Source organism: [Haemophilus] ducreyi (assembly GCF_900109315.1).
Classification (GTDB): domain Bacteria; phylum Pseudomonadota; class Gammaproteobacteria; order Enterobacterales; family Pasteurellaceae; genus Haemophilus_B; species Haemophilus_B ducreyi.
Genome location: NZ_FOJC01000006.1, coordinates 57,672 through 115,342 on the forward strand (window position 1 = coordinate 57,672; position 57,671 = coordinate 115,342).

Consider the following 57,671-nt stretch of genomic DNA (forward strand, 5'->3'; position numbering starts at 1 on the left):
CTACTTTACCAACTGTCGCAAACACAGGAACCATTGCTGCAACATAAGCCCCACCTGAAGCAAATAGATAACGAACACTTACACTTAATAACAGAATAACTATTAGGGCAATATTACTATAATCACCAAAGTTTAAGTTTTCACTTAATATTTCTGCTAGCCATTCAAAGAAACCCGCTTTACTTAGCACGGTAGACATACTAATGATACCACCATACCAAATTAGCGTATCCCAACCGGCTTTATTTTTACGGACATCATCCCAAGCAACTATATTTAACAAGATACAAAGTACCATCGTAATTAACGCCACTACTGTAGCATTTAGATGTAAGAAATCAGCAAAAATCCAACCAAGTAAGGCTAATATAAATAAGCAAGCTAATGCTTTCTCACGTAAGCTCATTGGACCTAATTCTTCTAAGCCTTTTTGAGCAATTGCTTTATTATCTACACGTTTTAATTCTGGCTTAGCAATAATGTAACAAATGAATGGAATAATAAATAAACATAATAACCCAGGTACTGAGGCGGCTAACAACCATTGTAGCCAATTAACATTAAAACCTAAAATGGGCGACATAAGTGATAATGCCAATGCATTTGGTGCCATCGCAGTTAAGAAAATATAGCTGGTTGTTTTAACGACCATATAGACATTTAACAACAAATAACGTCCTGCTAATTTGGGTGTTTTTTCAGGCTCTGAACCTAATGCCACCGCTACACTATTGATAATCGGGAAAACGATCCCACCAGCACGGGCTGTATTAGAAGGCGTTGCCGGTGCCAAGAGTAGATCTAAAAAAACAGTAACATAGCCCAAACGTAATGTCGTACTGCCTAATAAGCTGATCATATGATAAGCAATTCGCTTACCTAAACCGGTAATCACAAACGCAGAACTCAATGTGAATGCGGTAAAAATTAACCATGTTGTGCCCGATTGATAACCGCTGAGCGTTTGGCTTACTTTAACTAATTGTTCTGCACCTTCAGTATTACCGATGGTTGTCGCTGAAGCAGCAACGGCTGCCAATAATAACACCGGTTCACCATAAGGTTTCAGCACAAGCCCGACAATGGTCGCAATATAAATACCTAATAAACGCCAGGCAATCAGAGATAGTCCCTCTGGTGTTGGCAAACAGAAAAACAATGTTGGAATTATAAGTAATACTGCGACTTTCTGCACTTTAGATAACGCCATATTTCACCTCAATAATATAATAAAGATAAGAAAAAAATCGTTAACGCTAATAAATCTGCACTGCCACCTGGGCTTAAATTGCGAGCAATACAATCATCATCAAATTCTCTTAAACTTGCCACCAATGCGCTAGCATTATACAAATTTTCTGCATTTTCTAAGCGTTTATTAGCCTCGTCTTGTATAAACTGCAATCCATTTATTCCACCACGATGCACAACATTTGTATCATTATTATTTGCCATTAAATATAATAAGGCCCAATACCAACGCGCTTCATTCTCTGCTTGTGACAGTATAAATGCGACCGCTTGCTGAACTAATGGAAAGCCTTTTTCAGCTTCGCCTCTCGCACCGCTAAAACCATATTGTTGATAAAGTGCAATACCTGCGGTAAGGGGTTGATTTTTTGAATAATTTTGCAATTCATCAGTAATGCCTTGTGTAAAACGTGCTACGGTCTCACTAATCAATGAAATGCCTGTTGTGTCTTGGCTAATTTCAAAGCTTGGCGATAACATCATCTTGTTTTGCCACTGGCTAAAGTGTCGACCTAATGCCGTGCAAACTAAACCAAAAGCGAAAATAGCGCCTTTGTGAGTATTCACTTGATTAGTTGCAACGAACATTGCCTGCTCCGCCTGTAATCCAAGCGGGCGAATTTTGGATAAAATGTGCGAATCTGGTAAGTTAGCTGTTTCTATACCCATTAACACAAATTGTGTAAAAAAAGGACGTAATGCTATAGCACTTTGTTCAAAAGTATTTAACGACATATCTTGATGAGAACCATTATTTGTACTGTCTACTAAACCAGGTTTTGGCGTTAAACGTGCTTCTTTAATTAACGCTTGATAAGCCAATTCAGCTATTTGTTCTGCAAAATAATATTGCTGTGCTCTTGTATGTATTTCAGACAGAAGATCATCGATTGAATGTCGGCGTGATCGCGCACAGATTTTTGCTGACTCTGCACACATTAAACAAGTGCGTTCAGCAAACCCAAATTCACCGCGACTCAATAAATGCCCTTCTTGGCTTATTACATCAATATCCCATAAGCGAGCAAGCGGCGAACTATTTTCTAGCTCAATCATTGCCCGTTTAAGTATTTTGGCATCAATAGGTAGTACAAATAATGCTTCATGTCCTGTTTGCAATGGACGAATAAATTGTGCCGTTGCCGTGACAGAAAACTTATTAAAACAAACGGTTATATTTGCTAATGCTTTTGCAAACATATAATCTAATAGTGCATTTTTCTTTACTGGACCGACAGCGGTCAGAGTCAATGAAAGCAATGTTTGCTGATATTCATGCAAGCATTGTTGCTGTAATGCCACGCGTTGTTCTCTTGCAATTAATAATTGTTCGAGAGAAACTGCTGTACCGGCTAAAGAAAATCGCTTGCAAAATTTATTAAACATACAACCGCTTATTGGATTAATCACATAGCAAAGTGTGTTACATACAGTTCAAGTTATTCTTTTATTTGGTAAACTGTATCGATTACAGAACCATCACGATAACGAACCACTGCAACCGGCTTATCCGTAAACTCAATTTCTTTTGGTTTACCGGTAATGCTATATGCACGTGCACAAAGTTGCTCAATAGTAAATAGTTCAAGCCCAGCAGCGGTCAATTTATCGACTAAATCTAACCGCTTAGGATTAACCGCCACACCGTGATCTGTCACAAGGATATCGATATTCTCACCCGGTGTAACACAAGTAATCACCTGTTCTACAACAGTGGGAATACGACCACGAACAAGCGGTGCAACAATAATGGCTACTTGCGCTGAAGCAGCCGTATCAGAATGGCCACCAGAAGCGCCTCGAATAACACCATCAGATCCGGTTAATACATTAACATTAAATTGAGTATCAATTTCTAAAGCAGACAGTACAACAATATCTAAATATTCAACAGACGCACCTTTTGAACTGTAGTTAGCGTATTGATTAGCACTCACTTCGATATGATTTGGATTGCGAGCTAAAGATTCTGCCGCATCTTTATCAAAGGATTGCACATCAATTAATTTCTTAATTAAGCCCGCTTCGTGTAATGCCACAATGCTTGAAGTAATGCCTCCTAAAGCAAACCCTGCGGTAATCTGCTCACGGCGCATTTTATCTTCAAGAAAACGCGTTACCGCTAATGATGCTCCACCGGTACCCGTTTGTAATGAAAAACCATCTTTGAAATAGCCTGAAGCGAAAATCACTTGCGCACATTTACGCGCAATTAATAATTCACGAGGATTTGTCGTCATACGCGTGGCACCACCACCGATTTTTTTCGGATCGCCCACTTCATCAACTTGTACAATCAAATCAACGTTATCTTGACCAATACTGATTGGATTTAGTGGATACTCATCGAACTGCTCCGTTAATAACACCACTTTATCTGCATATTCTGCATCAATACGAGCATAACCTAATGAACCGCATTTACTTTTACCGCTAAAACCATTTGCATTACCAAATTTATCGCAACAAGGCACGCCTAAAAAAGCAACATCGATCTTTAATTCGCCCGATTTAATTAAATGTACTCTACCGCCATGAGAATGGATATTAACCGGCTCAGCTAAAAGCCCTCTTGATATTTCATCAGCTAACTGCCCCCGTAAACCAGATGAATAAATTTTAGTTACCACACCATTTTTAATGTGTTCAATCAGCGGGTAATGGCTGTCAATCAATGAACTAGATGCTAACGTTAAGTTTTTAAACCCCATTTCCGCAATTTTATTCATGACCATATTCACAACAAAATCGCCAGCACGAAAAGCATGGTGGAAAGACACGGTCATACCATCTTTTAATCCTGAACGGCAGATAGCCTCTTCCAAATCAGCGCAAATTTTGCGATCTTTAGCAGTACGAGCCAGAGATTCTGTTTTGGATATTGATTGATAAACTGCTTTACCTGCATTAAATTTTTCAACACGTTGTTCTCTTATTATCATTTTGCTTCCCTATTCTCTTCTCGAATCCCAGATTTCGCACGCTCAAGCACCAGTCTTGCACGCTCGATAATGGGTGCATCTATCATTTTGCCATTTAATGAAGCGACACCTAACCCTTGTTGGACTGCCTCATCAGCTGCATCAATAATTTTCTGAGCCTGATCAACCTCTTTTTGAGTTGGTGCAAATAAATTATGTAACAATTCGATTTGGCGAGGATTAATTAATGACTTACCATCAAAGCCTAATTGTTTAATCAAAGCAGCTTCTTTGAGGAAACCTTCTTCATTATTAGCATCTGAATAAACTGTATCAAATGCTTGAATACCCACTGCACGAGCGGCTTGTAAAATAGCACAACGCGCAAAAAGTAATTCGATTCCCTCAGGCGAACGCTCCGTTTTTAAATTACGCACATAATCTTCAGCACCTAATGCAATCCCAATTAAACGTTTAGAGGCCATTGCAATTTGATTTGCTTGCGTAATACCTAATGGCGATTCTATCGCTGCTAACATTTTAGTCGAACCACAAGCTCTACCACAGGCCAACTCTATGTCCGTAATAACCTTATCCATTTCAATTACATCTTGTGCGGTTTCAGTTTTTGGCATACGCACCACATCTACGCCGGCTCTCACCACTGCATTTAAATCTGCCATACCAAATTCAGAATCCAATGGGTTTACACGCACAACACACTCAATATTTTGATAAAGCGGATGTTGTAATGCATTCGCAACTAAGATCCGTGCTGAATCTTTTTCTTTCAGTGCCACGGCATCTTCTAAATCAAACATAATTGCATCAGGTTTATAAATAAATGTATTACTTATCATTGCAGCATTAGAACCTGGCACAAAAAGCATACTTCTTCTTAATTTTATCGGCTGGCTCATAATACTTTCTCCCAAGCAAGTACTTCATCTGTTGCACGCAACAAAGCGGCTTTTAAACGAGCACGTAATACACAATCTAATGCACCTTTATCTTCTATAATAATTTGTGCTGAGCTGACCTCAAATTGTGCCAATACAGCAGTTACTGAATTTAAAATATCCTCACCAAATTGTTTTGCTACTGAGCTATTGATTTCAATATCCATCGTAGTTGATGGTGCAATACGTATCTGTACATCACTAGATTCTAGTGTGCCAGCTACTGCTGTTTTCGTTATTTGCATAATAATTTCCTTCATTATTTATCATTGAAACTGCAAAATCTTATAAAAATTTGCCCGCTTAACAGGACTCATTTGCTATTTTTTGCAAAAAATTGAAAGTTGTGATGGGCACCATCGATAATAATTGTTGCCACTTTCGCTCACTGAATAGTTGCCTAACCGTTGACGCGGAAATCGCTTGATTCGATACTTTTTTTCTTTCAATTTCAACTACATTAATAGCATCCGCCTCCATTACAGCCTGTTGTAGCCAATAATGCATTTTACGGTTATATTCTGCTGTTACCGGGCAGAGAGGTTCAGTTCCGATAAAACGATGAGTAATCGCTAAGGCTGGCGCAATATGTTGACGAAATAGCCGTAAATCAAGCTCTAAATAAGCCGCATCAACAATATGGCTATCTTTAAGGAAGTAATCAGGAAAAGTAGCTCGCGAAATAATATACTGAGAGCTAGGATGTAAAGTAATGTTGGATAAATCAGCAATGCCATGTTGTACTAATGCAAAGCGCTCTTGATAGCAAAACTGCGATGCCTCTTCCTCCACAACAAAAAGGTGTAAATGATCACATTGTGCCAATGCTTGTTCAATTAGATATCGGTGGCCTAATGTGAATGGATTAGCATTCATCACGATTGCCCCCACTTTTGTAGCCACTACCGCTTGTTTTTGCCACATTAAACATTGCTTTTGCAAACGAGTGGCGCTATTTTCAAGTAACACAACATAAGGATAAGCGGTCGAAATAGGATAAAAACCGCAAGACTTAAACAATAATGCATACTCAGGCTTGGTAAAAATAAAAAGCTCACTGTGTCCAAATTCATAAGCTACATTAACCAATTCAGTAACAAGCTGTAATGCAATACCTTCGCCACGATACATATCACTAATCGCTACACATTTAATGATATTCTGTGCTAAACCACCGCAAGCAATTATGCTATCCGCATCATTATAAACAACAATAAAAAGCTCAACTTGTTTATCTAACACCAAGTCATTTTTAGTAAGAAACTCACATACTGCGAGCATCTTTTTATGGTTGTGAATACTGATTCTTTCAAATTGCATAAAATATTAGTTAATTTTGTAAATTAGAAAAGTTAACAATAATTGGCATTCTACCCCAAAAAAATCGCCACTTCTAATCAGAAAGAGGTAGTTTTGATTCTTGTCAACAATTTCAAATATTGCCAACAATTAACCATGTATTTGACAATTATAGCTTGCTGTCCTAGCTAATATGGATTGATATTGATACCCACAAACAAAACTTACAATATGTTACCCCAACCAAGGGCTAGACAATAATACATAAATAATGGACAATAAACCATCACTTTATGATCTATTTTTACGCTATTATGCTATTTTTGACTAAATTTATTACCGCTATTATTTTGCCACCGTTCAATACGCTAGCATTACTGCTCCTTTCATTACTTCTTTATAAACTAAAAGATTTAAGACTGAGCTATTTTTGTACTATTTTGAATATCACAACGCTCTATCTGTATAGTACACCTTACTTTTCCCAAAAACTGATTCAAGCGGTCTCTTTTAGTGAAAAACTAACGATTGAAGAATATCGACAAGCACAAGCGATTGTAGTATTAGGTGGCGGAGTACGTAACAGCCGTGAATTATTTGCTGACTATGCAATTGCCGCAACGCCATTAGAGCGTATGCGATATGCAGCCTACTTACATAAACAAACCAAGTTACCCGTACTGGTTACTGGCGGAAGCCCAACAGGCAAGCAACCTGAAGCTAATATTATGGCACAGGAATTTGCTGACTTCTTTGATGTACAAGTGAAATGGATTGAATCCGCGTCAAATATCACTGAAGAAAATGCCCATTTAACCAAAGCTATTTTAGATAAAGAAGGCATAACTAAAATTATTCTCGTAACAAATGAGTGGCATATGAAGCGTGCTAAAATGTTGTTTGAACGGGAGGGATTTAATGTACTTGCTGCAAGCACCTCTTCTTATGAAGGATTAAATATTATTGGCGTATTACCGTTTATTCCACAAGCTGTCGCAATGCAAAATAGCAGTATCGCACTCAAAGAATGGTTAGGTTATTGGAAAGTAAAGTTAATTAATTAATCGCTATTTTTTCATCGCTAACAGATAATCAATGATTAAGCCGGCAATGTCTAGTTTACTGGCTTTTTCTATCCCGTCTAATCCCGGGCAAGCATTCACTTCTAGCACTAATAAGCCTTTATTTGAGCGAATTAAATCAACACCCGCTATATCAAGCCCTATTGTTTTTGCCGCAAGCACCGCTAATTGTTGTTCAACGGTATTTAATTGAATAACGCTTGCAGATCCGCCTTGATGAATATTTGCTCTAAAATCATTTTCTAGCCCATTACGCTCGATCGCTGCCACAACGCGATCACCAATCACAAAAGCCCGAATATCCTGCCCGCGTGCTTCAACAACAAAATCTTGTAATAAGTTATCTACTTTCGCTTGCTGTAGCGTTTGCAATAAGCTGACAGAATGTACTTTACTCTCACTCAACATCACCCCGACACCTTGTGATCCACTACAAGTTTTAATCACTAATGGGATTCTATGTTGATATATATGCGCCGCAGTACTAAATAGCTCACCGGCAAATGAACTGGTTGGAATGGGAATGTGTTGTGCGGCTAGAACTTGCAAACTAGACCACTTATCACGCGCTAAACGAAAAGCGGTTGAATTATTTAAAATAACAACCTTTTTAGCTGCAAAATAATCTAACACACGGCACCCCATCATTGTACTAGAAACACCAAAACGAGGTAATACTGCATCATATTCTGCTAACAAGCTAGGCTCTGCACGGCATTTATCATAAATTTCACCCGCTTGATAATAAAGTTGTGCTTGCATTTGGGCATCAATTACCGCTAATTTAATCAGCATTCTATTTGGATCAAGAATATCTAACTGAATATTACGATCTTGACAAGCCTGTTTTAGACGTTGGCAACTATATAGCCGCGGTTCACGGCATAGCACAAGTATCTTCATATTTAACTAACTTTTAACCCAAACACCCTCTTCCAAAGAGTGATGGCTATTCAGTTTACTTTTGCCATTCATTCGCTCGTTTTATTTTTTAACACGACGTTGATCATCGACTTCCACATCTTTCGGTACGCTAAACTTAAACAGATCCGCAGATAACTCTGCCGTTGTGATATTACGTAGTCTATATAAGTTAGTTTGACCATCGCGCTCAATAGTACTAAACCCTTTTAACAAGCCATTTTGATCGATCTGTACATCAAATTGCCTTAAGTTATTTTTGGCTGACTTTGGTTTTAGTACAAATCTATCTGCATTTTGTGTTACTTCATATTGTGTCCAATGTTGTTTATCGCTACTGGTTAACAACACAAAAGGCGTACCATTTACCGCATTTTGCACACTATTAACGGTAACTTGTGCCACAAAAGGATCATAAAACCATAAGTTTTCGCCATCCGATACAATTACGTTTTCTTGCGGTGCGTTAATATCCATTCTAAACAAGTTTGGACGTTTAACCTGAAATTTACCGCGACCTGATTGAATTTGTTGGCCTTTGCTTGAACGCACAGTTTGTTCAAAATCCGCACTATATTGAGCAACGTGCTCTAAACGACGTTGTAATTCTGCTACTGATTGCATATCGGCAAAGGCAATTAAAGACAATGAAGAAAAGAGCACGGTCAAGATTGTTTTTTGGATACGTTTTTTCATTTATTTCCTCTTTAATCAAAGTATAGTTTTTCATTTGACAGCATTTTTAGTAAAAGTTTCTATCATCACTTCATACAACTAATGCGCTTCATCCCAATTAGCACCTATGCCCACTTCAGCAATCAGCGGCACCTTCATCGCAATCGCTTTTTCCATTTCCGTTTTGATTAAGCCAATGTAGTACTCTATACATTCTTGTTTAACTTCAAATATTAATTCATCGTGCACTTGCATAATCATTTTTATATTCTGGTCAGCACGAATTTGCTTATCGATGCTTATCATCGCGATTTTAATGATATCAGCGGCGGTGCCTTGCATTGGGGCGTTGATCGCTAGCCGCTCAGCAGCTTTACGACGTATAGTATTACTTGATTTAATCTCTGGCAAATACAATCGACGGCCAAATAATGTTTCGACATAACCTTTTACACTTGCAGATTCACGAATATCGCGCATAAATTGCTGAACATTCGGATAACGTTGGAAATAACGCGCCATATATTCTTTCGCTTCATCGCGTGAGATAGCTAGCTGATTTGCTAGCCCAAAATCTGACATCCCATAAATTAGTCCAAAATTTATCGCTTTTGCACTGCGCCGTTGTTCACTCGTTACCTCAGCTAAGGTTAAACCAAAAATTTCTGCTGCTGTTGCTTGATGAATATCTTGACCATTAGCAAAAGCGGTAATCATTCCTTCATCATTTGCTAAATGTGCCATAATCCGCAATTCAATTTGGGAATAATCAGCCGCCACTATTTTATAACCATCACGTGCGATAAATGCTTGACGAATACGCCGTCCCGCTTCTGTACGAATGGGAATATTTTGTAAATTAGGATCACTTGAAGAAAGTCGACCTGTGGTGGTAACTGCCTGATGATAAGAAGTGTGCACTCGACCTGTATGCTGATTAATCATCTTCGGTAATTTATCAGTATAAGTTGATTTTAACTTGCTTAACGCGCGATGTTCACTGAGTAATTTAGGTACGAGATGCCCTTGTTGTGCCAATTGCTCTAATACTTCTTCATTCGTCGATGGCGCACCTTTCGGGGTTTTCTTTAATACGGGTAATGCTAATTTTTCAAATAATATTTCTTGCAGTTGTTTGGTTGATGCAAGGTTAAATGCTTGACCTGCTGCTGTATGAACTGCGATTTCTACTTCAGCAAGACGCTGTTCCATTTCTTTTGATTGTGCTAATAATTTGTCAGAATCAATTAATACTCCATTCCGCTCAACTCTGGCTAATACATTGACTAATGGCATTTCAATTTCATTAAATAATTTGATTAATGATGGAGTCTTAGCTAAGGATGTAATAAGCTGTTGATGTAATTTCATCGTTATATCAGCATCTTCCGCAGCATATTCTGTCGCAGTTTCAATGGCAATTTTATCAAATGTCAGTTGATTTTTTCCTTTGCCCGCAATATCTTCAAAAGCAATTGTTTTATGATCTAAATAACGTTCCACCAACTCGTCCATATTGTGCCGTCCGGTGCTATTTAACGTATAAGATTCAAGCATTGTGTCAAAAGCGACCCCTTGTAGTTCAATGCCATGATTAGCAAAAACAATCAGATCGTACTTGATATTCTGCCCAATCTTTTTAATCTCGGCATTTTCTAATAATGGCTTTAATTGAGCTAAACAAGCGGTTAGATTTAGCTGATTTGACGCTAATTGAAACTGTGTAATTGCATCATTGTCTGTTTCAGCAAACAAATCTTCTTGCTGGGGCTGAACACTGATTTGTTGGGTATGCACTAGCGGAATATAACACGCTTCACCATTTGATAAACTAAATGAGATGCCGACTAAGTGGGCTGACATTGCATCTACATTATCAGTTTCAGTATCTACAGCAACTAATTTAGCTTGCTCAATTTTGGCCATCCATTCCGTTAACTGTAATTCAGTGGTTATCGTCTGATACTGACTACGATCAATTTTAATTGTTGCTATTTTTTTATTAGGGGCATCAAAAACGGTATTTTGCACCGCTTGTAGATCTGTTGAATGGTTTAATGTTGTTTTTTTATGATTATCTGAAACATTTTTTAAGATCGGATTGATATCGTTCATCACATCATTTAGCCAACGTTTAAATTCATAACGCTCAAATAATGCGATTAATTCCTCGCGCCGTTGCGCGCTTGGCGTTAATTGATGATGCGTTACGTCTAATGCCACATCAGTTTTAATTGTTGCTAATAAATAAGATAAATCAGCCGCTTGTTTTTCTGCCACTAATTTGGTGGCTAATGTTTTGGCTCCCCGAACAGAAAGTGTCGCAACGCGATCTAGGTTTGCATAAATCGTTTGTAACGAACCAATTCCTTGCAATAAAGCTAATGCCGTTTTCTCACCAATGCCTTTTACACCAGGAATATTATCCGAAGCATCGCCTTGTAAAGCTAAATAATCAATAATCAACTCTGGTGGAATACCGTATTTTTCGATCACGCCTTCACGATCTAATAAACTGTCATTCATCGTATTAATCAGCATAATATGCTGATTAACTAGCTGTGCCATATCTTTATCACCTGTACTAATCAATACCTCTTTGCCATCTTGAGCGGCTTGTACTGCTAAGGTACCAATCACATCATCAGCTTCTACACCTTCAATCGAAATCAACGGAATACCTAAGGCTCTGATAATATTATGTAATGGCTGGATTTGTGCACGTAATTCATCTGGCATCGGTGGTCTATGCGATTTATATTGTTCAAATAAATCATCACGAAAAGTTTTTCCTTTTGCATCAAATACGACCGCAATATGGCTCGGATTGACTTGATTGACTAGGCTTCTCAACATATTTAACACACCATACATTGCCCCTGTAAGCTCGCCGCCACGATTGGTTAAGTAATTGAATACATGAAAAGCACGGTATAAATAAGAAGAACCATCCACGAGAACCAGTGGGTTTTGTGCAATTTGAGCCATTTGAAATCCTTGCTAATAGATGCCATAGCATACAGTTAAGATAGAAACGGGTTGCGCATGCAACCCTATACAAACATCATTATAACCAAAATAAGCGGTTTAATCTTGCCTTAATGTAGCAACCTTCCACGTAAAAGATAGTATAGACGGATATTATTCACTTTTCTCGCTCACGACTACAGGTTCAAATTCTGCCCGCTTCAAAAAGTTTTTCTCTCTAAAATTAATCGGAAAATGGCAGGCAAATTCATGCTGTTTATATTTACGTAATGGTGGTTTTTGTACACATTTTTTCTGTGCAAATGGGCAACGTGGTCCTAAACGGCAACCAATGGGTATATGTTGAAACATTGGAATACTGCCTTTTAATGTATTTAAACTACTTTTAAAGACTAACGGTTGCGAAAAATCAGGAATACCATTTAATAACACTGCTGTATATGGATGAAAAGGCTCTTCCATAATCACCTCTTTACTACCTGCTTCAGCTGTTTGTCCACAATAAAGTACATTGAAAGAATCCACCCATTTATGGGTACTCCTAATATCATTGGCGACCAATAAAATAGAAGTGCCTAAATTCTTATTCATACTGGCTAACAGACGATAAATCTGTAATTGAGTGGTCGGTTCTAAAGTATGTGTTGGTTCATCGGCTATCAGCAAACGAGGTTGATTAGCCACTGCCATTGCAATAATCACTTTTTGGGCCTCACCTTCTGTAATATCTACAGGATAGCTTTGCATCATCGCTTTATGATCACGGATACCAACACGATGCAATAATTCAATCGCTTTCTTTTTTTTCCAACCAAACCACTGCCACCACTTACCTTTAAAATTAATGGTCTGGATTAATTGTTGGCCAATATTTTTACTTGGATCCAAACTTGAGCGAGGTTCTTGGAAAATCATTGCAATTTGTTCACCCACTAATTTACGTCGCTGAATAGGTGAAAGTTTAAGTAATTCAATATCATTAAAACGAAAACGATCCGCGGTCACAATCCATTCATCTTTCATCACGCCACAAATCACTTTAGCAATCAAACTTTTACCTGATCCAGACTCGCCCACTAAACCACAAATCTGTCCTTCATCAAGCGTTAAATTGACATTATCCACCATTTTTACTCGCCCTGTTGGCGTATCAATTTCAATGCTTAAATGGCGAATATCTAATAGAGCCATATTTTATTCCATTTATTAATAACGATGTTTTTCTAGTACACGGCTGATACTGTTGCCTAACATACTGATGATCAAAATAACTAAAATGGTTATAATACCCGGCAAAATGACGGTCCAAGGTGCAATATATATAAGTTCAATCGAATCTTTAATCATTACTCCCCATTCTGGCATTGGACTTTGAGCACCTAGCCCAATAAAGCTTAGGGCATTAATATCCAATACGGCAATAATACAAATATGTGTCATTTCCTTTACCGCTAATGCGGTTAAATTAGGTAATACAACTTCCTTAATTAGTTGCCAACGCGAAATCCCATCTAAACGTAACGTGATAACATATTCCCGTTTTAATTGTTGCTCAGTAGCTTGATAAATTTTATGGATAAAATGTGGCAACATTGCCAAAAAAATAGCTAACATTGCATTGATCAAACTGGCTTCCATTAAAGTAGCAATAATAATTGCAATAATTAAAGTTGGAATAAATAAAAAAGTATCAAATAAATGGCCTAAAAAAGAAATCGCTTTACGGCTAGTACCGGCCAATACACCAATAACGCCACCAATTATAGCGATCGCAAAGCTAATTAATAATGCGGCTCCGACCGTATAATAAAAACCGGCTAAAATACGACTAAAAATGTCACGACCTAAATCATCTGTACCAAAAAAATAGCTAATCTGCCCATAATCGCCCCAAGAGGGTGGCAACAATTCAAAACCAACAAATTGCGTATTAACCTGATAAGGTGCGATCAACTCACCAGCAAAAGTCAAAAACAGTAATATCAGAAAAAAATATAAACTTGCTAATGCCACTTTATCTTGCCGTAACTCAAGCCAAAACTGCTTCGCATAATCTGACTGCCTAAATTGTTCAGGCTCTTCTCTATTTAACATACCAATCCTTTTTTTGAGAGGGATCTAATAAAGTCGTCACTAATCGCACCAAAATATCCACGCCCAAAACAAATAAATCAATGGCAACCACGCCGGCAGAAATCGCATTATAATCTTGTATTGCTAACGCATTAATGAGCCACAAACCAATACCGCCCCAACTAAAGATATTTTCTACTAGCATAGCGAATGCAAAAACCAACGTTAAGTTACGGGCGATCATTGGAATCAAGGCAGGTAATGTATTGCGTAAAATATGCTTCAACCAAATTTTATAAGGCGACCAACCACGCGTTCTTGCCACTTTAATATAATTTTGCTTCATAACATATTCTGCGCGTTGGCGTGTAAAGCGAATGACCTCAAGCGTAGCAGGCAAAGCTAAAATCAAAGTAGGTAATGCTAAATGGTGTAATACACTCTGCATCATTTTCAATTTATACGGTGAATCTGCTAAGAAAATATCTAACAGCCGAAAACCTGTCACTAATGAAATTTCATAGATTGGGTGCAACTCCCCAACCGCAGCAATCTGCCAATCATTACTCGCTGCATAATATAACGCCATAATCGCTAACCAAAATACGGGAATAGCTAAACTGAACGCGCTAACAATAGCGAGTAATTTGCCTACAACATTATCCCGAAAGCTCGCAGCAACAAATCCGAGCGGGATACCGATAATCACAGATACAAATAATGCGGCAAAGCATAGGGAAATTGTAGCAGGAAATACATTCAGGATTTGATTAGCAATAGGATCACCATTACTATAGCTAATACCAAAATCACCGTGTAATAGCCCCATAACATAACTAAAATAAGCTTGAATACCATATAAATCCATAAAATGATTTAATGGATCACGCAATAAAATGTTATAGCCAATTAATGTTAAAATAATCAAGGTAATCAGCGAAAGAAATAACCGACGAATAAAAGCAAATAGCATGATTGTTACTCTTGATGTAAAGTTAATTCAGATAAACGAACTTGCCCGAATGGCTCAATATGCGCATTTTTAATCTTTTGATTGACAAACAAGCTACGCTGAGCATGCAATAAAGGCAAGATAGGCAACTGTTCCTCTAATAATGCCTGTGTCTGTTTATCAATCATATTTCTCACATAAGGCACTTGATTTGCTTTAGCAATCTCAAGCCATTCATCAAATTGCTGATGACACCAATTCGCTAAGTTAGTAACTTTATTTTGCGTACGGCAACTAAGAATAGGTGATAAAAAAGCATTTGGATCCAAATTATTCGCCAACCAACCGGTTAAAATTAAATCATAATCTGCTTTGCCCGCTGCCGCCAATTGAACGACTTTTGCCCGACTAACCGGACGAATAATGGCGTCTATATTGATTTTTTTCAGATCATTGCGAATCATTTCCGCCATTTTAAGTGGATGCAAATTATAAACTCGGCTTTCATCTAACACCCAAAAAATTAAGCGGTCAAGTTTGGCATTTTTTGCACGTGGTTGGGGCGCTTTATAAGGATATGCAGCTGGATTCTTTTGAGCAAATAACGCGCTAGGTAATACATTATCCGCCACTTCAGCAGAGCCATAAAACAATGCTTTTACCAAACGCTCGCGGTTAATTGCTTGGGCAATTTGACGACGAAATGCGATATCTTGCATTTTTTCTTTTTGCATATTGAATGCTAAAAAGGCTAAATTTGCCCCCGGGCTTTCAACAATTTCATAAGAACTAATTACGCGCCGTTGGCTAGGTTCTGGTTGAGCAACAATATCACATTCTTGATTCAAATATTTCGCCATTCTACCGGTACTATTTGAGGAAAAATCAACCACTACATTGTTAATTTTAGCCTTTTCTCCCCAATAAACTGGATTTGGTTTTAAACGCACATATTCATTTTGAATATAATCACTTAATTGATAAACGCCCGTTCCGACAGGTAATAGATCTAACTGCGCTAAATTTTCATCTGCATTTAACAATAGTGCATATTCTTTCGATAAAATAACCGCATATTGACTGGCTAAATGCGCCAACACCGAATTATCCGGCGCAACTAAATGAATCTTTACTGTATATTCATTCGGTGCTGAAATTTTCACAATTTTCTTTTTTAATGCGACGCTTTCAAAATAAGGATAATGTGCAAGATTTGCTTTAAAGTGATAAGCATAACGTTGATTTTGCTGAAATTGTTCTTTACTGTCTTCATTAAAATCCAACGCAGGTAATTCTTCAACATTACCAATCATACGGTTCAATGAAAACACCACATCTTCCGCATTAAATAAACGTGTTGGCGTAAACCAAGGCGTTTTATGAAAAGCCACTTGCCGACGTAAATTTAACGTTATTTCTTTACCATCATCACTCACTGAAAATGTTTCTGCAAGCGATGGTATTACCCTATGCGTATGTCGATCTATTTCAAATAACTTATCATAAATTTGCTCTGTCACCACATTCATATTGGTGCCCACATCCGCCTTTTGTGGGTTAAAAGATAAACCTGAAATACTGGTGCAATAAATTAAGCTATCCGCTGATAATTCTTTTGGCACTCGAGGTGCAGCATAAGCGGTCGAAATCCAACAGAACACAGCAAAAAAAGGGCTAAATTTAAGGATAGATAACGCTAATATTTTCATTATTTACCAATTCCATAGGCGCGTAATTTATTTGCCACCGCAGTATGAGAAATGCCTAAACGTTGAGCCAATTTACGTGTACTTGGGTATTCCACATAAAAACGGCGTAACAACGATGCCTCAAAACGATTAACTAATTCTTCTAAGCTTTTACTTTCATCTAATTCAATTTCATCAAATTTTAATAATGTAGAGGGTAATTTTAGGTCTTGAATGGCTAAATTATCACCGCTTGATAAACTACACACGCGGAAAAGCGCATTATACAACTCACGTAAATTACCCGGCCAATGATAAAGCTGTAGCGCTTGTAAAAAAGTATTGTCATAACTTGGTTTATCAATGGCTAATTGCTGACTAATTTGCTTAATAAAATAGTCCGCTAGCAATAGCAAGTCGCCTTGTCGCTCACGTAATGGTGGTAATTCTAATGTCAACACATTCAAACGATGATACAAATCTTCTCGCATTTTACCTTCTGAAACTAAAGCGACTAATGGTTTTTGTGAAGTGCAAATAACACGTACATCAACAGAGATTTCTTTATCTTCACCCACTCTACGGAAAGAACCATCATTCAGAAAACGCAATAGTTTTGCTTGCATTGACAACGAAAGCTCTGCGACTGAATCTAATAATACTGTGCCACCGTTCGCATATTCAAAAAAACCAATATTTTGCTTACCTTGACCACTATGGCCAAACATCTCGCTTTCGGCGTCATCGGCTGGTAGCCCTGCACAATTAATGGCAATAAATTTATAATCACAGCGATTACTTAAATCATGACACGCTTTGGCAAATAAATCTTTACCCGTCCCCGTTTCTCCTTGAATCAATAAGGGCGCATCAAGCTGTGCAAACTTTTTCTGTTGTTCAAACACAACCTGCATTTTATGGCTCTGTGCAATAATCTGGTCAAATAACACGGTCGTTTGCTTAATAAATGAGGCTTGAGTGATACTAGGGATAACTTGCAATTGTTTGAGCAATTCAGCTTGTTCATTTTCAGTTAACCTCAAAAACCTCAGTTGAATAACTTCATCAGTAAGATTAATATGTTGAACAGCCTGCTTATTTTCGGCTAACACATGCAAAATTTTGGGTAACGTGATAAGTTTATCGGTGCATTCAATACGTAATTGAGTCATTCTTTTCGCCTTAATTTAAGCAGGGATATTAGTGAGTAATGATACATCGAAAAACTATTTTTGGAAACTTTTGTTTACAACAATATACCTGAATTTAGTCATTCTTATTTACATTATAAAATCAATCCCATACACTTTTAGCAGTTTATGAAAATGTAAGCGGTTGAATTTAGCTTATTTTTACAATATTAAAAGGATCATTATGTATTTAGAACAAATTAAAGGCGAACTTCAAGAAGCAGCCGACGTATTAGCTAAATTTATGGCTGATGAAAAAAATATTCAATTAATTCAAGAAGCAGCGCTATTAATTGCTAACAGTTTCAAACAAGGTGGTAAAGTACTCTCTTGTGGCAATGGCGGTTCTCACTGTGATGCCATGCATTTCGCCGAAGAATTAACCGGGCGTTATCGCGAAAATCGCCCCGCTTATCCTGCTATTGCGATTTCTGATGTCAGCCATTTAAGCTGTGTAAGTAATGATTTTGGTTATGAATACGTCTTTTCCCGCTACATAGAAGCGGTTGGTCAAACGGGTGATGTACTCTTTGGTTTATCCACTTCTGGTAACTCAAAAAATGTATTAAATGCAATTAACATCGCAAAAGAAAAAGGAATGAAAGTGATTGCTTTAACAGGCAAAGATAGCGGGCAAATGGCAGGATTAGCAGATGTTGAAATTCGTGTTCCCCATTTTCGCTATGCCGATCGCACTCAAGAAATTCATATTAAAGTTATTCATATTTTAATGATGTTAATTGAGTTCGAAATGGCGAAAACCGCCTAACCTTTTACACTAAAAAAGGCATTCTAATGAATGCCTTTCACAGGTTAAAATCAATTATAAAGACGGAGAATCCTACCGCTTAACCATTACTTCCCCGCTGAGTTTTGCTGATTTTTTCATTTTAAGTATGATAATTAATATCGCCAACACTATTGCAGTTGAGATAAAACCCAGTAGCGCAGATTGTGTAAAACCAACGACTAAATATCCAACTAATGCACCTGTCGCAACCAATAATACATAAGGTAACTGTGAGGTAACGTGATCCATATGATTACATTGTGCTCCAGTTGAAGAAAGAATCGTAGTATCTGAAATCGGCGAACAGTGATCACCACAAACAGCACCCGCCATTACCGCAGACAAACAAGGCACTAACAAATTAGGACCAACATTAACCGCCATACCTGCTGCAATCGGTAACATAATACCAAAAGTTCCCCAACTGGTTCCTGTTGCAAAGGCCATTATCGTGCCTAGCACAAATAAAATTGCCGGTAAAAATCCAGGATGAATATTCCCCGAAACTAAAGTTGAGAGATAATCCCCCGTATGCATATCTTTTACAATACTGCTAATCAACCACCCAAACAACAAAATTGCAATCGCCCCGAACATAGACTGGCAACCAAACCAAACCGCTTTCAAATAATCTGCAGGCTTAATTAATCCTAAAGTGCAAAGTACCACAGCCAACACACCAGCAAAACCACCGATCACTAACGATAAATTAACGTTTGTATTCTCAAATGCCGCCAATAAACTAAATGTGTCCAATGCTTGCGAGCCCGTATAAAGCATTGATGCAACTGTAGTAGTAATCAGCACTAAAATAGGAATAATTAATGCATAAACACGCCCCTGAACACCATCGTTGCCGTTTTCTACTTGCCGTTTATGTGCCAAAGCACGTCGTTCAAAGCGTGCCATTGAACTAAGATCGAAAGAAGTATAAGCAACAATAAACACCATAATTAATGCAAATAAAGCGTAATAATTCATTACACTCATCGAAGCAAAAGCACTGATGGCAGTATATTCAGTAATACTATAAGTTGCCAACAAACCACCTATTGTCGCAATAATTGAAGCCCCCCAGCTAGATACAGGCATTAACACGCACATAGGTGCTGCCGTGGAATCCAAAATATAAGCTAACTTTGCACGGGAAATACCGAATTTATCCGTTACCGGGCGCGCGATTGCACCAACAGCTAAACTATGAAAATAATCATCAATAAAAGTAACAAAGGCTAAGCTAGCCGTTAATAATTTAGCACTACGTCGGGTTTTAATACGTTGTTTTGCCCAATTTGCAAATGCTTGATTACTACCAGAATAATTTAAAAATGCAGTAAATATCCCTAATAATAATAAGAAAATAATAATTTGTAATTTACCTAACGAAAATGAATCTTCCGTATAAACTAAACCAATAACAATATTTTTTAAATAAACTAAACTATCTATTAATCCCGGGGCTAACATAAATGCCCCAACTAAAATACCAATCCCTAAAGATAATAAAACTTTACGTGTTAAAGTCGCTAGAATAAGCGCTAATCCGGTCGGAATAACAGATAATAAAGAGTTTGAATAATCAACTAAATTCATAAAATCGCTCAATTTTATAATGAAACTGAAAGTCAAACAAACAAGAGGATCTACTGAGAAAATTATGTAATCACATACATAATGATAAAAGGTGGATAATCTGAATAGTAAAAATTGAACCAACCCTAATAGTAGCACTCCGTAATATTGAATTACGACAGTGTCGTCCCTTTCGGCAACGACCCCAACCAACTAAGATGACGCTTAATTGATTTCGGCAAATACGCCTTTCCTTCCCCTTCATCGCTTTCCACTCAGAAGAAATACTTATCGGATTTGCACCTCTACAATTTGTAGGACGATATTAGCTTACCTTAATAATTCAAACTTGCCAACAACTAAATGTAACATTTTTAAATGAAAGACGATGTAATTCAACCCATTCTAATTTTTTATTAAATTGAATAAAATTTATAAATAAGCACGAACAATAAAAATTTATTATTTACCTAAAAAATATCTTCCGTTACTATTATGAATATATCTAGAATCATTTTTATTCTAGAATTAGAATTATTACTGTATATATTTGGAGAAAAGAATGTCAGACATCTTAAAAACACTTTCCAATATTCGTAGTTTACGAGTCATTGCAAGAGAAGCAACATTAGAACAAATGGAAACACTACTTGAAAAAGTATCAAAAGTGATAGAAGAAAAACGAGAAGCAATTAAAGCCCAAGAAGTTGAACAAGCTAAATTTATCGAACGTTTAAATAAATACAAAGAATTATTAGAAAAAGATGGACTTTCTGCTGAAGAATTAGTGGTGTTATTAGGTAATTCAAATTCTGAAAGAAAAAAATGTGAAACGCGTAATGCACGCCCAGCTAAATATAAATTTATTGATGAAAATGGCCACGAGAAAACGTGGACCGGACAAGGACGAACACCCACCGCGATTAAAAAGGCCTTAGAAGCAGGTAAAAACTTAGCATATTTTGCAATTTAATGTTCAACCACGTTAAAAGGTCAATATTGCATTGACCTTTTTTATAAATCCCCCCCTTACACGCCACACACGATAATAACTATATGTATATGCTGATATTTTGCGAAAATATTAAATTTAATGCATTACCATGCATACGTTGCACTGCCTTGAATTGCAGTAGTACTCATCATTCATTTCCTTTTCTTTGCTACAGATATTAGTATTATCAGTGCAAAAATTGCTTCTGCGCTTGTCGACGTATTAACACCAGTAACCGTTATTTTGGGTGCGGTGGATACTCCTACTTGGTTTGGTTTTGGTGCATTAATCTTATTTTTAATTACTACACGTTTACAACAGTTGCCATTTAAAGCTATGATGAATGATGTAACAGGCGAATATTCGACATTATTTGCACCATATTTAGGTGCTGTTGGCGCATTCTTCTCCGGTTCGAATACAGTATCTAACTTAACTTTTGGTAGCGTACAATTATCAACTGCAGAAATTACTGGCATTTCCACTACTTTAGTATTAGCATTACAATCAGTAGGTGGCGCAATGGGTAATATGGTTTGTATCAATAACATTTTAGCCGTCCGCTCAGTCTTGAATATTGAAAACCAAGAAGGCCTAATCATCAAGAAAACGGTTGTACCAATGTTTATTTATGGTGTGATTGCTGCCTTAGTCGCGGTGATGATTATTCCTCTTATCTATGAGCTATAACATAAAGCGGTACAATAAAATTTAAATTTGAATATTTTTATCATTTTATTCAAGCATACAAAAGGAAGTAATTTTACTTCCTTTTGTCATTTATAACATATTAAATGCAATTATTTCTTATTTTTATTTAAATGTGGGGGTTCTGTTATGAACGTAAATTTTTATGTCACTTGCTTAGCAGATATTGTTAAAGCTGGCGTGGCAAAAAACAGCGTATTACTACTGGAAAAATTAGGTTGTAATATTATCTTTTTAGAAAAACAAGGTTGCTGTGGTCAACCTGCAATTAATAGTGGTTATGCGAAACAAGCATTAGCCGGAATGAAAACATTAGTTGAAACCTTTGAAGTCAGTGATTATCCCATTGTTGCTCCTGCCGGTTCTTGTGTTTATGCAATCAAAAATTATCCTGAATACTTTAATCGTTTTGGTGAAGCTGATTGGGCAATACGTGCCGAGAAAGTAGCAAAACGTTTTTATGATCTAACCGATTTTATTGTGAATGTGCTAAAAGTAACTAATGTCGGCGCACGTTTAACCGGTAAAGCCGTTTACCATCCTTCTTGTAGTTTGACGCGTAAATTAGGTGTAGTAAATGAACCGCTTACCCTACTACAAAATATTCAAGGATTACAATTACTCCCTATTCACAACCAACAAACTTGTTGTGGTTTTGGGGGGACTTTTGCAGTCAAAATGGCAGAGATATCAGGTGAAATGGTCACAGAGAAAGTGGCTAATATTACTGAAGTTGATCCCGAATACTTAATCGGTGCTGATGTAAGTTGCTTAATGAATATTGCCGGTCGTTTAAACCGAGAAGGCAAAAACGTAAAAGTGATGCACATTGCAGAAGCATTAATGCAAGAATAAAGGGGGGGAATAAAATGTCACATTTACAAACTAGCAATCTCCCATTTAAACAACGCGTTGATCAACAAGTACATAATGAAATAATGCGCAAAGCGGTAATAAACGCGCAAGAAACTATCGGTCAAAATCGATGAATTAGGCCATTGGGAAGAATGGCGTGATCTTTCTAAACAATTCCGTAACCACGTTTTAGCTAATTTAGATGCTTATTTATATCAATTAAGCGAAAAAGTTAAGCAAAATGGGGGGCATGTTTTCTTTGCAGAAACGGCAGAAGAAGCGACCGCTTATATTCGAAAAGTTGCCTTAGCCCAAAAAGCAAAAACAATTGTTAAATCAAAATCAATGGTGACTGAAGAAATTGGTATGAATCACGTCTTAGAAGCTGAAGGCATCAACGTGGTTGAAACAGACCTTGGTGAATATTTACTGCAAATTGTAAGCGATAAACCTTCGCATATTGTCGTACCTGCTATCCATAAAGATCGCCATCGTATTCGTAAAGAATTACACGAAAAATTAGGCTATACAGGCAGTGAACAGCCTGAAGAAATGAATGCATTTGTGCGTAAAACGTTACGAAAAGATTTCTTAAATGCTGATATTGGTATTTCGGGCTGTAATTTTGCAGTAGCAGAGTTTGCTTAGTTACTAACAAAGGCAACTTACGTTTAGCGACAACCTTACCCAAAACACATATTGCCGTAATGGGAATGGAACGTTTAGCCCCCACTTTCAAAGAAGTAGATGCTTTAATTACAATGCTTTGCCGTAGTGCGGTAGGCGCAAAATTGACCGCATATAATACTTGGTTAACAGGCCCTCGTCTTGAAGGTGAAACAGATGGCCCTGAAGATTTCCACTTAGTTATTGTTGACAATGGTCGGTCCAAAATTCTAGCAAGTGAATTTGCTTAAGTATTACGTTGTATTCGTTGTGGTGCTTGTTTAAATACTTGCCCAGCTTACCGTCAAATTGGTGGCCATGGTTATGGCTCAATTTATCCAGGCCCAATTGGTGCCGTGATTTCACCATTATTAGGCGGTTATGATGAATTCAAAGATTTACCCTATGCTTGTTCGTTATGTACCGTGTGTAATAGCGTTTGTCCGGTCAAAATTCCATTGGCGCAATTAATTCTTAAACACCGCGAAAAATTAGTTGAAGAAGGAAGAACGCCAAAAGGTGAGCAACTCGCGATTAAAGGGTTTAGCTTTGCGAATTCACATCCAAGCCTTTGGGGAGCGGGCGTAAAAATAGGTGCCAAAATTGCAGCTAAATTCATTAAAAATGGCAAAGCGCCGTTACAACCTGGTGCGTTAGGTGAATGGACAAAAGCACATGATTTACCCAATCCGGAAGGTCAAAGTTTCCGTGAGTGGTTTGCAAATCGTAAATAATTATTTATTACCAACATAATTGTCCAAAATTCATTAACTTTTTAATGTGCGTATTAAATACGCCTTTACTGGATTACTCAATGAACATAGAAAATCGAGAAAACTTCTTAAATAAACTTGCTCAATGTATGGGCAGAGAACGCAAATTAGTGCCTGATCAAATGGAAACACCGGTTAATGATCACCCATCTACACGTTTAACCGACTTATCACAAACAGAATTATGTAATGCATTCATCAATTTTGCTAAAGTATTATTAGTTGATGTTGTCGAAACCAACGAAACAGAGGTAGCAGAAGCAATGTTAACTATGTGAGAAATATGGCGGTGGCAATATTATCTTAAATAACGATAACCGCCTGCAAGACCTTGGCATCACTGACGCAATCAAAACAAAATTCAATCACTATGTTTGGGATTTTACCCATCAAGATGAAAACATTATTCAAGCAGAAAAAGCAAATATTGGCATTGTCTATGCAGAATATAGCTTAGCCTAATCTGGCGGAATTGTATTATTTTCAACCAAAGATAATGGCCGTTCAACTAGCTTATTACCGACTACTTCAATTGTAGTTGTGCGTAAAAGCAGTATATTACCACGCGTTGCTCAACTCGCAGAGATACTGCATCAAAAAGCACAAGCTGGCGAACGTATCCCATCTTGTGTCAATATTATCTCTGGCCCAAGCGCTACGGCAGATATTGAATTAGTTAAAGTCGTTGGCGTGCACGGCCCCGTCTCTAAAATTTACATTGTTATTGACGATCTATAACTAACATTTGTTAGCTTTTGCTAAATAACTTAGCACGCATTTTACGTAATGGCTAGTTCCCCAACAATATTTATCTAATCTACTAAACTCTTTTGGAACTTATTACATCTATAATGGTCTTATGAAAAGTAGGCTTTTAACCATACACAAACAGGAGTAAAAAATGAAACTACAAACCACGCTATTCTCAATGATAGGCTTGTTAGCAAGCATCTCTGCACATGCAACCATAATGCAACAAAGCTCAGAGAATGAAATCACCAAAGTTGTATATGCTTGTAAAGATAAAAATACACTCGACGTTATTTTCGTGAATACTGATAAAGATTCTTATGCGATCATCAATCAAGTAGATGAAATGATCCCAATGAAAAATGTAAAATCTGCCTCAGGTGCGGTGTATAAACCCATTAACCCTAATTACGACTATGAATTAGCCACAAAAGGAAACACAGCAACACTCCTAGCCAACGATAAACCAATCATTGAAGAATGCACACTAGAATAGTTCTAAGATATGGAAATGAGTAAAAAAGGATTTGCATATTAGGAATGGTCCCCCCTACCGGACTTGAACCAGTGACCAAGCGATTATGAGTCGCCTGCTCTGACCAACTGAGCTAAGGGGGGATATGAGAACGATGAGTATTATACGAAAAATATCATTGTTCGTCTATAGATATGCTTTATGTTCGCATAAAAAACAAGCAAAATAATCAATTACTGATTATTTATCACGCCAAATCAAGCTTGCCATTCTACCTGTTTTGCCTTCGCGCCGATAAGAAAAAAAATGTTGTTTTTCTAAACAAGTACAGTGTTGTCCACCGCTAATATGCTTAATGCCTAAATATGTTAATCGTTGAATAGCCATTTGGTAAAGATTGCCTAAAAATTTACCGCTTGTGCTTGGATCAGGACTAAATGCCGATTCTGCATTCTCATCAAACATACAAAACTGCTCAACCACTTCCTTACCCACTTGAAATGCGCTCGGCCCTATCGCAGGACCAAGCCACACCATAATCTCTGCCGCGGCACAACTAAATTCAGCTAAAGTATTTTCCAAAATACCATCACATAGTCCACGCCAACCTGCGTGAGCGACAGCGATCTCCGAACCATCTTGGCTACAAAAAAACACCGGTAAACAATCGGCAGTTATCACTAAACCGACTTGATTAGGCTGATCAGTATAAACCGCGTCAGCCTCAAAATTATCGCCCCAATAAGGTAACCGAATCACGCGTGTACTATGTGTTTGCGTTAAAAACAGAGGCAAATTAAACCGCTCCACCAGTAATTGACGATTACGTATTACATTCTCAATATTATCACCAACATGCGCCGCCAAATTAAAACTATCAAAAGGAGCTTGACTAACGCCACCTTGTCGAACCGTTGTAAATGCGTGAATATGCGGTAATGCCTGCCACCTGGCAATCAATTTGTTCATCTATATTCCATTCCCGATTAAATCAACCGCTATTTACGTACTGCTATAGCTTCTATTTCTAACTTAACATCTTTCGGTAAACGTACAACCTCAACACAAGAACGCGCAGGAAATGCCGGATGATTATTTGCTTTAAAGAACGCTTCATATTCTGCATTCACCACCGCAAAATCATTTAAATCTTTAACAAATACGGTTGTTTTAACAATATCTGCTACCGTTAAATTAGCTTGTTGAATAATCGCCTTAACATTTTCTAATGATTGGCGAGTTTGCTGAACAATATCTGTCGCAATTTCATCGGTCTGTGGATTCATCGGTATTTGCCCAGAAGTAAAAACAAGATTACCTAAATCAACGGCTTGTACATAAGGACCTATCGCCGCAGGCGCATTTTCGCTATGAATGACTTTAGCCATCTAAAACTCCTTTTTAATAATGAAAAATAACAGATTTAATGGTAGTATCTCAGCTCTTTTATTTCTAGTCTAAAAAAATTATGAGCATTAATGTTACTGAGATTGTTCTCCATCAACTTGATCAAGTAGCAAGTGAACCTGCTACACTCAACACCATCTTAAGAGATAACCTCTTAACCATCAACGCGGATGTAGAACAAATGATGCTACAACTCCATCAAGCTTACCAAAATAAAACCAAAGCTTATGGAATTTTTAAAACAGAATCTGTTTTTGCACAACAATTAAACCGCTTATTAGAACAAGAACTCGAATTCTTACCTTTCAGCCATCATTGTGCCAAAATGTTAGCGACCGAATTGATCAAATATCCTTTTGTCTCAGGCAGTACATTTATTTTATGTCGTTACCATTTTTTGGCAACAGACTATTTATTCATTGCCTTAATTGATAGCCAACGGTCTATATTAGTCAATGATGAATTAGATGTAAAACCCACTGAATACTTAAACATTAGCCAATATGATATTGCTTGTCGAATTAATTTAACTGAATTAAAAATAAATGCAAAATCGAACCGCTATTTAACCTTTATTAAAGGTCGCGTGGGTAGAAAAATTGCCGATTTCTTTATGGATTTTTTAGATGCAGAAGAAGGACTCAATCCACAACTACAAAATCAAACCTTATTACAAGCCGTCAACGACTTTTGTGAACAAGGTGAACTTTCCTTACCACAAACTCGTGAAGTAAAAAAACAGGTGTTTGAATATTGCAAAGCACAAATCAACAATGGCGAAGAATTGATGTTACAAGAATTAGCGAATACAATGCCCACCTTAAATAATCTTAATTTCACACAATTTACACAAGAAAAAGCGTACGACTTAGCGAAAAATATTCCGCCTGTCCGAAATGCCTTAAAAACATTAAAGAAATATGTCGGCGCCGGTAAAGGCGTATCCATTAGTTTTGACGCAGAATTATTAGCAGAACGCATTATTTGGGATGAACTAAATGACACATTGACAATCAAAGGATTACCAGCAAATTTACGTGATCAACTAACACGTAATAAATAAATGGAAAAAGTTGTTTAACTTAAGTATTATTTCTCTCTCATTTCGACAATTCAAAGGCTAATAACTATATGAAAATAAAATCTCTTTTAGCGATTGCTTTACTTGCTGTGGGCGTAACTGGTTGTTCAACAATCAAAAAAGTAGTCTACCGTATTGATGTACCTCAAGGTAACTACTTAGAGCAAGATAAAATTGATCAAGTAAAAATTGGTATGAATAAAACACAAGTTCAATACCTACTTGGTACGCCTATGCTAAAAGACATCTTCCATCTAGAACGTTGGAATTATATTTTTATTAAACGTGAAGGTTATAATGATCCTGTTCAACATACATTATTTATCTACTTTGATAAAAACGGCTTAGTAAAAGATATCCAGCTAGATAAACCTATTCTTGAAGCAGAAAGCCAACAAGATATGCCAAAACAAACGGAAAACATGCCCAAATAAGGCACAAAAGCTCACTATATGTGAGCTTTTTATTTCTAACAACATATAAACCAATTTAAATATATTATTCAAGCTAAGCCACTAAAGACGGGCTGATTTCCATTCAACCACCACTCAGCGCGTTGAATTGTTAGCAGCACTTGGGCAACGTATTTGTATAATAATTAAATTTTCAAAGTGTGTCACACATTCTAATAAAGGCTTATTTTAGCGCTTGATCACAAGGTTAAATTATTGTAAAGTTTGGTTAGTTATTTAATTCTTATAGAAGCTATTATGTTCAAAGTTTTTTCAACTATTTTTATTAATATAATAAGTATGGCTACGTTTGCACAAATGTCGCCCGCAAACTCATCAGAAATGACAAATCAATCGCCCAATATCATTACGTCTGAACCCAAATATAAAATATCAGCAATTGATACCAAAATTCTTATCCGTCAATTAAATAATATAGAGCAATGCCTTTTCCCTGAACTTGCAGGACCAAACCACCAAAATATTTATAACGAATGGCCCGTACTTGAAAATATCACAATGGACTATTTTCAGTCAAATATTCTAAAAGAATTGATTGGTGCTGAAAATCTTGAAACAATCGAACAAGATGCAGCATCACAAGCTTATTTTGAAAATTTATATGAACAATATAATCATCAAATTGCTAATGTGGATAAAGCTCGTTGCGAGAATTTCAAACCGATCTACCAAGAAATAAAACAACGAATTTCAACGAGTATTCCACAAATTTATAAATAAGTTTTTTACCCTATAAAATTAATTTTTTATATATGGTTTTTAACAACTATCATTTAGCTTTTATCAAATTATATCAAGCCCCAAAAACTAAAGCGCTTAAATTTGTGAAGAATTAAGCGCTTTGTTATATAGATTAGCTTTCGTTATGAATTTCTAAATTGGTTGCTTGTTTCGCGACTTTGGCTTTATCATTACGGGCACAAGCAATTGCATCAAGGTAATTTTTATCTACATCACCGGTGATATATTTGCCCGTAAATACCGAAGCATCAAAACTATCAATATTAGGATTTTCTGTTTGAATAGCTTTATACAGTGCATCAAGATCTTGGAAAATCAATTTATCCACACCGATCATTTTAGCCACGTCTTCCACAGAGCGGTTATACGCGACTAATTCTTCGCAAGTTGGCATATCAATGCCATATACATTCGGATAACGAATTTCTGGTGCGGCTGAAGCAAAGTAAACTTTTTTAGCACCTGCTGCGCGTGCCATTTCTACAATTTGTTCTGACGTAGTTCCCCGAACAATTGAATCATCAACTAGCAATACATTTTTGCCTTTAAACTCCGTTGGAATAGCATTTAATTTACGGCGAACAGAGCTTTTTCGTTGTGCTTGTCCAGGCATAATAAAGGTGCGGGCAACATAACGATTTTTGACAAATCCTTGACGATATGACTTGTAAAGAACATTAGCAATGCGGACTGCGATATCATTAGATGTTTCAGGAATAGGGATAACAACATCAATTTCATCAACCAATCTTCCCCACTCATTTTTAATTTTTTCGCCAAGTAATTCTCCCATATGTACTCGTGCGCTATAGACTGAAACACCATCGATCACGGAATCTGGGCGCGCAAAATAAACATATTAAAAAATACAAGGGTTTAATTTATGCTTATCGGCACAAATAGCGGAATATAATTCACCATCGAAGGTAACATAAATTGCCTCTCCTGGTTGCACATCTCGTACAAATTCAAAACCAACAATATCAAGCGCAACGCTTTCAGAAGCAAACATATATTCAGTTTGACCCGCTACCATGCGTTTACCTAAAACAAGCGGTCGAATTCCAAATGGGTCACGGAAAGCGACCATACCGTGTCCTACAATCATAGCAATACAAGCATAAGCGCCACGAATCACTTCATTTGTTTTACGAACTGTTTCAAAAATATTTTCAGCCGTTAAATAAGCGGTAGTATTTTGATCAAGATAATGTGCAAAAATATTTAATAAAGACTCAGAATCTGAATTGGTATTCACGTGGCGTCGAGCTTCATTATAAAGACATTCTTTTAATTCACTATTATTCGTTAAGTTGCCATTATGCACTAAGGTTAAACCAAAAGGTGAATTCACATAGAAAGGCTGAGCTTCTGATACACTTGATGATCCAGCCGTTGGATAACGTACGTGACCGATACCCGCATTTCCTTGCAAACGCAGCATATGTTCTTGATGAAATACATCGCTTACTAAGCCATTTGCTTTGCGTAAGCGGAAACAATTTTCTTCATCAATGGTCACAATACCTGCCGCATCTTGACCACGATGTTGAAGCAATGTTAATCCATCATAAATCACCTGATTGACTGGCGATTTCCCAATAATGCCGACAATGCCGCACATAATTAAAAACCTCTCTATTTAGTAGTAGTCGTAGAATTTAAAAAACTTGAATTAGCTTGTAATTGTTCAAAGAACCATTTCACAATAAAATCGAAATGCGGAATAAGTTGAGATTCCTGCCATAATTCAGTTTGGTTTGATGTTGTAAAAGTATCTATGAAAAATAAAATAGCGGCTACAATCAAAATACCGCGTAATGCTCCGAAAGCAATGCCCAATACTCGATCTGTCACAGATAAACCTGTGGTGTTAATAATTTTACTTAGTAATGCATTAACAATCCCACATAAAATTAATGTGGTAATAAATAAGATAGCCGCCGCTATGCCATTACGTAAGTATTCTGAATTTTGAAGATAAACTGAATCAATTTCATTTAGGTAACTGCTCAAATAAGGATAAAACGTACTCGCGACAAAGAAAGCGGCAATCCATCCTGAAAGAGAAAGCACTTCACTTATAAATCCTCGCCAAAGACTAACTAAGATAGAAAAAGCAATTAAGCTAATGATAATTGTATCAATCATAAAAACCCCAAAAGGCGAATCGCCTATATTTTACAAAAAAAGAAAACGTTTGCGTAGTGCAAAAATAATAAAAAACGAAACAAATATGTTACAAAAAAATAATAAGTGGTTTATTTCTGCAAATTCTTAGCAAAATCCAACCGTTTGCATATATTATGCGGGATGATAACCAACATCTTCTAATGTTGGGTTATTTGCGCCGAGTTTAGCCAGTTCATCGCATATTTCATTTTCATAATGACCTGAGTGCCCCTTTACCCATTTCCATTCTATGGAATGTATTTGAATTTTTTCATCCAATAATAACCAAAGATCTTTATTCTTCACCGCTTTACCATTTGCTGTTTTCCAGTTCGATTTTTTCCACTTAAAGATCCATTTAGTAATCCCATTTTTCATATATTGACTGTCTGAATAAAGGGTTACATTACAGGCTTCTTTTAACATTAAAAGCCCTTCAATTACTGCACGTAATTCCATACGATTATTCGTTGTTTGAAAATATCCTTGACTCACTTTTTTCTGATGCTGATTATAACGTAATACTACACCAATTCCGCCAGGACCAGGATTTCCCAAACAAGAACCATCGGTAAAAATGTTAACTGATTTCATTTTTTTAACCGCTTCTAGTTTTGCACTAACTGAGTTAAGCTTGTCGCTAATTGTTCAAACATCATATAACGCTTACGATACATTGATCGTTTATTACTCGCAATTTCGGCTAATGGCTTGAGTGTTAACTCTCTAGGAATCTGCCAATAAATACCATTACATTGTGCATTGTTTTCTTGCCAAAATTGGTCATAATTAAATAATAAACGAGAATGATCATTCCAACGATATTTAACTTGATCTTTATGTGCAATGCCGAATAATTCTACATTTAACTGCTGACTCAATAATTTAAATACGGTGATCAACATAAACATTGGGCGAACGCCATGCAATTCTTTAGTTACTTTTTTGATCATCGCTTGTGCATCTTCTTGATTAGTTCCTTGAATAGATGCAATCAGTAAGCCATTCGGCTTAATAAAAGAAAAACTTGCGTGATAAATCATCATATCTTGATGATCTCTTAACGTGATCGCCCAAAATCCTTCTAATGGATCAAGTTGATTCGCCATCAGACAAATCTTTAAATTATCTGTTAACTTAGCCATTTCTATACTTTTACCCTCACTTAATGCTCTACAAAGCGCTAAAGGCAATAATTTTTCCATTAACATAAAATTAGTTAAGATCGCTTCTAGCCGTTCGGATTTATTAAATGATCGGTTACAATATTTTTCTAAGAGCGTATTAACTCGGTAAGGTTCATGATTAAATAAAGGTTGCCATCGTGTATTATGCTGAAGATAGTGTACAAACTGCTGACGTTCTTTATTACATAAGATCGTTCTGAATTGATAACGAATATATTCTTTTACCTTTTTCACGATTCTTGCTTCATTAGCGTACATTTGGCTAAATGTCGGAAACGAATACGTTTTTTTCATTATTTTTCCTTGAAAATCTAAATATATATAAACGACAAAGCCGTACCTAATTCAACATTAGGTACGGGCTTTCCTTATACACAATAACTAAAATCGTAGGATAGCGTTATTTTTTATTCAATTGTGGAATAACATTATTTTGTACAGATAATAAACCTGCGTCCGTATAAACAGCTAGTTTATCACGTGTATCAACAATGTCTAAATTACGCATAGTTAATTGACCTATACGATCAGCAGGGGTAAAAGGTGCATCTTCGACTTTTTCCATACTTAACCGCTCTGCTTGATAAGTTAAATTAACCGATTCAGTATTTAAAATGCTGAAATCATTACCACGCCGTAATTCTAATGTTACCGTGCCCGTAATTGCTTTTGCGACCCAACGTTGTGCCGTTTCTCGTAACATTAACGCTTGAGGATCAAACCAACGACCTTGATATAATAAGCGCCCTAAACGCAAGCCATTGATACGATATTGTTCTATCGTGTCTTCATTATGAATACCCGTCACTAAACGCTCATAAGCAATATGTAATATTGCCATTCCTGGCGCCTCATAAATTCCACGTGATTTTGCTTCAATAATACGGTTTTCAATTTGATCTGACATACCTAAGCCGTGACGGCCACCGATACGGTTTGCTTCTAAGATTAATTCAACTGCATCATCAATCCGTTTACCATTTAAAGCAACAGGGATCCCTTCTTCTAAAGTGACCGATACAATTTCTGGTTTAATGTCAACCGATTCATCCCAAAATGCAACGCCCATAATTGGCTTGACAATTTTCATATCCGTGCCAAGTTCTTCTAAATCTTTTGCTTCGTGGGTAGCGCCTAACATATTTGAATCAGTCGAATATGCTTTTTCAACAGACATTTTATAATCAAAGCCGTTTGAAATTAAAAATTGTGACATTTCAAAACGACCGCCAAGCTCATCAATAAAAAGCTGATCTAACCAAGGTTTATAAATTTTTAATTTTGGATTAGTTAATAAGCCATAGCGGTAAAAACGTTCAATATCATTACCTTTAAACGTCGAACCGTCCCCCCAAATATTCACATTATCTTCTTTCATTGCTGCCACAAGCATTGTGCCTGTTACTGCTCGGCCAAGCGGTGTAGTATTGAAATATGGAATACCACCTGTTGAAATATGAAATGCTCCACATTGAATTGCGGCAATTCCTTCGTGAGCTAATTGAGTACGACAATCAATTAAGCGGGCATTTTCTGCACCATATTCCATCGCTTTGTTTGGAATTGCATTGTAATCATTTTCATCTGGTTGGCCTAAATTGGCAGTATATGCATAAGGTATTGCACCTTTTTTACGCATCCAAAGTAACGCGGCTGAAGTATCCAAACCACCTGAGAAAGCGATACCAACCTTTTGACCTAATGGGAGAGATTCTAAAATCGTTGCTGACATACTAATTCCTATAATCTTTATGCGTGGAAACTCTGAAGCAAACGGTTGCGTTTACGACATTCTAGTTATTCTATTTCAAATAAATAAAAATTACATCTAAAATTTAAGCCAATAACGAATAATAAGCGGTCTAATTTACTTAATTTTTTGCAATCTCCGCTGAGAAAAATGCTAAAATATAAAAAATGTTCAAAAGGATCCAACGATAATGAAAAAACTGCTCGTCATTCGAAATGATAAAATCGGTGATTTTATGCTTTGTTTTCCTGCATTTATGATGTTGAAACAATCTATGCCCAATATTCAAATCACTGCGTTAGTGCCTAATTATACCGCTCCACTCGCAGAATTGTGTCCGGCGATTGACCATCTGATCATCGATAGTACAGATAAACAAGATCCAACCGCATTTAAACAGATGCGACAAGCGGTCCAAAATGGGCAATTTGATGGGGTTATTTGTTTTGTATCTACTTGGTATAATGCCAAACTGACTTGGCAAAGTGGTATTCGCTATCGATTAGCCCCTGCCACTAAACTCTTTCAATTTTTGTATAACCATCGCTTAACACAACGCCGTTCACAATCGATTAAAGCAGAATCAGAATATAATCTAGACTTAGCGCGTGCGTTTTTAATCGATCATCATATTCAGCCTGTTGAGCCTCAGATTCCTTACTTACACTTTACTGATGAAATAATCAGCCATCAAAAAGCTAAATTGGCTAAAAATCTTGCTATTTCCACCGCTAGTAAATGGTTGTTTGTACATAGCTCAACCGGCGGATCCGCCACTAATTTATCCATTGCACAATATGCGACATTAATTAATGGTATTCAGTCTGCTATCAAGTGCCAAGTTATTTTGACTGCGGGTAAAGGTGAACGGGAACGAGCGGTCGAATTAGCTGAAAAATTGACTGACCAAAATACAGTTATCTATGATAAAAATGATGGGTTAGCGGATTTTACACGTTCTTTAGCTTGTGCTGATTTATTTATTGCTGGCTCAACCGGCCCTTTACATATTGCAGGTGGCTTAAATATTCCAACCGTTGGTTTTTATCCAAGCCGTTTGTCCGCGACACCACGACGGTGGCGACCAATTAACCAAGTAGATAAACACCTTGCGTTCTGTCCCCCTACCGGTAAACAATATGAAATGGATTTAATGCTGATCTCTATCGAACAAGCCTTAACTAGCGTGATTCCATTTATCAAAAAAATGTGGCAATTATCTTAATTATTTAATCAGTATAGTTAGCTATCAATATAGATGCACTTAACTCCGTGTACGATCCCATAAGTCAGCGTATTTTACAAAGGTAGAATGGGCTGACAAAACGGCAAGTAAAAAGCCTTGCTTACCATCTAAGAAACCTGCTTTAAACAGATACATTTTCAGAAAACAAGCAATTGCATGTGTTACTCCATCTAACAAACTTGCTTTTTTACCCGCTTTAGCCCGTTGCACTGCCCACGCTTTTGCATAGCTAGCCGATTTCACTAAATAGTGATGAATATTTTTGTAGGTAAAATGCAATAAATCGCCCTGTAATTTTTCTACCCGGCTATCCGCAGGATAATGCACTTTCTCGTGTACTAATTCTTCACCATATTTAGCTAAATGGGTAGGATATAACCTTACTACATAATCAGGATACCAACCTGAATAGCGAATTTCTTTGCCAAAAATTTCACTTAAGCGGCTGACTTTATACACTGTATTTTTCTGATTATGTTGAACCGCTTGTAAGATACTGGCTTTTAATTCGGGTGTAACACGTTCATCCGCATCAATCCATAAAACATAATCGCTCGTTACATACTGCTGAGCAAATTGTCTCTGTGGACCAAAACCTTGCCAATCACTATTAACATATACTTTTGCATTAAATTGCGTGGCAATTTTTAATGTATCATCAGTACTACCACTATCGACAATCACTATTTCATCAACCCAGCCGTCAACCGTTTTAAGACATTCTGCAAGATCCTGTGCTTCGTTTTTTACAATCATTGCAACCGTTAATGTTGGCATAATATTTCCTTTTGCTAAGTATTTTGTTGGGCTTTTGCATTTTACTTTAAAATCCGCCCCTTTTGTGCTATTTTCTACGCCAAATTTTTACTATTAACGGATTTAATCTAATGTCAATTACATTAACTACAAAACAAAAACAATTTTTAAAAGGCCTAGCCCATCACTTAAGTCCTGTAGTGATGTTAGGTGGCAATGGCTTAACTGAAGGCGTGTTAGCAGAAATTGATAATGCACTGCAACACCATGAATTAATTAAAGTCAAAATTGCAGGTGCTGATCGTGAGATGAAGCAATTAATTATTAATGCTATTATCCGTGAAACAAATGCGATTAATATCCAAACAATCGGGCATATTTTAGTTTTGTTCCGTCAAAGCGATGAGAAAAAAATTAGCCTACCCAAAGCTACAAAATCAATCTAATCTTATTCCCCTATATCAATCCACTTCTCTCAAGCTATGGAAAGACGTGGATTGTTTTATTCCTGCTAAGAGATGATCACTGTGATAAAACGACTTTCTTTTTATACCTTTTTGATGTTATTAATTCCATTCATTACTTGGGCGATTAATTGGCGTTGGATTGATGATCAAATTTTACATGCTGATGTTGATCATTTTTTATATTGCTTAACTGAAACGGGTTCTGTGCCTTATGCAGCAATAACCTGTGTAATATTAACGTTATGGTTAATAGCATTAACTCGTCGGCATTATTCTTGGATTTTAATTGGCACGCTGTGTGTGATTTCCATGTTTGGCACCCAATTAATCAAAACCGCCGCTAAAAATGTATTTGCAGAACCTCGTCCTTATGTTCAGCAAATGATGGGAGATAAAGCACAAGCGTTTTATCAGTTAGATCGGTCTGAACGTGCTATGATTGTGCAACGATATTATCAACAAAGTAAATACCCGCTAATTATCAAGCACCGCATGCACGAAACCGGCTATTCATTTCCTTCTGGACACACTATTTTTTCTGTTTCTTGGCTATTATTATTTAGCGGTTTATTATTCGGCATAAAAAACCGATTCGCGAGAGTCAGCCAAATATTCATTGTAGTATGGTCAGCATTAATGCTAATTAGCCGATTACGCTTAGGAATGCATTTTCCTATTGATTTATTAGCCAGTACGTTAATTGCTTGGTTATTCCACATTATGCTATTTATATGGCTATTACCTTATTTTAAAAAGTGGCGATTATTCACCAATAATTAATGTGCTATTCTTAAATAAAAGTATTATTAACTCCTCTAGGGAAATAAATATGTTAAAGATTACCGCTATTCCTGCCTTACAAGATAATTACATTTGGGCTATTCAACAAGGTCAGGAAGTGATTATTGTTGATCCTGCCCAAGCCGATCCTGTTTTTCACTTTTTGGCAAAAAATAAACTTAATCTGACCACTATTCTTATCACACATTATCACGAAGATCATATTGGTGGTATTGCTAGATTACAAGCTACATACCCTGACTTAACGATTTATGGTTCACATGAAGTGGCACAATACGTTAATCATATTGTGCAAGCGGGTGATCATTTACACTTATTGAATTCTGATGTTGAAGTGATAAACAGTGCTGGCCATACTGCGCAACATATAAGCTTTCTATTTGCACAACAATATCTTTTTTGTGGCGATGCCCTTTTTTCTGCTGGTTGTGGCCGTGTATTTACTGGCGATTATCAAGCTCAATTTAACACATTACAACGCTTTAAGAATTTACCGGAAAGTACCATGGTTTTTCCCGCGCATGAATATACTTTAACTAATTTAAAATTTGCTGCCAGCGTCTTGCCCAATAATAATGATATACGGGAAGCTCAAGCACGAGCAGAAACTTTACGTGCACAGCAACAACCAACACTTCCTTCCACCATAAAACAGGAACTACGTATTAATCCTTTCTTACAAGCGGATAATTTAGCCGAGTTTATTACGCTACGCCAACAAAAAGATCAATATTAATCTTGAAATAGGAACGTGAAAATTTGCGATTTAGCATAATTCTTACAAACTTTTTTCGTTTTCCATTGTCAATCTTTCGTATATCTATCTTAGCGTATTATCCTATGTTATAGTTATCGGCATTTGTTTTAATCATTTTATCTTTAAAAAGTGGAAACTTCTGTGAATTTTGATCCTTCAAATATGCCTCAACACGTTGCAATCATTATGGATGGTAATGGGCGTTGGGCAAAAAAACAAGGTAAGTTACGTGTTTTTGGTCACCAAAATGGTGTTAATGCTGTTCGTGCTGCTGTACGCTTTGCGGCTAAATACGGTATAAAAGTACTTACATTGTATGCCTTTAGCAGTGAAAACTGGAACCGCCCCGCTACAGAAGTATCCGCATTAATGTCGCTTTTTATACAGGCATTAAATACTGAAGTGAGTAAACTACACAAACATAATATCCGCTTAAATATTTTAGGCGATAAAACTAGATTTAGTGATAGTTTACAAAAACGTATCATTGAATCAGAAACGTTAACTGCTCACAATACAAGGCTAACACTTAATATTGCGGCTAATTATGGTAGTCACTGGGATATCACAGAAGCAACAAAAAAACTCGCAGAAAAAGTCAAATTAGGTAAAATATCCGTGACGGATATTACCCCTGAAAAAGTTCAACGTGCATTAGTAACAGCTGAACAACCTCCTGTCGATTTACTCATTAGAACAAGTGGTGAACAACGCGTCAGCAATTTTTTACTTTGGCAAATTGCCTATGCAGAACTGTTTTTTAGCGATGTATTATGGCCTGATTTTGATGAAACAAGCTTCAGCGAAGCTATTTATGCTTATCAACAAAGAGAACGCCGTTTTGGTGGCTGTGAATAACTAATAGGATTTTTTTAATGCTTAAAGAACGCATACTTTCTGCTATAGCAATGATTATCGCCGTATTAGCAGGCATTTTTTTACTTTCTCCACTCCCATTCACATTAATTTTAGCAGCAGTTATTACCGCTGCAATCTGGGAATGGGCCCAATTTGCAGGCTTTAAGCGGTCACTTTCTCGCGCAATTATCACCTTTGTGACAATATGCTTATTTATTCTGCTGATTTTTGCTAATACTTATTATATCCGCGCCGGTCGTTTTTTAACGGATCAAACGATTCCTTTATTATTCATCTCTTGTTGTTGGTGGCTAATCGCATTTGGCTTAGTGATCAGTTATCCAAAATCAGCTAGCCTTTGGTCTAAATCTATTACAGCAAAATTTATTTTTGGCTTCTGCACGTTAATCCCATTTTTTATTGCAATACTTGCATTACGATTCAACAACTACGCCTTCAATCAATTTCAAGGCGCGTACTTATTACTTTATGTATGCTTATTAGTATGGTGTGCTGATTCTGGTGCTTATTTCTTCGGAAGAGCATTTGGAAAACGAAAATTAGCCGCTAAAGTATCACCCGGTAAGTCTTGGGAGGGCGCATTAGGGGGCTTAGTCACTTCTTGCGTGATGGCTTTATTATTCCTAAAACTAACACCAAATAATATTTTGGGTCGCGAATTTGAAACACTCCCCTTTATTATAGTCTCGGTTGCTACAGTCGCCGTTTCAATTTTAGGTGATTTAGCAGAAAGTATGTTCAAACGGCAAGCTAACATAAAAGACAGTAGTAATTTAATTCCCGGCCATGGCGGTATTTTAGATCGCATTGATAGTTTAACTGCAGCCATTCCATTTTTTGCCACCTTATTCTTTTTTGTATTATAGGATATTATGACCGCTATTCTTGCATTCTTAATTTTAATTTGTGTACTGGTTTTTGTACACGAATATGGTCATTTTTGGGCAGCACGTCGTTGTGGTGTAAAAGTCCTTCGCTTTTCGATTGGCTTTGGTAAAGTTCTATTTCAAAAGGTAGATAAACAAGGAACTGAGTTTGTTTTTTCCTTAATTCCACTTGGTGGCTATGTACAAATGTGGGAAGGTAATGAATCCATTAACGCGGATAAAACACAATCCCTAATCCAAAAATCCGGTTTACAAAGAGCATTTATTATCATAGCCGGGCCTATGGCTAACCTATTATTTGCTGTTTTGGCTTATTTTGTAGTGTTTAGTCATGGTATGCCGACACTCAAACCCGTCATAGCTGAAGTCACGCCAAATAGTATTGCCGCCGCCGCTAAATTACCGACAGAATTTGAAATAAAACAAATTGATGGTAAACAAGTTCAAGATTGGGATGAAGTCACGCTTACCTTAGTTAGCTTAATTGGCTCCAAAGATATTAAAATTGAAGGTTCATTAATAGATGAAAGTCGAATGCAATCTTTTTATCTCGATCTTTCCACCTGGCATATCGACAGCACTAAAGAAAACCCATTAAAAAGCTTGGGTATTCAAACTAAAAAAGCAACGATAAAACCAGAAATAAAACAAATCATTGATGATTCGCCAGCAAATAACGTTGGTTTAAAAGCTAGAGATCTAATTTTAACTATTAATCAACAACCATTTGATTGGTATTATCTTATAACTGAAGTTAAAACAGGTCGTCCAATTCATTTATTAGTTCAACGTGGCAATGAACAAAAGCAATTGTTAATTCAACCGGAAAAAAAAGACGACCGCTATATAATCGGCATTGTGCCACACTATGAACCTCTCACAGATAAGTATCGAACAGAATTAAAGTATGATATGCTTACTGCATTACAAAAAAGCATTGAAAAAGTAACCGCTTTAATTAAAACCATACTTAAATTTATTGCTAATTTAATCACGGGAGACCTCTCATTAAAAAATATGAGCGGTCCTATTTCTATGGCAAAAGGTGCGGGTACAACTGCAGAAATTGGCTGGATATATTATCTAAGCTTTATGGCGCTGATCAGTGTCAATTTAGGTATAATGAATTTATTTCCAATTCTACCACTAGATGGTGGTCAATTAGTCTTGATTGCTACAGAAGCCATAAAAGGTAAACCTATATCAACAAATTTTCAATTACGTTTTCAACAATTAGGTGCTGTATTTGTATTGGCTTTAATGATCTTTACCTTACTTAATGACGTTATTCATTTTTAATTATAGCGGTTAATTTCGCTCATTATTTACAATCATAGGATAGTTTAAATGAAAAAATTATTACTCTCTTCTCTTTTAGTTGCCAATGGCGTTATTGCAGCACCATTTGTAGTAAAAGATATTCGCATTGATGGTGTTCAAACGGAAACTGGCAATGCAATTATTGCATCTCTACCGGTTAAAGTTGGTCAAACTGCAACAGATGGAGATGTTACTAATATTGTAAAACAGCTTTTTAGTCAAAACCGTTTTGAGAATGTAAGTGCTGCACGTGAAGGCCAAACATTAGTCATTAAAGTTGCTGAACGTCCTTTGATTAACAATTTAACTATTAAAGGAAACAATGCAATCCCTAAAAATGCATTAGAACAAAACTTAAAGGCAAATCTAATTGTGGCAGGTGAAGTATATGATAAAGCAAAATTAGAAGCATTTAAGCAAGCTTTAGTAGATCATTATCATACTATGGGCCGTTATCAAGCAGATATTCAAACCATTACCACTCCTAACAATAACGGCAGTATAAATGTAGAATTAAATATTACTGAAGGCGAGCTTGCCTATGTCAAAAAAATTAATTTTGAAGGCAATAATGCATTCAGTCATGATGAATTAATTAAAGAACTAGAGATTAAACCTAACGCGCCTTGGTGGAATATTTTTGAAAGTAGCAAATTCCAACAACAAGAATATAACAAAGATATAGAAATCTTACACGATTTCTATATGGATCACGGTTATGCTAAATTTACCTTAAAAGACACGGATGTGAAATTTAATGAGAATAAAACTGAAGTTGATCTCACTTATAAAATTAATGAAGGTTCTCAATATAATATCAGTGAAATGCGTATTATTGGAGACACTCAAAAACTAGATAATGAATTGAATCAATTATTAACGCACTTCAAAGCGGGTCAATTATTCCGCAAAACGGAATTATCTATCATTGAAGAACAAATTAAACAGATTCTTGGTGACCGCGGTTATGGATCAGCTAAAGTAGATCTCTACCCTAAATTTAATGAAGAAAATCACACCGTTCAAATCAATTTTATAGTGGATGCCGGTCGTCGTATCTATGTACGTAAAATTCGTTTTGACGGCAACGATGTTACCGCTGATTCAACACTACGCCGTGAAATGCGTCAACAAGAAGGTTCTTGGTTATCTACTAGCGCCGTTTCTTTAGCAAAATCACGTTTAGAACGTACCGGTTTCTATGAAGCTGTTGAAATGTCAATGCCGACCGTTAAAAACACAGATGACCAAGTTGATATTATTTATAAAATAAAAGAACGTAATACAGGATCTATCAACTTCGGTGTTGGCTACGGCTCAGAAAGTGGTCTTAGCTATAACGCGGGTATCACACAAGATAACTTTTTAGGAATGGGATCAAGCTTAGGCTTAAATGGTTCGCGTAATACTCACTCTACTAACGTTAACTTAAGTTATACAGAGCCATATTTTACTAAAGATGGCGTGAGTTTAGGTGGTAATATTTTCTATGAAGATTATGATAATTCAGGTAATAAAGCCTCCGCCGCTTATAAACGTAAGACCTATGGTGCTAGCGGCACTTTAGGCTTTCCTGTTGACGAAAATAATTCCTACTATATAGGCTTAGGTTATACTCATGATAAATTAAGAAATGTAGAACGTGAATATACCCGTGAAAAATATGTGAATTCAATGAAATTCCCGATTAATCCACAAAATTCACACTATGATCGTATTCAGTCGGCTGATTTTGATTTATCATTCGGTTGGAATTATAACAATTTAAATCGTGGTTATTTCCCAACAAAAGGAAGCTCAGCAAATATCGGTGGTAAGCTCACTTTACCTGGTTCTGACAACAAATACTATCGAGTAAATACTGATTTTAGTAGCTATATCCCGCTTGATGGTGAACATAAATGGGTTGTTGCGACTAAAGGCGGTGTTGCATACACTAATAGTTTTGGCGGTAAAGAAGTGCCATTCTATCAATTATATTCTGCAGGCGGTATGGGATCATTACGTGGGTTTGCCGGTGGTTCAATTGGTCCAAAAGCTATTTACTACAGAAAAGATGGCTTTAAAGCGCCAAGTCAAGATGTTATCGGCGGTAATGCAATGGTAAATGCCAGCTTAGAATTAATTATTCCAGCGCCATTTATCAGTGATAAGTATCAACATAATGTAAGAACTTCTGTTTTTGTTGACGCTGCAACAGTGTGGAATACTAAATGGAAACAAAGTAAAGCAGATTATCCAAACTTACCTGACTTTGGTGATTACAAACGCGTGCGAGCCTCTGTAGGTATTGCATTACAATGGCAATCACCTATTGGCCCATTATCATTTTCTTATGCAAAACCAATTAAAAAATATGCAGGAGATGAAATAGAACAATTCCAATTTACAGTTGGCAGCACATTCTAATTTCACTTACCAAGCGGTTAAAATTTCTGTTTATGGTTCTAAATAAACAAAAAATTAACCGCTTATATATACTAAAACTTATCAACTTAAAGGATATATAAATGAAAAAAATGTTTAAAATTGCAACAATAAGCAGTGCATTAGCAACAGTTGGCTTAGCTCAAGCAAATGATAATATTGCGTTTGTCGATCCAAACTTTTTAGTGCAAAATCACCCGGTTGCACTGAATGAAGTACAAAAATTCGACAAATTTATCAAAAATGGGCAAAACAAATATGCCGAAGAAGATAAAAAACTAGCAGAAGAAAACAAAGCATTAACGACTGAAAAAAATAAACTTGAAAGCGATGCTAAAAAATTACAAAGTGAACAAGCTAATGTAGAAGCTTCACTTAAGAAAAAATCAGCCGCATTAGAAAAAGATGCTCCACGTTTACGCTCAAAAGAAATTCAAACACGTCAAGCTGCGATTGAATCTGAATATAAAGCATTCCAAAAGAAAGTAATCTCCCTTCAAAAACGTGAAGAAGAATTTGGTAAAAAAGTAGAAGCCTTCCAAAAAAGAGCTGAAAATTTCCAAGAAAGTTTAATTAAAGCTCAAGAAGAAGCAGGCGGTTTAAAACCTGATGATCTACAAAAATTAGTGGTTTCTGAAATCAATTCCACCATCAAAGAAGTGGCAACATCTAAAGGCTATACTTTAGTATTACCACCGTCCGTTGCACTTTATGCTGCTGATGAAAATAAAGATATTACGGAATCTGTCTTAAACGCATTAAAAGCAAAACATCCTGAAATTAAAATTGAACAACCAACTGAAACAAAATCTGACGAATCTAAATCAGAAAAAACCATGAAATCTGAAGAAGTGAAAAAATAATGGCTGTTTTCCGTTTAAGTGAACTTGCGGAACAAATCGGCGCTACCCTAAAAGGTAACGCCGATTTGGCTATTACTAGTATTGCCGCATTAAATAATGCTGAACCAACGCAAATCACATTTATCTCAAACGCAAAATATCGTTCCCAACTCTCACAATCTAAAGCAGGAGCGATTATTGTTACTGCTGAAGATGTTGAATTTTGCCAAGCAACACAAAACCTACTGATTGTAAAAGATCCATATTTAGCCTATGCATTACTGGCACAATATATGGATGACCTCCCAAAATCTGCTAATGGAATATCTGAAAGTGCTGTCATTTCAGCCACCGCCAAATTAGGTAAGAATGTTTCTATCGGGGCTAATGCGGTCATAGAAAGTGGCGTTGAGCTAGCAGACGATGTCACCATTGGAGCGGGTTGTTTTATCGGCAAAAATACTAAAATTGGTGCAAGAAGCCACCTGTGGGCAAATGTCTCTGTCTACCATAATGTAGAAATCGGCAACTATTGCTTAATTCAATCATCCGCAGTAATTGGCAGTGATGGATTTGGTTATGCAAATGATAAAGGACGCTGGATTAAAATTCCTCAAACTGGAGGCGTTATCATTGGTAACCGTGTTGAAATTGGCGCTTGTACTTGTATTGATCGCGGTGCACTAGATCCAACCATTATTGAAGATAATGTAATTATCGACAATTTATGCCAAATTGCCCATAATGTACATATTGGCTTTGGCACAGCCATTGCTGGTGGTGTAATTCTAGCGGGCAGCCTAAAAATTGGTCGATTCTGTCAAATTGGTGGGGCCAGCGTGATCAATGGACATATGGAAATTTGTGATGGAGCAATCATCACTGGTATGAGTATGATTATGAAACCCATTACTGAAAAAGGGGTTTATTCATCCGGTATTCCCGCACAAACCAATAAAGAATGGCGTAAAACAGCGGCGCTAACGATGAATATAGCAGATATGAATAAGCGTCTTAAAGCAATTGAAAAGCAGTTAACTGAATAAAATTCATCTTTTAATCGAGCTTACTTTTTAGTAATCTCTTGTCAAATTTTTTATGAGGTCAAATAAATGGCGATTGAAACAGCAGAAAATCGAACCCCTAAGGTTATTGAAGTTACTGAGATTATGAATATGTTACCACATCGTTATCCTTTTCTTTTAGTGGATCGTGTAACAGATTATGAAGAAGGCAAATGGTTGAGAGCAATCAAAAATGTAACTGTAAATGAACCTTGTTTTACCGGTCATTTTCCTAGCAGTCCCGTCTTTCCTGGCGTACTCATTTTAGAAGCTATGGCACAAGCTACAGGCGTTTTAGCCGTGGCTACATATGGTAAAATGCGTGAAGATGAACTTTATTACTTTGCTGCAATTGACAATGCACGTTTTAAACGCCCTGTTGTACCAGGTGATCAACTTGTACTTGAAGTAGAATTTCTAAAAGAAATACGCGGCATTACAAAATCCACAGGTAAAGCTTACGTTAATGGTAAATTAGCCTGTGAAGCAGATTTAATGTGTGCACGTAAATAATAATATAACCCCACAAAAGAGGGAAAAGATAAATGCGATTAATCGATTCTACGGCTAAAATCAGTCCATTAGCTGTTATAGAAGACGGTGCTCAAATTGGTGCTCATGTGGAAATTGGTCCATTTTGTGTTATTGGTAAAAATGTCAAAATTGGCGCTAAAACCATTATTCATTCACATGTTGTGATCAATGGCCATACTGAGATAGGTGAACAAAACCAAATTTTTCAATTCACTAGCATTGGCGAAATTAACCAAGACTTAAAATATCAAGGTGAACCCACAAAAGTAGTTATTGGTGATCGGAATAGTATTCGCGAAAGTGTAACTATTCATCGTGGTACTATCCAAGGCGGTGGCGTAACACGGATTAGCAATGATAATTTATTTATGATCAATGCGCATATTGCTCATGATTGCAATATTAGTAACCACTGTATTATTGCTAATAATGGTACATTGGCAGGCCATGTCAGATTAGATGATTTTGTGATTGTAGGTGGAATGTCTGCTATCCATCAATTTGTTATTATCGGTTCACACGTTATGTTAGGTGGTGGTTCAATGGTCAGTCAAGATGTTCCCCCATATGTGATGGCACAAGGTAATCATGCACAACCATTTGGCGTAAATTTAGAAGGCTTAAAACGACGTGGATTTGATAAGCCAACAATTCACGCGATCCGCCATGTTTATAAATTAATCTATCGTAGTGGCAAAACAATTGAGGAAGTATTACCAGAAATTGAACATATTGCACTAAATGAACCGGCAATAAAAGTCTATCTTGATTTCTTCAAACATTCCACGCGTGGCATTATTCGCTGATTCAAACGAGTATAATTTGGCATTTAAGCGGTCTTGTCGTATTGTTACATTAGACCACATATTCGTTATACATTTAACATCGCTTGCTTAGCAATTTCGCGGGCAAGCTGATCAATATGCAAAATATCTGCAACATCATTCACACGAAGCGGTGCAATATTTTCAACAACGGTCGAATTAATACGTTCTATCTCAGTAAAACGAATATGACGATTTAAAAAAGCTTCTACAGCAATTTCATTCGCCGCGTTTAATGCTGTAGTCGCATATTGCCCTTCAGCAGATGCTTCAATCGCTAATTTCAAATTAGGATAGCGCTTAAAATCAGGTTCAATAAAGGTTAATTCTGTTAATTTACCAAAATCTAATGGCATAACGCCTGATGGAATACGGTTTGGATATGCCATTGTATGTGCAATAGGGGTTCTCATATCAGGATTTCCCATTTGAGCAATGACAGATCCATCAAGATAACGCACCATAGAATGAATAATCGATTGTGGATGAATAGTAATTTCCATTTCTTCGACACTTGCGTTAAATAGCCAACGTGCCTCAATATATTCTAATCCTTTATTCATCATTGTGGCTGAGTCAACCGAAATCTTTTTACCCATCGACCAATTTGGATGCGCAATAGCTTGCTCAGGGGTAATAGAATCAAATTCAGCTAAACTTTTTTCTCGAAATGGGCCACCTGAACCGGTCAAAATAATACGGCTGACACCTAACTCGGCTAACGGACAAAATCCTATTTTTTGTTGTGCCACTAGTGGTAGCGATTGAAAAATTGCATTATGTTCACTGTCGACTGGCAATAATGTTGCCCCTGATTTACGCGCCTCATCAATAAAAATTTGCCCGCATGTCACTAAAGATTCTTTATTTGCTAATAATATTTGTTTGCCTGCCTTAGCTGCTGCTAAAGTAGGTAGTAAACCTGCCGCACCAACAATCGCTGCCATAACTATATTCGCATCAGGATGTGCCGCTAATTCACAAATAGCTTGTTCGCCGGCTAATACTTGAGTGGTTAAATTCAATGCTTTTAATTGTTCAGCAAGCAATTTTGCAGCCTTTTCATCTACTAACGCGGCAAATTTAGGCTTAAATTGGCTACATTGTATAGCCATTAATTCAACATTTTTTCCTCCAACAAGTGCAAACACTTGATACTGGTCAGGATTATGCTCAATCACTGATAATGTACTTTGACCAATTGAACCTGTTGATCCCAAAATTACTATATTTTTCATCTATTATCCTTCATTTTTTACACAATAAGCGGTCAATTTTAAGTATTATTTGCTACTTAAAACTGACCGCTTATTCAATTAGTTTGCTAGCCGTTTTGCTTCAATCACTGATTCTAACTGACTAATCCGCGTTAAAATTTTAGCTAACATTTCTACATTAGACATTTCAAGCTCAATATCCATCACAGTTAAGCCTCGCTTAATATCTTGCCGGCTAGCGACAGTCAATACATTAACTTTTTCATTTGCCATCACAGCACTTACATCACGTAATAAGCCATTACACTCATTCGCAATAATGCGAATCCTTAAACTAAATCCGGCTTTAAAATGGCTATCCCATTGTGCTGAAACAATTCGTTCTGGATTCGCGCTACGTAATTCAAATAGTTGTTCACAATTAGCACAATGAATGGAAATGCCACGCCCTTGCGTGATATAACCGACAATATCATCTCCGGGGATTGGCTGACAACAACACGCTAGGTTATGCATTAAGTTACCAACACTATCAATGATAATTTGCCCGTTTTTGCCTTTTTGTTGCTGTGCATTATAGGCATTTTTATTCACATGCTTTAATACAGCTTCGTCTTCTTGCTCTGCCGTTGGCTTCATTAATTTACTTTGCAAGTAGTGACTCAACTGATTCAAGCGAATATCGCCACCGCCAATGGCGGCATATAAATCATCAAATTGTTTTAAGTTATAACGTGGCAACGCATATTGTTCGATCTGCTTATGGCTAAGGCCTAAACGGCTTATTTCAGCCTCAAGCGCTTCTTTACCGATCGGAATATTTTTTTCTCGATCTAATTTTTTAAACCAAGCAATAATTTTGGCGCGCGCTTTTGAGGTATTCACAAAACCCGCTTGAGGGCTCAGCCAATCACGGCTTGGGTTTGGGGTTTTCTGAGTAATAATTTCAACTTGATCCCCCATTTGCAATACATAAGTGAACGGCACGATCCTGTCAGCAATTTTAGCGCCTATACAACGATGTCCAATTTCACTATGAACTGCATACGCAAAATCAAGTGGTGTTGAATTCTTCGGCAAATCAATCACTTCACCACGCGGTGTAAACACATATACACGATCATCAAAGATCTGCGAACGCATCTCCGCCATCATATCGCTTGAAGCCGCAAGATCATTTTGCCACGCTAATAATTTACGTAGCCAAATAATTTTTTCTTCATAACCCGAACGACTGACTGTCTGGCCTTCTTTGTATTTCCAATGTGCCGCTATGCCTAGTTCAGCTTCATCGTGCATTTTACGTGTACGAATTTGTACTTCAATAGGCTGTTCACCTTCACCTAATACTACGGTATGAATAGATTGATAACCGTTCGGTTTAGGATGCGCAATATAGTCGTCAAAGTGTTCTGGCAAATGTTTATACTGAGTATGGATAATTCCTAGCACGCTATAGCAATCTTGAACGTTTGGCACAATCACCCGTACCGCGCGAATATCAAATAGTTGTTCGAACTGCACATTTTTCTTCTGCATTTTCTTCCAAATGCTATAAATATGTTTTGGACGACCATACACTTCTAATGTATCCACTTCTTCAGTTAATGAAGCGGTCAATTGTGAAACAAAATTTGCAATATAATTTTCTCGTTCTAAACGACGTTCCCCTAATTGAGTGGCAATTCTACGATAAGATTGGGGATGCAATACCCGGAAACAATAATCCTCTAATTCCCATTTTAATTGGCCTATGCCTAGACGGTTTGCTAAGGGTGCATAAATATGAGAACACTCTTTGGCGGCTAACACTAAATCTTCTTCTGTATAACGATGTATTTCTCGTAAATAGGCAATACGTTCAGCTAGCTTAATCACGACACAGCGGAAATCATCCACCATTGCCAATAACATTCGACGAATGTTATCAATCTGAAAATCAGAACGGCTATTCGCATTCAATTGGCGAATATTGTCCATTTCAATCACACCTTTAACCAAATTTTTAACTTGGTTACTGAATTCCTCTTTGACTTGCGCCAAATCAACAATATTGTTTTTGACAAGTGGAAATAATAAAGCCGCAACCAGTGAATCATCGTCCATATTCAAGCCATGTAACAGCTCTACCATCTCAACACCGTCCCACATTAAATGGTAGCTGTCCGTATCCAATTTTTCATGAATATAACGCCAGGCTATTTGCAATTCTTCAAAGGTAATCGGCGACATCTGCAACGAAGCGCTCCAACTCGCTAATTCAAAAGTACTAGGGTCAAGCTCGTGTGAACGACGTATTGCAACCATAAAACCTCCTTTGCAAAATAATGAGAGAATTGAACTGCTTACACAGTCAAAGATATGCCATATTATACGTGCATTTTACTAAAATACTTACTTATTTATCTTACTTTTATTTTGTAAATGTCAGTGAACAGATGAGCTAATTGCTACACTGAACATAAAAATTAGATTACTTTTTTACCCGCTATCCGCCTGAATACTTGTATTATCTGAACATATACTTTAGCTAGTTTTAGTATATAATAAGCGATGTTTATCTCAGCACTCTCTAACAATGCTGTTGATTGGATTGTACGATGCAAGAATTCTCAAGAAGGACTAAGATCATAATGACCCCTGTTGTTGCCCTTGTTGGCAGACCAAATGTAGGTAAATCTACCTTATTCAATCGCTTAACACGCACTCGTGATGCACTTGTCGCAGATTTCCCCGGTTTAACGCGTGACCGTAAATATGGCCACGCTAATATTGCAGGACACGATTTTATTGTGATTGATACCGGCGGTATTGATGGCACAGAAGAAGGTGTAGAAGAAAAGATGGCAGAACAATCGTTATTAGCGATTGAAGAAGCGGATGTAGTACTTTTTTTAGTTGATGCACGCGCTGGCTTATTAACAGCAGATATTGGTATTGCACAATATTTAGGTCAACGAGAAAAAACTACTATCGTTGTGGCAAATAAAACTGATGGCATTGATGCAGACTCACATTGTGGCGAATTCTACCAACTTGGTTTAGGTGAAGTAGTAAAAATTGCCGCTGCACAAGGTCGTGGTGTAACCCAATTAATTGAACAAGTTTTATCCCCCCTCGCGACAGCGCTTAATTCTGAACAAGCGGGCGAAAATGAAGAAAATCTTGCCACAGAAACAAATGAATTTGATGAATGGAGCCAAGATTTTGATTTTAATAATGAAGAAGACACGGCCCTACTTGATGAAGCATTAGATGAAGAAAATAGCGAAAGTATTGCTGACAAAAATATCAAAATCGCCATCATTGGCCGCCCAAATGTAGGAAAATCTACTTTAACCAACCGCATTTTAGGTGAAGAACGTGTCGTGGTATATGATATGCCAGGCACAACGCGTGATTCGATTTATATACCAATGGAACGCGATGGGCAAGAATACACCATTATTGATACCGCAGGTGTTCGTAAACGAGGTAAAATCAATCTAGCGGTTGAAAAATTTTCTGTTATAAAAACCTTACAAGCTATTCAAGATGCAAACGTCGTGTTATTAACCATTGACGCTCGCGAAAGTATTTCCGATCAAGATCTCTCTTTATTAGGTTTTATCTTAAATGCCGGTCGTTCGCTTGTCATTGTAGTCAATAAATGGGATGGCTTATCTTACGATATCAAAGAACAAGTTAAATCAGAATTAGATCGACGGTTAGATTTTATTGATTTTGCACGCGTACATTTTATTTCTGCGTTACATGGCTCAGGTGTTGGCAATCTTTTTGACTCTGTCAAAGAAGCCTATTCATGTGCAACACAGAAAACTTCAACTTCAATGTTAACGCGTATTCTCCATATGGCGGCTGATGAACATCAACCTCCACTTGTAAATGGTCGCCGAGTAAAATTAAAATATGCCCATCCAGGCGGCTATAACCCACCGATTATTGTTATACACGGTAACCAAGTGGAAAAATTATCCGACGCGTATAAACGCTACTTATCCAATTATTTCCGCAAAAGCTTAAAAATTATCGGTTCGCCGATTCGAATTCAATTCCAAGAAGGGAATAATCCATTTGCGGGTAAAAAAAATAAATTAACCCCTAATCAATTACGTAAACGTAAACGTTTGATGAAATTTATTAAGAAAACTAAAAATAAAAAATAGCCAATACATTTGATGATATACGCTATTAGCCTACTGAATATTTAAGATTAAGAATAAAAATGATGATGCAATACTCCCTTAAATTTAATCAAGCAAAAGTATTAGTGCTTGGTGATGTAATGTTAGATCGTTATTGGTTTGGCGCGACCAATCGTATTTCACCTGAAGCGCCCGTTCCCGTGGTCAAAGTAAAAGATATGGAAGAACGCGCAGGCGGTGCAGCAAATGTCGCAATGAATATTGCAAGTTTAAATGCAACGGTTGCTCTACACGGTTTAGTTGGCCAAGATGACGCAGGCTGTGTATTGGATATGTTATTGAAAAACCATCATATCCAAAATCATTGTATAACACTCGATAGCCACCCAACTATCACTAAATTACGTATCCTTTCTCGCCATCAGCAATTATTACGCTTAGATTTTGAAGAAAGTTTTCATAACGTTGAGAGTTCACCACTATTAGCAAAACTTCAACAAAAAATTACCGGTTATGGGGCACTTATCCTATCAGATTACGGCAAAGGCACACTTGCTGCCGTTCAGCAAATGATCCAAATTGCACGACAAGCGAAAGTCCCTGTATTAATCGATCCTAAAGGCACTGATTTTGAACGCTACCGTGGTGCGACACTATTAACACCTAATATGGCAGAATTTGAAGCAGTAGTAGGGGCTTGTTTGAATGATAATGACATTGTTAGCAAAGGATTAAAGCTGATCAATGACCTTGAACTAAGTGCGTTATTAGTAACGCGTTCTGAAAAAGGTATGACTTTATTACGCCCCTATCATCCCCCATTCCACCTGCCAACACAAGCTCAAGAAGTCTATGATGTAACCGGTGCAGGAGATACCGTAATCAGTATTTTAGCGACCGCTATTGCTGATGGCAGACCTTATGAAGAAGCGTGTTATTTGGCTAATGCAGCAGCAGGTATTGTAGTAGGTAAATTAGGTACCTCTACCGTAAATGCGACAGAATTAGAAAATGTGATTCCTCATCGAGAAGAAACCGGATTTGGTATCGTCACCGAAGAACGATTAAAACAGTTTACTAAAGAAGCCAAAAATCGTGGTGAAAAAATCGTCATGACAAATGGCTGTTTTGATATTTTACACCCAGGTCACGTTTCTTATTTAGAAAATGCGCGTAAATTAGGGGATCGTTTGATTGTTGCAGTTAACTGTGATCAATCAGTGAAACGCCTGAAAGGGGAAAGCCGTCCAATCAATTCACTCAGTGCACGAATGGCAATCTTAGCGGGCTTAGCTTCTGTCGATTGGGTAATTGCTTTTGAAGAAGATACACCACAACGCTTAATCAGTGAAATATTACCCGATGTACTGGTAAAAGGTGGCGACTATAAACCTGAACAGATTGTAGGATGTCAAGAAGTATGGGCAAACGGAGGCAATGTCAAGGCATTAAACTTTGAAGATGGTTGTTCCACTACCGACGTCATTAAGAAAATTCAAGCAATAAGGTAAAGTCTGTTATTCATGGAAAAAATTATTATTGATACCGAGCAATTTCAACGTACTATTTCACGAATCTCTCATCAAATTATTGAGAAACACGCGATTCTTGATAATATCATCTTAGTTGGCATTAAACGTCGTGGTGCTGAAATCGCAGAAATGTTGCAAAAAAGAATTAGTGAACTTGCACAAATTAGTTTACCGCTAATGGCTCTTGATATTACCTTTTATCGAGATGATTTAAATTTAACGAGCAAAGATCCTGTTTATACTGGAGTAGAACATCAACTCAATATCGAAGGTAAAACGGTTATTTTAATTGATGATGTCCTATTTACTGGACGAACTATTCGTGCGGCATTAAATGCACTACTTGATTTTGGACGAGCCAAGCGAATTGAATTGGTTATTTTAGTCGATCGTGGCCATCGAGAATTACCTATTCGAGCAGATTATGTGGGCAAAAATATCCCCACTGCGCTAAATGAACAAGTACAAGTTAGAACTGAACATTATGATGGTGTAAGCCAAGTCGCTTTAATCCATTCTACTAATAAATAAAAGGTTTGATCTTATGCCTGAACCTTTTTATAAAACTTTGCTCTAACTAGCTTTAGAGCTAAACTTCAAAATCTTAAAGGAATAAATATATGAAATTAAACTCTGCAAAATCATTATTAGTTGCATTAGTGACCGCAGTTAGCTTATCTCAATCAGCAATGGCTTGGGAGGAACATGTAGTAGCAACAGTGAATAATATTCCTGTGATGGAAAGCCAAGTCCAAAGCCTACTTGGTCAGCAAAAAAATTCAAAAAAAGACCGCAAAATGGCTATTGAACATATTATTGATGATATCCTTGTTCAAAAAGCAATCGCAGATGCGGGCATTCAAGTGGACTATAAATTAGTTGATAAAGCGATCGAAGATATCGCGGCTAGCAATGGCATTACTTATGGGCAACTACTTGATGCCATAGATAATCAAGGAATTTCTCTCGATCAATATCGTGGACAAATCGCTCAGCAAATGGCAATGGAACACGTTCGCCATATGAGTATCAGTCAGTCGATTCAACTTGATCCAAATGAAGTTCAAACATTAGCAAAAAAAATGCTTGAAAAAGATAAAGCTAAAGGCAAATTAAAGAAAAGCGTGGGTACACAATATCGCATAAGTCATATTTTGATTAAAACGACCCCCGTTTTAAATGATGCAAAAGCCAAAGCGAAGTTAATGCGAATTGCTGCTGATATTAAAGCCGGCAAAACAACATTTGAACAAGCCGCAAAAGCGAATTCTATTGATTATATTTCAGCTGCTGATGGCGGTGATTTAGGTTATAATTTCTTAGATATTTACGATCCTACATTTGCAAAAGTCGCTAATAAGGCTAAACAAAATCAAATTTCTGCGCCCTTTAAATCACAATTTGGTTGGCATATTCTAAAAGTGACCGCTACCCAAAAAGCCGATCGTACAGAAGATTCATACAATCAATTTGCTTATGAGCTTCTTGCTAACCAACAAGGTCAAGAAATAGCTAAAGATTGGTTTAAAATATTGAGATCTAGCGCTGATATTCAATATGTTGATAAGCAATAATGAACAATTAAAGATTAGGAACCTCGCTTTTGCGGGGTTCTTTTATTAGTTTTAAAGGATAACAATGCGTACATCAAACTCTAAAAAACATTTGGGTCATACTGCGCGTAAGCGTTTTGGTCAAAATTTCTTATCTGATATGAATGTCATTCATAATATTGTGGCAGCAATTAACCCACGAAATGAAGATTTCTTACTTGAAATAGGGCCGGGTTTAGGTGCCTTAACGGAACCGGTTGCGGAACAAGTTGAAAAATTAACTGTGATCGAATTAGATCGTGATCTAGCAGAACGATTACGCCATCATCCATTTTTACACCATAAGTTAACAGTCATTGAACAAGATGCATTGCGATTTAATTTTCGCGATTATTTTGATAGCCTAAATTTAAACCATCATCAAGCAATACGGATATTCGGTAACTTACCTTATAATATTTCTACGCCATTAATGTTTCACTTATTCAAATTCCATGATTTGATTCAAGATATGCATTTCATGTTGCAAAAAGAAGTGGTAAAACGCTTATGTGCTGCCCCTAATAGTAAAGCATATGGTCGATTAACTATTATGGCACAATACTATTGCCAAGTTATCCCCGTACTTGAAGTACCGCCTACCGCCTTTAAACCTGCTCCGAAAGTTGATTCGGCAGTCGTACGTTTAATGCCTTATAAAACATTACCATATCCAGTTAAAGATGTTTATTGGTTAAATCGCGTAACTACACACGCTTTCAACCAACGCCGTAAAACATTACGTAATGCATTATCAACGCTATTTACTGCGCAACAATTAGAAATGCTTGGTATTAACTTAACAGATCGAGCAGAAAATCTAACAATTTCTGATTATGCACGCTTAGCAAACTGGCTATGTGATAATCCTCCAGCCATAGATACTAATCAAGAAATACTTTATGATGAGCTTTAATCACTAAAAAAGCGGGCATATTTGGAAATTTTTTTGCAAATATGCCCGCTTTTTAAGCAAAAATATTATTTTGTACCAAAAATTTTATCTCCCGCATCACCAAGCCCAGGCACAATATAACCATGTTGATTTAAATGGCTATCTATCGAAGCAGTAAATAGCTCAATATCTGGATGGGCCGCTTGTAATGCGTTAATGCCTTCTGGCGCCGCTACCAACACCAATACTTTAATATGCTTACAACCAGACTTTTTCAATAAGTCTATCGTAGCAATCATTGAACCACCGGTTGCTAACATAGGATCAACAATAATCGCTAAACGTTCTTCTACATCATTCGCTAATTTAGTGAAATAAGGAACAGGCTCTAACGTTTCTTCATCACGATAAATCCCCACCACACTAATACGCGCACTAGGAATATGCTCAAGCACACCGTCCATCATACCCAGTCCCGCTCGTAAAATAGGCACAACGGTCACTTTCTTGCCTTTAATGCGTTCTACTTCTACTTTACCGCACCAGCCATCAATCTCAACCAACTCTGTTTCCAAATCCGTAGTGGCTTCATAAGTTAATAGACTCCCCACTTCTGTTGCTAATGCACGAAAATCTTTGGTATTGATATCAGCAGAGCGCATTAAACCTAGTTTATGTTTAACTAATGGATGTTTTACTTCTACAACTTTCATGAAATGCTCCTGTTATTAATATTTAATCTAATCAATCCGTTAACGTTCAAGCGCTTTTATTTTAATCACTTCTTCATCTCTTAATACGCGACGCAAAATTTTCCCAATATTGCTTTTGGGCAGTTCATCACGAAATTCAATCTCTCTAGGAATTTTATAGCCCGTCAAATATTGTCGACAATAATTACGCAATTCTTCACGCGTCAAACTTTCATCTTTTTTGGTTACAAAGATTTTAATCGCTTCACCAGAGGTCTTACTTGGTATACCAATTGCAACCACTTCATTCACTTTTGGGTTATGTGCGATTACATCTTCAATTTCATTCGGATACACATTAAAACCCGAAACAATGATCATATCTTTTTTGCGATCCACCA

General features: G+C 36.9%; 51 protein-coding genes, 1 tRNA gene, 4 pseudogenes and 1 riboswitch (2 of these 57 cut by a window edge). Of the genes and pseudogenes, 28 read left to right on the top strand and 28 right to left on the bottom strand.

Translation table 11 applies throughout. The features are described from left to right. The 6 genes in view from BMX01_RS05065 to citC are tightly spaced (at most 58 nt apart) and all read right to left on the bottom strand, a layout consistent with a single transcriptional unit that may run on beyond the window. A protein-coding gene (locus tag BMX01_RS05065) for an anion permease (RefSeq protein WP_064082944.1) crosses the window boundary here: on the bottom strand, positions 1-1,210 show its 5' portion. Its footprint begins 242 nt before the window's first position; only the first 1,210 of its 1,452 coding nucleotides appear in the window; the start codon lies at positions 1,208-1,210; its stop codon lies off the left edge, out of view. Between the two features lie 8 nt (positions 1,211-1,218). After that, on the bottom strand, positions 1,219-2,637 hold the full coding sequence (gene citG / locus BMX01_RS05070; protein ID WP_074647884.1) for a triphosphoribosyl-dephospho-CoA synthase CitG: 1,419 nt from the start codon (positions 2,635-2,637) through the stop codon (positions 1,219-1,221). Between the two features lie 53 nt (positions 2,638-2,690). Then, complete coding sequence (gene citF / locus BMX01_RS05075; RefSeq protein ID WP_064082942.1) at positions 2,691-4,193, bottom strand: citrate lyase subunit alpha; 1,503 nt, start codon at positions 4,191-4,193, stop codon at positions 2,691-2,693. Beyond that, positions 4,190-5,080, bottom strand: coding sequence for a citrate (pro-3S)-lyase subunit beta (gene citE / locus BMX01_RS05080; protein ID WP_172592922.1), 891 nt, complete (start codon positions 5,078-5,080; stop codon positions 4,190-4,192). Before citE ends, citF begins: the two co-directional genes overlap by 4 nt. 8 nt (positions 5,081-5,088) lie before the next feature. Continuing rightward, entirely contained in the window at positions 5,089-5,376 is a 288-nt protein-coding gene (gene citD, locus BMX01_RS05085; protein WP_064082940.1) for a citrate lyase acyl carrier protein, read from the bottom strand. A gap of 58 nt (positions 5,377-5,434) precedes the next feature. Beyond that, the gene (gene citC / locus BMX01_RS05090) at positions 5,435-6,451 is read right to left on the bottom strand and encodes a [citrate (pro-3S)-lyase] ligase (RefSeq protein ID WP_064082939.1); all 1,017 of its coding nucleotides are present in this window, start codon (positions 6,449-6,451) and stop codon (positions 5,435-5,437) included. A 293-nt stretch (positions 6,452-6,744) separates the two neighbouring features. Between citC and BMX01_RS05095 the strand changes: the two genes are divergently transcribed. Then, positions 6,745-7,494, top strand: a complete 750-nt coding sequence (locus tag BMX01_RS05095) for a YdcF family protein (RefSeq protein WP_064083054.1) — start codon at positions 6,745-6,747, stop codon at positions 7,492-7,494. 3 nt (positions 7,495-7,497) lie between these two features. Here BMX01_RS05095 and BMX01_RS05100 read toward each other — a convergent pair whose 3' ends face one another. From BMX01_RS05100 to BMX01_RS05135, 8 genes are all read right to left on the bottom strand, one after another. Beyond that, on the bottom strand, positions 7,498-8,415 hold the full coding sequence (locus tag BMX01_RS05100) for an ATP-grasp domain-containing protein (RefSeq protein WP_064082938.1): 918 nt from the start codon (positions 8,413-8,415) through the stop codon (positions 7,498-7,500). Positions 8,416-8,496: 81 nt separating this feature from the next. Then, entirely contained in the window at positions 8,497-9,129 is a 633-nt protein-coding gene (gene lolA / locus BMX01_RS05105; protein ID WP_064082937.1) for an outer membrane lipoprotein periplasmic chaperone LolA, read from the bottom strand. Between the two features lie 78 nt (positions 9,130-9,207). Then, positions 9,208-12,096, bottom strand: coding sequence for a DNA polymerase I (gene polA, locus BMX01_RS05110; protein ID WP_074647885.1), 2,889 nt, complete (start codon positions 12,094-12,096; stop codon positions 9,208-9,210). 153 nt (positions 12,097-12,249) lie between these two features. Next, on the bottom strand, positions 12,250-13,287 hold the full coding sequence (locus tag BMX01_RS05115; RefSeq protein WP_010945120.1) for a peptide ABC transporter ATP-binding protein: 1,038 nt from the start codon (positions 13,285-13,287) through the stop codon (positions 12,250-12,252). Positions 13,288-13,302: 15 nt separating this feature from the next. Continuing rightward, positions 13,303-14,190 carry an ABC transporter permease subunit gene (locus tag BMX01_RS05120; protein ID WP_064082934.1) on the bottom strand — a complete coding sequence of 296 codons (888 nt, stop codon included), beginning with the start codon at positions 14,188-14,190 and terminating at the stop codon, positions 13,303-13,305. After that, a complete protein-coding gene (locus tag BMX01_RS05125) occupies positions 14,180-15,142 on the bottom strand; it encodes an ABC transporter permease (protein ID WP_064082933.1) in 963 nt (320 codons plus the stop codon). Before BMX01_RS05125 ends, BMX01_RS05120 begins: the two co-directional genes overlap by 11 nt. Positions 15,143-15,147: 5 nt before the next feature. Next, positions 15,148-16,830 carry an ABC transporter substrate-binding protein gene (locus BMX01_RS05130; RefSeq protein WP_064082932.1) on the bottom strand — a complete coding sequence of 561 codons (1,683 nt, stop codon included), beginning with the start codon at positions 16,828-16,830 and terminating at the stop codon, positions 15,148-15,150. Beyond that, complete coding sequence (locus tag BMX01_RS05135; RefSeq protein WP_064082931.1) at positions 16,830-17,981, bottom strand: sigma 54-interacting transcriptional regulator; 1,152 nt, start codon at positions 17,979-17,981, stop codon at positions 16,830-16,832. The genes BMX01_RS05130 and BMX01_RS05135 overlap by 1 nt, the downstream gene beginning before the upstream one ends. A gap of 202 nt (positions 17,982-18,183) precedes the next feature. Between BMX01_RS05135 and lpcA the strand changes: the two genes are divergently transcribed. After that, the gene (lpcA, locus tag BMX01_RS05140; RefSeq protein WP_064082930.1) at positions 18,184-18,768 is read left to right on the top strand and encodes a D-sedoheptulose 7-phosphate isomerase; all 585 of its coding nucleotides are present in this window, start codon (positions 18,184-18,186) and stop codon (positions 18,766-18,768) included. Positions 18,769-18,840: 72 nt separating this feature from the next. On the opposite strand, the gene BMX01_RS05145 is transcribed toward lpcA, so the two are convergent. After that, a complete protein-coding gene (locus BMX01_RS05145) occupies positions 18,841-20,382 on the bottom strand; it encodes a Na+/H+ antiporter NhaC family protein (protein WP_074647888.1) in 1,542 nt (513 codons plus the stop codon). Positions 20,383-20,506: 124 nt separating this feature from the next. After that, positions 20,507-20,677: riboswitch (Lysine riboswitch) on the bottom strand. 246 nt (positions 20,678-20,923) lie between these two features. On the opposite strand from BMX01_RS05145, the gene BMX01_RS05150 reads away from it, so the two are divergent. The 6 genes and pseudogenes from BMX01_RS05150 to BMX01_RS05185 all read left to right on the top strand — a co-directional run bounded on the left by BMX01_RS05150 (position 20,924) and on the right by BMX01_RS05185 (position 25,603). Further along, entirely contained in the window at positions 20,924-21,334 is a 411-nt protein-coding gene (locus BMX01_RS05150; protein ID WP_064082928.1) for an H-NS family histone-like protein, read from the top strand. Between the two features lie 366 nt (positions 21,335-21,700). After that, positions 21,701-22,045: pseudogene (locus BMX01_RS05155) on the top strand (L-lactate permease); the annotation flags it as partial. A gap of 147 nt (positions 22,046-22,192) precedes the next feature. Continuing rightward, positions 22,193-22,918, top strand: coding sequence for a (Fe-S)-binding protein (locus BMX01_RS05160; protein WP_074647889.1), 726 nt, complete (start codon positions 22,193-22,195; stop codon positions 22,916-22,918). Positions 22,919-22,932: 14 nt separating this feature from the next. Beyond that, positions 22,933-24,318: pseudogene (locus BMX01_RS07780) on the top strand (LutB/LldF family L-lactate oxidation iron-sulfur protein). Between the two features lie 80 nt (positions 24,319-24,398). Next, positions 24,399-25,095 (top strand): annotated as a pseudogene (locus BMX01_RS05180) (LutC/YkgG family protein). Positions 25,096-25,258: 163 nt separating this feature from the next. Beyond that, positions 25,259-25,603, top strand: a complete 345-nt coding sequence (locus BMX01_RS05185; protein WP_064082925.1) for a c-type lysozyme inhibitor — start codon at positions 25,259-25,261, stop codon at positions 25,601-25,603. A 45-nt stretch (positions 25,604-25,648) separates the two neighbouring features. Here the strand turns inward: BMX01_RS05185 and BMX01_RS05190 are convergent. The 3 genes from BMX01_RS05190 to BMX01_RS05200 form a co-directional block, all read right to left on the bottom strand. Next, a tRNA-Ile gene (locus BMX01_RS05190) sits at positions 25,649-25,725 on the bottom strand. A 97-nt stretch (positions 25,726-25,822) separates the two neighbouring features. Further along, positions 25,823-26,551 (bottom strand): peptidoglycan editing factor PgeF, encoded by a 729-nt coding sequence (gene pgeF, locus BMX01_RS05195; RefSeq protein ID WP_064082924.1) that lies wholly within the window; start codon positions 26,549-26,551, stop codon positions 25,823-25,825. A 29-nt stretch (positions 26,552-26,580) separates the two neighbouring features. Further along, positions 26,581-26,970: a RidA family protein gene (locus BMX01_RS05200; protein WP_064082923.1), complete on the bottom strand. Its 390-nt coding sequence runs from the start codon at positions 26,968-26,970 to the stop codon at positions 26,581-26,583. An 80-nt stretch (positions 26,971-27,050) separates the two neighbouring features. Between BMX01_RS05200 and yejK the strand changes: the two genes are divergently transcribed. From yejK to BMX01_RS05215, 3 genes are all read left to right on the top strand, one after another. Then, entirely contained in the window at positions 27,051-28,052 is a 1,002-nt protein-coding gene (yejK, locus tag BMX01_RS05205; protein WP_064082922.1) for a nucleoid-associated protein YejK, read from the top strand. 68 nt (positions 28,053-28,120) lie between these two features. After that, complete coding sequence (gene bamE / locus BMX01_RS05210) at positions 28,121-28,504, top strand: outer membrane protein assembly factor BamE (protein ID WP_064082921.1); 384 nt, start codon at positions 28,121-28,123, stop codon at positions 28,502-28,504. A 273-nt stretch (positions 28,505-28,777) separates the two neighbouring features. Then, the gene (locus BMX01_RS05215; protein WP_412556281.1) at positions 28,778-29,263 is read left to right on the top strand and encodes a DUF5358 family protein; all 486 of its coding nucleotides are present in this window, start codon (positions 28,778-28,780) and stop codon (positions 29,261-29,263) included. A gap of 133 nt (positions 29,264-29,396) precedes the next feature. Here the strand turns inward: BMX01_RS05215 and purF are convergent. The 5 genes and pseudogenes from purF to argG all read right to left on the bottom strand — a co-directional run bounded on the left by purF (position 29,397) and on the right by argG (position 34,375). Beyond that, positions 29,397-30,908: pseudogene (purF, locus tag BMX01_RS05220) on the bottom strand (amidophosphoribosyltransferase). Between the two features lie 14 nt (positions 30,909-30,922). After that, on the bottom strand, positions 30,923-31,435 hold the full coding sequence (locus tag BMX01_RS05225) for a CvpA family protein (RefSeq protein ID WP_064082919.1): 513 nt from the start codon (positions 31,433-31,435) through the stop codon (positions 30,923-30,925). A gap of 153 nt (positions 31,436-31,588) precedes the next feature. Beyond that, positions 31,589-32,050 (bottom strand): ribonuclease HI, encoded by a 462-nt coding sequence (gene rnhA, locus BMX01_RS05230; RefSeq protein WP_064082918.1) that lies wholly within the window; start codon positions 32,048-32,050, stop codon positions 31,589-31,591. 14 nt (positions 32,051-32,064) lie between these two features. After that, positions 32,065-32,937: a VirK/YbjX family protein gene (locus tag BMX01_RS05235; RefSeq protein WP_064082917.1), complete on the bottom strand. Its 873-nt coding sequence runs from the start codon at positions 32,935-32,937 to the stop codon at positions 32,065-32,067. Positions 32,938-33,043: 106 nt separating this feature from the next. After that, a complete protein-coding gene (gene argG / locus BMX01_RS05240; RefSeq protein ID WP_064082916.1) occupies positions 33,044-34,375 on the bottom strand; it encodes an argininosuccinate synthase in 1,332 nt (443 codons plus the stop codon). Positions 34,376-34,583: 208 nt separating this feature from the next. On the opposite strand from argG, the gene BMX01_RS05245 reads away from it, so the two are divergent. Beyond that, on the top strand, positions 34,584-35,618 hold the full coding sequence (locus BMX01_RS05245; RefSeq protein ID WP_064082915.1) for a glycosyltransferase family 9 protein: 1,035 nt from the start codon (positions 34,584-34,586) through the stop codon (positions 35,616-35,618). A 39-nt stretch (positions 35,619-35,657) separates the two neighbouring features. Here the strand turns inward: BMX01_RS05245 and BMX01_RS05250 are convergent, their stop codons facing one another. Next, positions 35,658-36,416, bottom strand: a complete 759-nt coding sequence (locus tag BMX01_RS05250) for a glycosyltransferase family 2 protein (protein WP_064082914.1) — start codon at positions 36,414-36,416, stop codon at positions 35,658-35,660. Positions 36,417-36,526: 110 nt separating this feature from the next. Between BMX01_RS05250 and yhbY the strand changes: the two genes are divergently transcribed. From yhbY to lpxA, 11 genes are all read left to right on the top strand, one after another. Then, positions 36,527-36,841, top strand: coding sequence for a ribosome assembly RNA-binding protein YhbY (gene yhbY, locus BMX01_RS05255; RefSeq protein ID WP_010945096.1), 315 nt, complete (start codon positions 36,527-36,529; stop codon positions 36,839-36,841). Positions 36,842-36,913: 72 nt separating this feature from the next. Beyond that, complete coding sequence (locus tag BMX01_RS05260) at positions 36,914-37,642, top strand: phosphatase PAP2 family protein (RefSeq protein ID WP_231087435.1); 729 nt, start codon at positions 36,914-36,916, stop codon at positions 37,640-37,642. A gap of 49 nt (positions 37,643-37,691) precedes the next feature. Continuing rightward, positions 37,692-38,399 carry a hydroxyacylglutathione hydrolase gene (gene gloB / locus BMX01_RS05265; RefSeq protein ID WP_064082913.1) on the top strand — a complete coding sequence of 236 codons (708 nt, stop codon included), beginning with the start codon at positions 37,692-37,694 and terminating at the stop codon, positions 38,397-38,399. A gap of 162 nt (positions 38,400-38,561) precedes the next feature. Further along, positions 38,562-39,278 (top strand): polyprenyl diphosphate synthase, encoded by a 717-nt coding sequence (gene uppS, locus BMX01_RS05270; RefSeq protein WP_074647896.1) that lies wholly within the window; start codon positions 38,562-38,564, stop codon positions 39,276-39,278. A 17-nt stretch (positions 39,279-39,295) separates the two neighbouring features. Beyond that, positions 39,296-40,165 carry a phosphatidate cytidylyltransferase gene (locus BMX01_RS05275; protein ID WP_064082912.1) on the top strand — a complete coding sequence of 290 codons (870 nt, stop codon included), beginning with the start codon at positions 39,296-39,298 and terminating at the stop codon, positions 40,163-40,165. A 6-nt stretch (positions 40,166-40,171) separates the two neighbouring features. Then, positions 40,172-41,485, top strand: coding sequence for an RIP metalloprotease RseP (rseP, locus tag BMX01_RS05280; protein ID WP_064082911.1), 1,314 nt, complete (start codon positions 40,172-40,174; stop codon positions 41,483-41,485). Between the two features lie 48 nt (positions 41,486-41,533). Further along, positions 41,534-43,915 carry an outer membrane protein assembly factor BamA gene (bamA, locus tag BMX01_RS05285; protein ID WP_074647898.1) on the top strand — a complete coding sequence of 794 codons (2,382 nt, stop codon included), beginning with the start codon at positions 41,534-41,536 and terminating at the stop codon, positions 43,913-43,915. Positions 43,916-44,016: 101 nt separating this feature from the next. Then, positions 44,017-44,796 (top strand): OmpH/Skp family outer membrane protein, encoded by a 780-nt coding sequence (locus tag BMX01_RS05290; RefSeq protein WP_064082909.1) that lies wholly within the window; start codon positions 44,017-44,019, stop codon positions 44,794-44,796. Then, positions 44,796-45,821: a UDP-3-O-(3-hydroxymyristoyl)glucosamine N-acyltransferase gene (gene lpxD / locus BMX01_RS05295; RefSeq protein WP_064082908.1), complete on the top strand. Its 1,026-nt coding sequence runs from the start codon at positions 44,796-44,798 to the stop codon at positions 45,819-45,821. The genes BMX01_RS05290 and lpxD overlap by 1 nt, the downstream gene beginning before the upstream one ends. Positions 45,822-45,887: 66 nt before the next feature. After that, the gene (gene fabZ, locus BMX01_RS05300; RefSeq protein ID WP_064082907.1) at positions 45,888-46,352 is read left to right on the top strand and encodes a 3-hydroxyacyl-ACP dehydratase FabZ; all 465 of its coding nucleotides are present in this window, start codon (positions 45,888-45,890) and stop codon (positions 46,350-46,352) included. 32 nt (positions 46,353-46,384) lie between these two features. Beyond that, positions 46,385-47,179: an acyl-ACP--UDP-N-acetylglucosamine O-acyltransferase gene (gene lpxA, locus BMX01_RS05305; RefSeq protein ID WP_064082906.1), complete on the top strand. Its 795-nt coding sequence runs from the start codon at positions 46,385-46,387 to the stop codon at positions 47,177-47,179. Positions 47,180-47,244: 65 nt separating this feature from the next. Here lpxA and ispC read toward each other — a convergent pair whose 3' ends face one another. Together ispC and relA are read right to left on the bottom strand one after the other, a co-directional pair. Further along, the gene (ispC, locus tag BMX01_RS05310) at positions 47,245-48,435 is read right to left on the bottom strand and encodes a 1-deoxy-D-xylulose-5-phosphate reductoisomerase (protein ID WP_064082905.1); all 1,191 of its coding nucleotides are present in this window, start codon (positions 48,433-48,435) and stop codon (positions 47,245-47,247) included. A gap of 78 nt (positions 48,436-48,513) precedes the next feature. Next, on the bottom strand, positions 48,514-50,721 hold the full coding sequence (gene relA / locus BMX01_RS05315; protein ID WP_074647901.1) for a GTP diphosphokinase: 2,208 nt from the start codon (positions 50,719-50,721) through the stop codon (positions 48,514-48,516). A gap of 326 nt (positions 50,722-51,047) precedes the next feature. On the opposite strand from relA, the gene der reads away from it, so the two are divergent. From der to rsmA, 5 genes are all read left to right on the top strand, one after another. Continuing rightward, positions 51,048-52,580: a ribosome biogenesis GTPase Der gene (der, locus tag BMX01_RS05320; RefSeq protein ID WP_074647903.1), complete on the top strand. Its 1,533-nt coding sequence runs from the start codon at positions 51,048-51,050 to the stop codon at positions 52,578-52,580. Between the two features lie 59 nt (positions 52,581-52,639). Next, positions 52,640-54,070: a bifunctional D-glycero-beta-D-manno-heptose-7-phosphate kinase/D-glycero-beta-D-manno-heptose 1-phosphate adenylyltransferase HldE gene (gene hldE / locus BMX01_RS05325; RefSeq protein ID WP_074647906.1), complete on the top strand. Its 1,431-nt coding sequence runs from the start codon at positions 52,640-52,642 to the stop codon at positions 54,068-54,070. Between the two features lie 12 nt (positions 54,071-54,082). Further along, positions 54,083-54,622 carry a bifunctional pyr operon transcriptional regulator/uracil phosphoribosyltransferase PyrR gene (gene pyrR / locus BMX01_RS05330; protein WP_064082901.1) on the top strand — a complete coding sequence of 180 codons (540 nt, stop codon included), beginning with the start codon at positions 54,083-54,085 and terminating at the stop codon, positions 54,620-54,622. 89 nt (positions 54,623-54,711) lie between these two features. Then, complete coding sequence (locus BMX01_RS05335) at positions 54,712-55,665, top strand: peptidylprolyl isomerase (protein ID WP_064082900.1); 954 nt, start codon at positions 54,712-54,714, stop codon at positions 55,663-55,665. A gap of 64 nt (positions 55,666-55,729) precedes the next feature. Next, the gene (gene rsmA / locus BMX01_RS05340) at positions 55,730-56,599 is read left to right on the top strand and encodes a 16S rRNA (adenine(1518)-N(6)/adenine(1519)-N(6))-dimethyltransferase RsmA (RefSeq protein ID WP_010945079.1); all 870 of its coding nucleotides are present in this window, start codon (positions 55,730-55,732) and stop codon (positions 56,597-56,599) included. 65 nt (positions 56,600-56,664) lie between these two features. Here rsmA and upp read toward each other — a convergent pair whose 3' ends face one another. Continuing rightward, positions 56,665-57,291: a uracil phosphoribosyltransferase gene (gene upp / locus BMX01_RS05345; RefSeq protein ID WP_064082899.1), complete on the bottom strand. Its 627-nt coding sequence runs from the start codon at positions 57,289-57,291 to the stop codon at positions 56,665-56,667. A gap of 39 nt (positions 57,292-57,330) precedes the next feature. Beyond that, on the bottom strand, positions 57,331-57,671 hold the end of the coding sequence (gene fadD / locus BMX01_RS05350; protein ID WP_064082898.1) for a long-chain-fatty-acid--CoA ligase FadD. 1,351 nt of this gene lie beyond the right edge of the window; 341 of the gene's 1,692 nt are visible here — the last part of the coding sequence; its start codon lies beyond the right edge, outside the window — the gene reads right to left on this strand; its stop codon occupies positions 57,331-57,333.

What these genes read in the sequence shown, in the direction of transcription:
- citG (WP_074647884.1), bottom strand. Translation starts at nt 2,637, where the DNA reads ATGTTTAATAAATTTTGCAAGCGATTTTCTTTAGCCGGTACAGCAGTT.
- citF (WP_064082942.1), bottom strand. Translation starts at nt 4,193, where the DNA reads ATGATAATAAGAGAACAACGTGTTGAAAAATTTAATGCAGGTAAAGCA.
- citD (WP_064082940.1), bottom strand. Translation starts at nt 5,376, where the DNA reads ATGCAAATAACGAAAACAGCAGTAGCTGGCACACTAGAATCTAGTGAT.
- citC (WP_064082939.1), bottom strand. Translation starts at nt 6,451, where the DNA reads ATGCAATTTGAAAGAATCAGTATTCACAACCATAAAAAGATGCTCGCA.
- BMX01_RS05095 (WP_064083054.1), top strand. Translation starts at nt 6,745, where the DNA reads ATGCTATTTTTGACTAAATTTATTACCGCTATTATTTTGCCACCGTTC.
- BMX01_RS05100 (WP_064082938.1), bottom strand. Translation starts at nt 8,415, where the DNA reads ATGAAGATACTTGTGCTATGCCGTGAACCGCGGCTATATAGTTGCCAA.
- lolA (WP_064082937.1), bottom strand. Translation starts at nt 9,129, where the DNA reads ATGAAAAAACGTATCCAAAAAACAATCTTGACCGTGCTCTTTTCTTCA.
- polA (WP_074647885.1), bottom strand. Translation starts at nt 12,096, where the DNA reads ATGGCTCAAATTGCACAAAACCCACTGGTTCTCGTGGATGGTTCTTCT.
- BMX01_RS05115 (WP_010945120.1), bottom strand. Translation starts at nt 13,287, where the DNA reads ATGGCTCTATTAGATATTCGCCATTTAAGCATTGAAATTGATACGCCA.
- BMX01_RS05120 (WP_064082934.1), bottom strand. Translation starts at nt 14,190, where the DNA reads ATGTTAAATAGAGAAGAGCCTGAACAATTTAGGCAGTCAGATTATGCG.
- BMX01_RS05125 (WP_064082933.1), bottom strand. Translation starts at nt 15,142, where the DNA reads ATGCTATTTGCTTTTATTCGTCGGTTATTTCTTTCGCTGATTACCTTG.
- BMX01_RS05130 (WP_064082932.1), bottom strand. Translation starts at nt 16,830, where the DNA reads ATGAAAATATTAGCGTTATCTATCCTTAAATTTAGCCCTTTTTTTGCT.
- BMX01_RS05135 (WP_064082931.1), bottom strand. Translation starts at nt 17,981, where the DNA reads ATGACTCAATTACGTATTGAATGCACCGATAAACTTATCACGTTACCC.
- lpcA (WP_064082930.1), top strand. Translation starts at nt 18,184, where the DNA reads ATGTATTTAGAACAAATTAAAGGCGAACTTCAAGAAGCAGCCGACGTA.
- BMX01_RS05145 (WP_074647888.1), bottom strand. Translation starts at nt 20,382, where the DNA reads ATGAATTTAGTTGATTATTCAAACTCTTTATTATCTGTTATTCCGACC.
- BMX01_RS05150 (WP_064082928.1), top strand. Translation starts at nt 20,924, where the DNA reads ATGTCAGACATCTTAAAAACACTTTCCAATATTCGTAGTTTACGAGTC.
- BMX01_RS05160 (WP_074647889.1), top strand. Translation starts at nt 22,193, where the DNA reads ATGAACGTAAATTTTTATGTCACTTGCTTAGCAGATATTGTTAAAGCT.
- BMX01_RS05185 (WP_064082925.1), top strand. Translation starts at nt 25,259, where the DNA reads ATGAAACTACAAACCACGCTATTCTCAATGATAGGCTTGTTAGCAAGC.
- pgeF (WP_064082924.1), bottom strand. Translation starts at nt 26,551, where the DNA reads ATGAACAAATTGATTGCCAGGTGGCAGGCATTACCGCATATTCACGCA.
- BMX01_RS05200 (WP_064082923.1), bottom strand. Translation starts at nt 26,970, where the DNA reads ATGGCTAAAGTCATTCATAGCGAAAATGCGCCTGCGGCGATAGGTCCT.
- yejK (WP_064082922.1), top strand. Translation starts at nt 27,051, where the DNA reads ATGAGCATTAATGTTACTGAGATTGTTCTCCATCAACTTGATCAAGTA.
- bamE (WP_064082921.1), top strand. Translation starts at nt 28,121, where the DNA reads ATGAAAATAAAATCTCTTTTAGCGATTGCTTTACTTGCTGTGGGCGTA.
- BMX01_RS05225 (WP_064082919.1), bottom strand. Translation starts at nt 31,435, where the DNA reads ATGATTGATACAATTATCATTAGCTTAATTGCTTTTTCTATCTTAGTT.
- rnhA (WP_064082918.1), bottom strand. Translation starts at nt 32,050, where the DNA reads ATGAAATCAGTTAACATTTTTACCGATGGTTCTTGTTTGGGAAATCCT.
- BMX01_RS05235 (WP_064082917.1), bottom strand. Translation starts at nt 32,937, where the DNA reads ATGAAAAAAACGTATTCGTTTCCGACATTTAGCCAAATGTACGCTAAT.
- argG (WP_064082916.1), bottom strand. Translation starts at nt 34,375, where the DNA reads ATGTCAGCAACGATTTTAGAATCTCTCCCATTAGGTCAAAAGGTTGGT.
- BMX01_RS05245 (WP_064082915.1), top strand. Translation starts at nt 34,584, where the DNA reads ATGAAAAAACTGCTCGTCATTCGAAATGATAAAATCGGTGATTTTATG.
- BMX01_RS05250 (WP_064082914.1), bottom strand. Translation starts at nt 36,416, where the DNA reads ATGCCAACATTAACGGTTGCAATGATTGTAAAAAACGAAGCACAGGAT.
- yhbY (WP_010945096.1), top strand. Translation starts at nt 36,527, where the DNA reads ATGTCAATTACATTAACTACAAAACAAAAACAATTTTTAAAAGGCCTA.
- BMX01_RS05260 (WP_231087435.1), top strand. Translation starts at nt 36,914, where the DNA reads ATGATCACTGTGATAAAACGACTTTCTTTTTATACCTTTTTGATGTTA.
- gloB (WP_064082913.1), top strand. Translation starts at nt 37,692, where the DNA reads ATGTTAAAGATTACCGCTATTCCTGCCTTACAAGATAATTACATTTGG.
- BMX01_RS05275 (WP_064082912.1), top strand. Translation starts at nt 39,296, where the DNA reads ATGCTTAAAGAACGCATACTTTCTGCTATAGCAATGATTATCGCCGTA.
- rseP (WP_064082911.1), top strand. Translation starts at nt 40,172, where the DNA reads ATGACCGCTATTCTTGCATTCTTAATTTTAATTTGTGTACTGGTTTTT.
- bamA (WP_074647898.1), top strand. Translation starts at nt 41,534, where the DNA reads ATGAAAAAATTATTACTCTCTTCTCTTTTAGTTGCCAATGGCGTTATT.
- BMX01_RS05290 (WP_064082909.1), top strand. Translation starts at nt 44,017, where the DNA reads ATGAAAAAAATGTTTAAAATTGCAACAATAAGCAGTGCATTAGCAACA.
- lpxD (WP_064082908.1), top strand. Translation starts at nt 44,796, where the DNA reads ATGGCTGTTTTCCGTTTAAGTGAACTTGCGGAACAAATCGGCGCTACC.
- fabZ (WP_064082907.1), top strand. Translation starts at nt 45,888, where the DNA reads ATGGCGATTGAAACAGCAGAAAATCGAACCCCTAAGGTTATTGAAGTT.
- lpxA (WP_064082906.1), top strand. Translation starts at nt 46,385, where the DNA reads ATGCGATTAATCGATTCTACGGCTAAAATCAGTCCATTAGCTGTTATA.
- ispC (WP_064082905.1), bottom strand. Translation starts at nt 48,435, where the DNA reads ATGAAAAATATAGTAATTTTGGGATCAACAGGTTCAATTGGTCAAAGT.
- relA (WP_074647901.1), bottom strand. Translation starts at nt 50,721, where the DNA reads ATGGTTGCAATACGTCGTTCACACGAGCTTGACCCTAGTACTTTTGAA.
- der (WP_074647903.1), top strand. Translation starts at nt 51,048, where the DNA reads ATGACCCCTGTTGTTGCCCTTGTTGGCAGACCAAATGTAGGTAAATCT.
- hldE (WP_074647906.1), top strand. Translation starts at nt 52,640, where the DNA reads ATGATGATGCAATACTCCCTTAAATTTAATCAAGCAAAAGTATTAGTG.
- pyrR (WP_064082901.1), top strand. Translation starts at nt 54,083, where the DNA reads ATGGAAAAAATTATTATTGATACCGAGCAATTTCAACGTACTATTTCA.
- BMX01_RS05335 (WP_064082900.1), top strand. Translation starts at nt 54,712, where the DNA reads ATGAAATTAAACTCTGCAAAATCATTATTAGTTGCATTAGTGACCGCA.
- rsmA (WP_010945079.1), top strand. Translation starts at nt 55,730, where the DNA reads ATGCGTACATCAAACTCTAAAAAACATTTGGGTCATACTGCGCGTAAG.
- upp (WP_064082899.1), bottom strand. Translation starts at nt 57,291, where the DNA reads ATGAAAGTTGTAGAAGTAAAACATCCATTAGTTAAACATAAACTAGGT.